The sequence below is a fragment of the Chryseobacterium phosphatilyticum genome (assembly GCF_002899825.2).
Lineage (GTDB): Bacteria > Bacteroidota > Bacteroidia > Flavobacteriales > Weeksellaceae > Chryseobacterium > Chryseobacterium phosphatilyticum.
The window spans coordinates 115,344-173,014 of the sequence record NZ_PPED02000006.1; the positions used below are offsets into that span (position 1 = coordinate 115,344).

At 34.1% G+C, this 57,671-nt stretch carries 52 protein-coding genes and 1 tRNA gene (2 of these 53 cut by a window edge); 29 read left to right on the forward strand and 24 right to left on the reverse strand.

Annotation, left to right across the window (positions count from 1 at the left end; translation table 11 throughout):
* The 5 genes from C1631_RS20680 to C1631_RS20700 form a co-directional block, all read right to left on the reverse strand.
* Positions 1 to 832, reverse strand: partial view of a hypothetical protein gene (locus C1631_RS20680; RefSeq protein ID WP_103246696.1) — the 5' portion only. It extends 1,544 nt beyond the left edge of the window; the window shows 832 of its 2,376 coding nt (coding positions 1-832); the start codon lies at positions 830 to 832; its stop codon lies off the left edge, out of view.
* Complete coding sequence (locus C1631_RS20685) at positions 823 to 1,566, reverse strand: hypothetical protein (RefSeq protein ID WP_103246697.1); 744 nt, start codon at positions 1,564 to 1,566, stop codon at positions 823 to 825. The genes C1631_RS20680 and C1631_RS20685 overlap by 10 nt, the downstream gene beginning before the upstream one ends.
* Positions 1,539 to 2,672: an AAA family ATPase gene (locus tag C1631_RS20690; RefSeq protein ID WP_109713962.1), complete on the reverse strand. Its 1,134-nt coding sequence runs from the start codon at positions 2,670 to 2,672 to the stop codon at positions 1,539 to 1,541. Before C1631_RS20690 ends, C1631_RS20685 begins: the two co-directional genes overlap by 28 nt.
* The gene (locus C1631_RS20695) at positions 2,669 to 3,319 is read right to left on the reverse strand and encodes a conflict system bpX4 domain-containing protein (protein WP_228441401.1); all 651 of its coding nucleotides are present in this window, start codon (positions 3,317 to 3,319) and stop codon (positions 2,669 to 2,671) included. The genes C1631_RS20690 and C1631_RS20695 overlap by 4 nt, the downstream gene beginning before the upstream one ends.
* Before the next feature lie 216 nt (positions 3,320 to 3,535).
* On the reverse strand, positions 3,536 to 3,925 hold the full coding sequence (locus C1631_RS20700) for a VOC family protein (RefSeq protein WP_103246699.1): 390 nt from the start codon (positions 3,923 to 3,925) through the stop codon (positions 3,536 to 3,538).
* A gap of 273 nt (positions 3,926 to 4,198) precedes the next feature.
* On the opposite strand from C1631_RS20700, the gene deoD reads away from it, so the two are divergent.
* Positions 4,199 to 4,909, forward strand: coding sequence for a purine-nucleoside phosphorylase (gene deoD / locus C1631_RS20705; protein WP_103246700.1), 711 nt, complete (start codon positions 4,199 to 4,201; stop codon positions 4,907 to 4,909).
* A gap of 83 nt (positions 4,910 to 4,992) precedes the next feature.
* Here deoD and C1631_RS20710 read toward each other — a convergent pair whose 3' ends face one another.
* The 3 genes from C1631_RS20710 to C1631_RS20720 all read right to left on the reverse strand — a co-directional run bounded on the left by C1631_RS20710 (position 4,993) and on the right by C1631_RS20720 (position 7,214).
* Positions 4,993 to 5,778: a TatD family hydrolase gene (locus C1631_RS20710; protein WP_103246701.1), complete on the reverse strand. Its 786-nt coding sequence runs from the start codon at positions 5,776 to 5,778 to the stop codon at positions 4,993 to 4,995.
* Positions 5,779 to 5,847: 69 nt separating this feature from the next.
* Positions 5,848 to 6,498 (reverse strand): tRNase toxin domain-containing protein, encoded by a 651-nt coding sequence (locus C1631_RS20715; RefSeq protein WP_109713964.1) that lies wholly within the window; start codon positions 6,496 to 6,498, stop codon positions 5,848 to 5,850.
* Between the two features lie 2 nt (positions 6,499 to 6,500).
* On the reverse strand, positions 6,501 to 7,214 hold the full coding sequence (locus C1631_RS20720; protein ID WP_165828347.1) for a DUF434 domain-containing protein: 714 nt from the start codon (positions 7,212 to 7,214) through the stop codon (positions 6,501 to 6,503).
* Between the two features lie 290 nt (positions 7,215 to 7,504).
* Between C1631_RS20720 and C1631_RS24395 the strand changes: the two genes are divergently transcribed.
* A complete protein-coding gene (locus C1631_RS24395; RefSeq protein ID WP_228441404.1) occupies positions 7,505 to 8,344 on the forward strand; it encodes a DUF4822 domain-containing protein in 840 nt (279 codons plus the stop codon).
* Positions 8,345 to 8,396: 52 nt separating this feature from the next.
* Here C1631_RS24395 and C1631_RS20730 read toward each other — a convergent pair whose 3' ends face one another.
* From C1631_RS20730 to C1631_RS20765, 8 genes are all read right to left on the reverse strand, one after another.
* Positions 8,397 to 9,443: an MBL fold metallo-hydrolase gene (locus C1631_RS20730; protein ID WP_103246704.1), complete on the reverse strand. Its 1,047-nt coding sequence runs from the start codon at positions 9,441 to 9,443 to the stop codon at positions 8,397 to 8,399.
* Positions 9,444 to 9,458: 15 nt separating this feature from the next.
* Positions 9,459 to 11,039 (reverse strand): Na+/H+ antiporter, encoded by a 1,581-nt coding sequence (locus tag C1631_RS20735; RefSeq protein WP_109713966.1) that lies wholly within the window; start codon positions 11,037 to 11,039, stop codon positions 9,459 to 9,461.
* Positions 11,040 to 11,443: 404 nt separating this feature from the next.
* A complete protein-coding gene (locus C1631_RS20740; protein ID WP_103246705.1) occupies positions 11,444 to 12,130 on the reverse strand; it encodes a hypothetical protein in 687 nt (228 codons plus the stop codon).
* Between the two features lie 104 nt (positions 12,131 to 12,234).
* A complete protein-coding gene (locus C1631_RS20745) occupies positions 12,235 to 13,986 on the reverse strand; it encodes an alkaline phosphatase D family protein (RefSeq protein WP_109713969.1) in 1,752 nt (583 codons plus the stop codon).
* A gap of 99 nt (positions 13,987 to 14,085) precedes the next feature.
* Positions 14,086 to 14,931 (reverse strand): thiopeptide-type bacteriocin biosynthesis protein, encoded by an 846-nt coding sequence (locus C1631_RS20750; RefSeq protein ID WP_109713971.1) that lies wholly within the window; start codon positions 14,929 to 14,931, stop codon positions 14,086 to 14,088.
* An 8-nt stretch (positions 14,932 to 14,939) separates the two neighbouring features.
* Complete coding sequence (locus tag C1631_RS20755; protein ID WP_109714088.1) at positions 14,940 to 17,129, reverse strand: lantibiotic dehydratase family protein; 2,190 nt, start codon at positions 17,127 to 17,129, stop codon at positions 14,940 to 14,942.
* A 1-nt stretch (position 17,130) separates the two neighbouring features.
* A complete protein-coding gene (locus C1631_RS20760; RefSeq protein ID WP_228441406.1) occupies positions 17,131 to 19,248 on the reverse strand; it encodes a prolyl oligopeptidase family serine peptidase in 2,118 nt (705 codons plus the stop codon).
* 74 nt (positions 19,249 to 19,322) lie between these two features.
* Positions 19,323 to 19,505, reverse strand: coding sequence for a hypothetical protein (locus C1631_RS20765; RefSeq protein WP_103246707.1), 183 nt, complete (start codon positions 19,503 to 19,505; stop codon positions 19,323 to 19,325).
* Positions 19,506 to 19,708: 203 nt separating this feature from the next.
* Here C1631_RS20765 and C1631_RS20770 point away from each other — a divergent pair, with 203 nt between their 5' ends.
* From C1631_RS20770 to C1631_RS20790, 7 genes are all read left to right on the forward strand, one after another.
* On the forward strand, positions 19,709 to 21,433 hold the full coding sequence (locus C1631_RS20770; protein WP_109713975.1) for a helix-turn-helix transcriptional regulator: 1,725 nt from the start codon (positions 19,709 to 19,711) through the stop codon (positions 21,431 to 21,433).
* Between the two features lie 226 nt (positions 21,434 to 21,659).
* A complete protein-coding gene (locus C1631_RS20775) occupies positions 21,660 to 23,831 on the forward strand; it encodes an outer membrane beta-barrel family protein (protein ID WP_109713977.1) in 2,172 nt (723 codons plus the stop codon).
* A gap of 130 nt (positions 23,832 to 23,961) precedes the next feature.
* Positions 23,962 to 24,120, forward strand: coding sequence for a hypothetical protein (locus C1631_RS24225; protein WP_165828348.1), 159 nt, complete (start codon positions 23,962 to 23,964; stop codon positions 24,118 to 24,120).
* A gap of 94 nt (positions 24,121 to 24,214) precedes the next feature.
* Positions 24,215 to 24,385 (forward strand): hypothetical protein, encoded by a 171-nt coding sequence (locus tag C1631_RS24230; RefSeq protein ID WP_165828349.1) that lies wholly within the window; start codon positions 24,215 to 24,217, stop codon positions 24,383 to 24,385.
* 134 nt (positions 24,386 to 24,519) lie between these two features.
* On the forward strand, positions 24,520 to 25,551 hold the full coding sequence (locus C1631_RS20780; protein ID WP_109713979.1) for an ATP-grasp domain-containing protein: 1,032 nt from the start codon (positions 24,520 to 24,522) through the stop codon (positions 25,549 to 25,551).
* A 248-nt stretch (positions 25,552 to 25,799) separates the two neighbouring features.
* The gene (locus C1631_RS20785) at positions 25,800 to 26,651 is read left to right on the forward strand and encodes a hypothetical protein (protein ID WP_123966751.1); all 852 of its coding nucleotides are present in this window, start codon (positions 25,800 to 25,802) and stop codon (positions 26,649 to 26,651) included.
* A gap of 8 nt (positions 26,652 to 26,659) precedes the next feature.
* The gene (locus tag C1631_RS20790) at positions 26,660 to 28,849 is read left to right on the forward strand and encodes a peptidase domain-containing ABC transporter (RefSeq protein ID WP_109713983.1); all 2,190 of its coding nucleotides are present in this window, start codon (positions 26,660 to 26,662) and stop codon (positions 28,847 to 28,849) included.
* A 152-nt stretch (positions 28,850 to 29,001) separates the two neighbouring features.
* Here C1631_RS20790 and C1631_RS20795 read toward each other — a convergent pair whose 3' ends face one another.
* The 4 genes from C1631_RS20795 to C1631_RS20810 all read right to left on the reverse strand — a co-directional run bounded on the left by C1631_RS20795 (position 29,002) and on the right by C1631_RS20810 (position 33,330).
* Entirely contained in the window at positions 29,002 to 30,441 is a 1,440-nt protein-coding gene (locus C1631_RS20795) for a T9SS type A sorting domain-containing protein (RefSeq protein ID WP_165828350.1), read from the reverse strand.
* Positions 30,442 to 30,946: 505 nt separating this feature from the next.
* Positions 30,947 to 32,014, reverse strand: a complete 1,068-nt coding sequence (locus tag C1631_RS20800) for a PIN domain-containing protein (protein WP_165828351.1) — start codon at positions 32,012 to 32,014, stop codon at positions 30,947 to 30,949.
* 15 nt (positions 32,015 to 32,029) lie between these two features.
* On the reverse strand, positions 32,030 to 32,989 hold the full coding sequence (locus tag C1631_RS20805; RefSeq protein WP_109713985.1) for a hypothetical protein: 960 nt from the start codon (positions 32,987 to 32,989) through the stop codon (positions 32,030 to 32,032).
* A gap of 56 nt (positions 32,990 to 33,045) precedes the next feature.
* Complete coding sequence (locus C1631_RS20810) at positions 33,046 to 33,330, reverse strand: hypothetical protein (RefSeq protein ID WP_109713987.1); 285 nt, start codon at positions 33,328 to 33,330, stop codon at positions 33,046 to 33,048.
* 277 nt (positions 33,331 to 33,607) lie between these two features.
* Here C1631_RS20810 and C1631_RS24570 point away from each other — a divergent pair, with 277 nt between their 5' ends.
* The 3 genes from C1631_RS24570 to C1631_RS20825 all read left to right on the forward strand — a co-directional run bounded on the left by C1631_RS24570 (position 33,608) and on the right by C1631_RS20825 (position 37,928).
* Positions 33,608 to 33,838: a tyrosine-type recombinase/integrase gene (locus C1631_RS24570; RefSeq protein ID WP_103246717.1), complete on the forward strand. Its 231-nt coding sequence runs from the start codon at positions 33,608 to 33,610 to the stop codon at positions 33,836 to 33,838.
* A 162-nt stretch (positions 33,839 to 34,000) separates the two neighbouring features.
* Entirely contained in the window at positions 34,001 to 35,947 is a 1,947-nt protein-coding gene (locus C1631_RS20820; protein ID WP_103246718.1) for an ATP-binding protein, read from the forward strand.
* Positions 35,948 to 35,966: 19 nt separating this feature from the next.
* A complete protein-coding gene (locus C1631_RS20825; RefSeq protein WP_123966753.1) occupies positions 35,967 to 37,928 on the forward strand; it encodes a hypothetical protein in 1,962 nt (653 codons plus the stop codon).
* Between the two features lie 262 nt (positions 37,929 to 38,190).
* Here C1631_RS20825 and C1631_RS20830 read toward each other — a convergent pair.
* Positions 38,191 to 38,264, reverse strand: a tRNA-Ile gene (locus C1631_RS20830).
* Between the two features lie 62 nt (positions 38,265 to 38,326).
* Entirely contained in the window at positions 38,327 to 38,725 is a 399-nt protein-coding gene (gene mce / locus C1631_RS20835) for a methylmalonyl-CoA epimerase (RefSeq protein ID WP_109713989.1), read from the reverse strand.
* A gap of 93 nt (positions 38,726 to 38,818) precedes the next feature.
* On the opposite strand from mce, the gene rbfA reads away from it, so the two are divergent.
* From rbfA to ribD, 6 genes are all read left to right on the forward strand, one after another.
* Complete coding sequence (gene rbfA / locus C1631_RS20840; protein WP_027373534.1) at positions 38,819 to 39,178, forward strand: 30S ribosome-binding factor RbfA; 360 nt, start codon at positions 38,819 to 38,821, stop codon at positions 39,176 to 39,178.
* 3 nt (positions 39,179 to 39,181) lie between these two features.
* Positions 39,182 to 40,387 (forward strand): ABC transporter permease, encoded by a 1,206-nt coding sequence (locus C1631_RS20845; protein WP_103249261.1) that lies wholly within the window; start codon positions 39,182 to 39,184, stop codon positions 40,385 to 40,387.
* A gap of 80 nt (positions 40,388 to 40,467) precedes the next feature.
* Positions 40,468 to 42,252 carry an endonuclease gene (locus C1631_RS20850; protein WP_103249260.1) on the forward strand — a complete coding sequence of 595 codons (1,785 nt, stop codon included), beginning with the start codon at positions 40,468 to 40,470 and terminating at the stop codon, positions 42,250 to 42,252.
* A 63-nt stretch (positions 42,253 to 42,315) separates the two neighbouring features.
* On the forward strand, positions 42,316 to 43,044 hold the full coding sequence (locus C1631_RS20855; RefSeq protein ID WP_109713991.1) for a shikimate dehydrogenase family protein: 729 nt from the start codon (positions 42,316 to 42,318) through the stop codon (positions 43,042 to 43,044).
* Between the two features lie 84 nt (positions 43,045 to 43,128).
* A complete protein-coding gene (locus C1631_RS20860) occupies positions 43,129 to 44,928 on the forward strand; it encodes a DUF349 domain-containing protein (protein WP_109713994.1) in 1,800 nt (599 codons plus the stop codon).
* Positions 44,929 to 44,991: 63 nt separating this feature from the next.
* Positions 44,992 to 46,014: a bifunctional diaminohydroxyphosphoribosylaminopyrimidine deaminase/5-amino-6-(5-phosphoribosylamino)uracil reductase RibD gene (gene ribD, locus C1631_RS20865; RefSeq protein WP_103247735.1), complete on the forward strand. Its 1,023-nt coding sequence runs from the start codon at positions 44,992 to 44,994 to the stop codon at positions 46,012 to 46,014.
* A gap of 61 nt (positions 46,015 to 46,075) precedes the next feature.
* Here the strand turns inward: ribD and C1631_RS20870 are convergent, their stop codons facing one another.
* Positions 46,076 to 48,430, reverse strand: coding sequence for a PDZ domain-containing protein (locus tag C1631_RS20870; protein ID WP_103247734.1), 2,355 nt, complete (start codon positions 48,428 to 48,430; stop codon positions 46,076 to 46,078).
* Positions 48,431 to 48,754: 324 nt separating this feature from the next.
* On the opposite strand from C1631_RS20870, the gene C1631_RS20875 reads away from it, so the two are divergent.
* On the forward strand, positions 48,755 to 49,360 hold the full coding sequence (locus C1631_RS20875; protein ID WP_103247733.1) for an IMPACT family protein: 606 nt from the start codon (positions 48,755 to 48,757) through the stop codon (positions 49,358 to 49,360).
* Here the strand turns inward: C1631_RS20875 and C1631_RS20880 are convergent.
* Complete coding sequence (locus tag C1631_RS20880; RefSeq protein WP_185144687.1) at positions 49,357 to 50,067, reverse strand: zinc metallopeptidase; 711 nt, start codon at positions 50,065 to 50,067, stop codon at positions 49,357 to 49,359. The genes C1631_RS20875 and C1631_RS20880 overlap by 4 nt on opposite strands.
* Before the next feature lie 106 nt (positions 50,068 to 50,173).
* On the opposite strand from C1631_RS20880, the gene C1631_RS20885 reads away from it, so the two are divergent.
* The 10 genes from C1631_RS20885 to C1631_RS20925 all read left to right on the forward strand — a co-directional run.
* A complete protein-coding gene (locus tag C1631_RS20885; protein ID WP_109713996.1) occupies positions 50,174 to 51,304 on the forward strand; it encodes a GNAT family N-acetyltransferase in 1,131 nt (376 codons plus the stop codon).
* A 78-nt stretch (positions 51,305 to 51,382) separates the two neighbouring features.
* Positions 51,383 to 51,559: a hypothetical protein gene (locus tag C1631_RS24235; RefSeq protein WP_165828353.1), complete on the forward strand. Its 177-nt coding sequence runs from the start codon at positions 51,383 to 51,385 to the stop codon at positions 51,557 to 51,559.
* 122 nt (positions 51,560 to 51,681) lie between these two features.
* Complete coding sequence (locus C1631_RS20890; protein ID WP_002983537.1) at positions 51,682 to 52,053, forward strand: NADH-quinone oxidoreductase subunit A; 372 nt, start codon at positions 51,682 to 51,684, stop codon at positions 52,051 to 52,053.
* Between the two features lie 101 nt (positions 52,054 to 52,154).
* On the forward strand, positions 52,155 to 52,715 hold the full coding sequence (locus tag C1631_RS20895; protein ID WP_034712360.1) for an NADH-quinone oxidoreductase subunit B: 561 nt from the start codon (positions 52,155 to 52,157) through the stop codon (positions 52,713 to 52,715).
* Positions 52,716 to 52,721: 6 nt separating this feature from the next.
* Positions 52,722 to 53,216 carry an NADH-quinone oxidoreductase subunit C gene (locus tag C1631_RS20900; RefSeq protein ID WP_109713998.1) on the forward strand — a complete coding sequence of 165 codons (495 nt, stop codon included), beginning with the start codon at positions 52,722 to 52,724 and terminating at the stop codon, positions 53,214 to 53,216.
* 62 nt (positions 53,217 to 53,278) lie between these two features.
* Positions 53,279 to 54,502 (forward strand): NADH dehydrogenase (quinone) subunit D, encoded by a 1,224-nt coding sequence (nuoD, locus tag C1631_RS20905; RefSeq protein ID WP_034693431.1) that lies wholly within the window; start codon positions 53,279 to 53,281, stop codon positions 54,500 to 54,502.
* Between the two features lie 107 nt (positions 54,503 to 54,609).
* On the forward strand, positions 54,610 to 55,119 hold the full coding sequence (locus C1631_RS20910) for an NADH-quinone oxidoreductase subunit NuoE family protein (RefSeq protein ID WP_103247731.1): 510 nt from the start codon (positions 54,610 to 54,612) through the stop codon (positions 55,117 to 55,119).
* A gap of 77 nt (positions 55,120 to 55,196) precedes the next feature.
* On the forward strand, positions 55,197 to 56,555 hold the full coding sequence (gene nuoF / locus C1631_RS20915; RefSeq protein WP_103247730.1) for an NADH-quinone oxidoreductase subunit NuoF: 1,359 nt from the start codon (positions 55,197 to 55,199) through the stop codon (positions 56,553 to 56,555).
* Between the two features lies 1 nt (position 56,556).
* Complete coding sequence (locus C1631_RS20920; RefSeq protein ID WP_109714090.1) at positions 56,557 to 57,468, forward strand: hypothetical protein; 912 nt, start codon at positions 56,557 to 56,559, stop codon at positions 57,466 to 57,468.
* A 41-nt stretch (positions 57,469 to 57,509) separates the two neighbouring features.
* Positions 57,510 to 57,671, forward strand: partial view of an NADH-quinone oxidoreductase subunit G gene (locus tag C1631_RS20925; protein WP_103249117.1) — the 5' end (the start) only. Its footprint extends 837 nt past the window's final position; only the first 162 of its 999 coding nucleotides appear in the window; it begins with the start codon at positions 57,510 to 57,512; its stop codon lies beyond the right edge, outside the window.

Consider the following 57,671-nt stretch of genomic DNA (forward strand, 5'->3'; position numbering starts at 1 on the left):
ATTCCGAAAGAAGCATTCTGTGAAAATCTCCTTTATTGGCCATGTCAGATATTCCTCCGATAGGCTGTTCTCCGGGAGAAAGATGACGCATAGGAATTCTTAATCCGCTCCAGATTCTTTTGATGAGGCTTCCCACCTGAAAGGTTTTAGGCTCTTCAATAAGCTCTTTGATAAAATCCTGATCTGTCTCTGCTGTTGCTTCTTCCTGTACCACCTCATCATCGAGTTCTGGTTCTTCAATAAGCCCTTTCATTGCATCGATGATGGATTGAACGGTTGGAAACTTATCATTCAGATCTAATGCCGTTAAATCTTTATTTAGTACGGAAGGACCAGCATGTTGTTTTTCAGCGCTGATAGCTATCTGCTGTGGTCTTTTATAATAAACTCTTAAACAGGCATCGGCAAAGGAGGGAACTCTGTTATTCCCATTATTGAATACTGTTTGCAGAAGAATAATCCTGTTTTGTTTTTGTTTATATACTTTAGGAAGTAATTTTATTTTTTCCAGAAATTCAATTTGTTTTTCTGCGTCAAAATCAAAGTTTCCTACACTGTAAAAATCGGCTGTATGTCTTAAAGGGCCGGCAAAGTCAGTATATCCATCCTGCATAGCATATAAAACCATAAGCAATGCCCCGAATGGTGGCCACCCCATGGGTTGAAGTTCTTTTAAAATCTCCATCACATAAGGTCGGTATGCAATTGCGCCTACTCCCGGTACTGAAAGAAGGTTATTGTTGTGATATCCGGAATCACCGGGAACATCTTCATCGGTTTTCCATTCCCAGAAATAATTTTCATAGGCCTGGAAATAGGCCATTACTTCCATTCTTTTGATTTTAGGGTAAGACGAAAAGAACTTACAGACAGCGGTCGGAGATCAGAATTCTTTATGGAGAGATAACTTCCGCTTTCATCCCACATAAGCCATCCATCGGAATCTTTATTATATTTTTGTCGCAGGAATATGCTCATATTTTTAAATTCAAAATCAAACCCGGCAGGTAATAAATGACCATCTTTTACCCAGTAGGTTTTCCCCGGAAGACTCAATATCGGAGTTCCTATAAAGAAAGCATTGTCTCCTATCAATGTCCAGTTTATTTTTTCAAGTTTAAATTTGGGAAACTGTGCTATACTTTCTTTAATATCAGATATTTTACTTAACAATGCTATGACCGGCTGTTCTTCATTGCTTTCTTTTATATTGATCCTTACTTTTTCGTCAATTCCGAAATAATTTTGATTAGAGCCTGGAAAGCTAAGGCGCAAAGCTTTGTCAATCGGCGTCCAAAGAAGCCCGGTTCTCATTTTTTTACTGGGAACCAACGCATCTTTTTTAAACAAAAGTCCCTCACGAAGTTCGTACAAAAGAAAATCAGGTAACTGATGAATTTCCGGCGCTACGGCCTGCTCATCAGTAAAGCCTCTAAGCCAGATTGTCTCCTCTTCAACAGCTATGTGAACATTCTTCCAGTCTCTTACAGAGCCCAGAAAGTCTTCTCCGGTACGAGGTATTTCTGCCCAGAATTCTTTTATATGCTCTGAAGAATTTTCTGCCATAAGCTTTCAATTTCCTGCTGGATATATTGTTTCTGTTCTGGATTTCTGATCCAGTCACAACGGGTCTGCAGATATCTTAATTTATCTTTAATCACGTTCTGCTCTTCAAAACTCAATGTTCCTTGATTCCATTTATCTACAAGGATTTTCACATCTTTCATCACCTCCTCAGGATTGGGTGTCTTGTTCTGCATCGCCTGAGGATGGGAATTGGGATGATCATCTTTTTCAATGGTTCTGTTAATAATTCCTTCCAGAATTTCAATCTGTTCTTCTGTGTCCCAGATATGCTTCAATACCCAAAGATCAGAAAGAACGGCTTCATTTCTTCCACAAATTAAAGCGCTTGCTGCAATAAGATTCTGAAGCTTCACTGCTCTACGGTCCGAAATATTAATTCCTGTATTTCTAAGACTCATAATGGTATTCAGGTAGACTTCATAGATGGGTTTAAGATTTATTGTTCTGCAAAGTTTCTGAAGTTCTCTTATCTCGTCAGCATGAATTTCCGGTGCTATGGTTTCTTCTTCATTTTCAAGCTTTCTTCCGGCTAAGAGTACTTGCTGCAATAACTCAGGATTTACATAATCGACATTGATTCGTATCAAAAAACGGTCAAACAGTGCGTTCAAAGCCTCATCTTCGGGAAGCACATTACTGGCTCCCACAAACATCAGAGCCGGTAGTTGTTTTGTTTCTTTTCCTCTTTTGAAAATCTTCTCATTAAGTGCCATAAGAAGTGAATTCAGGATAGCCGAGTTGGCATTGAAGATTTCATCAAGAAAAACCATTGAAGCTTCCGGCATCATGCCTTCGGTATTGGTCAAAAGTTCCCCTTCTTTCAGTTTTCGGATATCAAAAGGGCCAAAAATTTCATTAGGTTCTGTGAAGCGGGTCAACAGGTATTCAAAGTTTTTACCGTCTTTTACCGTTTTTGACAATGTTCTTACAATAGCTGATTTTGCAGTACCCGGAGGGCCATACAAAAAAGCATTTTCTCTTGCCAGCAGGCAAATTCCCAACAAGTCTACTACATCATTTTTGCCTACAAAAGTATCTTTTACGTAGTTGAGGGCTGTATTAAATTTATTGATATTCTGAGTCATTGATTTTCTTCAGTTATTATTTTTAGTTCTCTCCAGAATGCGTCTTTATGCATTCCAAATTCTGCTACAAGCAGTTTATTAATCAATGGAATTTCGGCGAGTTTATAATCTCTTTTTTCAACAATTCTCTCCAGATATAATTTCCGATAGGTATTGTCTTCGAGCTCTTTTTCCCAGTTGACATCCTTCAGATCCAAATCATACCCAATCCCGGAATAGTGGAACTTCGTCAGGATATTTTCCAGCATTTTAATCAGGACATCTTCCGGATCTGTGGAATATAAAGCTATTATGATTTGTGGTAAAAATCTCAATGATAAATCTGCTGAAAGGATTTCGGAAACATCTCTTCTCCCCTTAAATACAGTAATAAGATCATTAATATCTTTCTCTGTATTTTCCCTGATCACATACAATTGAGCACTGTAATACAGTACCTTTGCTGCCCAAACTGCTGCCTTTGTGTTACAGATGACCTTATCAGATAAAAATTCCAGCCTTTCTTTTTCAAATTCTGTTTCAAAATACGCCGCCGCATCTTCTTCCTCTTGTATTGAAATTTTCAGCAAGTTGGAAAAAAGTGTAATGCATTCGTTGTTACGAAGCAGGAAGATTGTATCTAGAAATGGTGATCCGGTTTCCATCATCTAACAAAAATAAAATTATTTCGTTGAGAATAAAATTTTTAAGGAGAGGATTCATGTTAAATCTGGTCTTCTTTGTCATTATTGGTGGAATTTGATCTATAAATCGTACAAATGACTTGAACTTAAGCCTTATAGGTATAAAGTATCTTTTTTTATATTTTGCTGACTACGCAGATACCAGAAAACAAAAAAGTCCGCCTTGACAAGGCGGACGGGTTAGGCAACTATTTCGATGATATTATTTTCCGGATCGAGAATAACGCTTTCATAATAGCCATCTCCCGTTGTACGGGGCTCACCGGCAATCGTATATCCATCTTTTCTCAGGAGATTGGTAAGTTCATCTACTTTTTCTTTACTTCCTGTCGAAAATGCCAGATGTATGATTCCAAACCGTGGGGAATCGTATGAATTTCCACTGTCTTTAATGTCCGGTTTAGTCATAATTTCAATGCGGCTACCGTCATCAAAACTCAGAAAATAAGATTGAAAGTTTTTAATGGGATTGTGATACTTCTCATTGGAAATTGCTCCAAAATATTTCTGATAAAAATCTCTGGATTTTTCAAGGTCTCTCACCCAAATGGCAATGTGCTCAATTTTCATTTTTAAATTTTATTGATTGAATTCTGCAAAAATAAACGACCTGATTCCTCAGTACCTGCTCTCTGTTATTGCATTCTTATTCTGCATTTACCACTTTAATTTTTGTGGAAAGAATATGATTTTTTTAAAAGACCAGGAATATGATAGTATTTAAAATATTTATTCCGAACATCTTATGTTTTTTTTAAATCAGAGACAGCTTCCTTGTTTCACTCATCGTAATAATGGCCACAATCTAAAAGTTATTATCTTTGCGACAGTCAAAATAAAATTATGAGTATTCACATCAGTGCCAACAAAGGAGAAATTGCCAAAGTAGTATTACAGCCGGGGGATCCGCTTCGTGCACAGTACATTGCTGAAAATTATTTAGAAAATGCCGAACTGGTAAGCAAAACCAGAGGAATATTTTATTATACCGGTCTTTACAAAGGTAAGGAAATTACTGTAGGAGCTAGTGGAATGGGCTTTCCGAGTATCGGGATCTATTCTTTCGAGCTATTTACGGAATATGAAGTAGAAACGATCATCAGAATCGGAACTTGTGGTGCTTATAATACAGATCTTAAGCTTTTTGATATTTTAAATATCGAAAATGCCGCAAGTGAAAGTACTTATGCTAAGTATGCATGGGGAATTGAAGATGAAATTCTTCCTCACCAGGGAAATATCTTCAACACCATCAATGAAACGTCTAAGGAATTATCATTAAATGCAAAAGCAATCAACATTCACAGTAGTGATATTTTCTACAGAAAAGATCCTGCTACTCCTGAAATTGCTACAAAATACAATTGCCCGGCAGTAGAAATGGAAGCTTTCGGATTGTTTGCGAATGCACAACACTTAGGAAAAAATGCAGCGACAATTCTTACGGTGACCGACATTATTCCTACTCACGAAAAAATCTCTGCTGACCAAAGAGAAAAAGCCTTGAACCCAATGATGGAACTGGCTTTAGAATCAGCCATTAAAAGTTTGTAAAAAAGCCAAGAGGCCGGGCATCTCAACGCCCGAGGCAAATTTGCTATAAAAAAAGAGCTTTACTTTATCAGTAGAGCTCTTTTTTATATTCTGAAAAATTGTCTGGCGGTTTCTGTTGTTTCGTCTGCTACTTCAGAAATGTCTATCTTTTTTAAACGGGCAATAGTTTGTGCAACATAAGGTAAAAATGAGGGTTCATTTCTCCTGTTCTGAGTTCTGGGTATATTCTTTGGAAGCATAAATGGTGCATCGGTTTCAATCATCATTCTGTCGAGTGGAACGTACCTGATTACATCTTCTAACTGTTTAAATCTTCTTTCATCACTTATTGCTCCGGTGAACCCAAGGTAATATCCTTTATCCAGATATATTTTCGCTTCATTCAAGGTTCCGGTGAAGCAATGTACTACTGCTTCCGGTAACTGAGAAAGGTATTCATCTGTAATTTCATTAAATCTTTCAAAGGCAGCTCTTTCATGCAGAAAAAGAGGCTTATCAACTACTATGGCCAGCTCCAGCTGTGCTTTATAACATTTTTCCTGAACGGATCTTGGAGAAAAATCACGATCAAAATCCAATCCACATTCGCCCACTGAAATAACATGATCCTGCTTCAGCAACTTTCTAAGTTCATTAATACTTTCATTATTAAAAGACTTGGCATCATGGGGATGAATCCCTGCTGTTGAAAATAAAATATCCGGATATTCTCCTGCTATTTTTGCAGATTCTTTGCTTCCTTTTACACTAGTTCCGGTGAGAATCATATGCTCTACACCATGGTTCAAAGCCCTGTTGATAATTTCGTCGTGTTCATTATAGAACTGTTTATTGGTCAGATTAATGCCAATGTCGATGTATGTATTCATTTTTAATATTGTTTTTTATCGTGGCAAAATTACCGAGTTGATGCGCAATCTTTTTACGTTGTTCTCCAATTATTCATTGATGAATTTTTCAAGAAAACCAATCAGTTTTGTTCCACCATGGCTCCAACGGATTCCATGTCCTTCTTTTTCCCTGACTTCAAAGACAAGTTGATGTTTATAATGAAAGAAAACATTCCACCAGGTGGCATGTTCAAGGATATCATTGATTTTGGCCATCACTTTTTCCTGCTTCTCCTGGTTGTTTCCTTTCACTTCACCCCAGAAATTATTATGCATTCTTCCGGTATGTTTTTCCCACGCTCTTTGGGCGATGGTAATTTCATTGTTAAAAGGTTCACTACAAGCTTTGATCAAAATAGAGTTAAGAGGAGGAACAGCAGTTTCATCACGGATACTTGCAGAGGTCAGCCTTTGCCCTAATACAACAAGCCAGTCTTCAAACGGAATTACTTCTAAAAGCTGTGCTTTTACCTCATCAGATTGATTATTTTCAAGAATAGATATAAACTTTCCAAAGACTTCCTCCCTGTTGATTTCTATTTCTTCGTTGAAATAAGGCTGATCATATTTGAGGGTATTGTTTTTAAATTTTTTGAGATTCTCTTCCAAACTTTCCAAATGTTCTTTTGCTAAGACAGCCTGGTATTTTTCTATCCAGGAATTTGAAATAAATGGAATATATTTTTCAAACAGATTCATTTTTAATATGTTTTTAGCAGATTAACTGGCGGGCTTTCTTCTTCGATCAGATATCCGATGAGATTAAACCACTCTTTGCAATGATCGAGAATCCATGCATCTGAGGAGATGATAATTTCTGAGCTTTCCACTAAGAATTTATCAGGATTATATTGCAATTCTGCTTCCCAGTTAAGATTATTTTCTCTGCTAAAATCAAGAATAATCTGTTTTATTCTCCCACTGTTGGAAACGGGTTGATCGAAGACCCAGATTAACTTTTGAATTTCATTTTTTCGATAAAAAGCCTCAACAAGCTCAATCGCTTTTAAGGTCTGATTAACTCTTTTATAAGTACCGTGTACCTCCGAAAGATCACGAAAACATCTATCTAACCCTTCAAAAATATAGGCTTCAGAAAGTAAACTTTCCAGCAGGATCAAAACATTGAAACCATCAAGATAAACTGTTTTCCCTTTTAAATCTGAAGCTTTCTGCTGTTTTGATTTTCTTTGGTACAACTGCTGCTCAGATGCTGACGCTCCCCTTACCGCTTGTATCTGTCTGGGTTTTAACCTATATCGATGTCCTACCAGCACAGATGCAGATTTCTCCGGATATTCTCTTGTCAGCAAATAATGCATATCCTGAACTGCCAGCCTGAGTTTACCGAGCTGTTTCTCTGAGCTGAATAAAGTATCATCACCGGTGTTCTTCCCTCGATTTCTGCTATTCATATTCAAAAATAGTTTTTTAGAAAGATATGAGAAAATACAGGAAGTTTGAAGGGAGAAGATGGAGCTTTGTATTTGAAACTGAAATTTCTATTCCTCGTTGGCGATAAAATCCAGACAAAATTATTCTTTTCAAACATGAATGTCTCCTTACTTCACAAAAACCAGCATCTTTTACAGGTTTAATAAAACTAAAGATGATGAGTTATATTTTCTACAACAAAAGAGATATTTTGTACAAAGTTCGAAACAGCAATAAGGGATATGTTTGCAAAATACTTAAAAATACTCTTATGAATACCCTGAAAAAATTATGTTATTTATCTGCTGCAGTACTCTTATCAGCATCTTTTGTATCATGTTCAAATGATGATAATGAAATTAGTATTGAGCAACAAACTCCTTCACAGGTTTTATCTTCTACCCCATGGGAAACCACCGGAGCTAAAGATAAAAATGGGAATAACGTTGCACTAACAGATGGCAGCGTTGCCGGATATGTAGGTTTCGCCTACTTCAAAGCTAATGGGAATTTTTCTATTTATGGTCTGAATGATGTTTTGAGATCTATGGGAACATGGTCAGTGGATGCGCAGGGAAAGACCAGAACGATTTCATCGCTGAACCCTGATGGGACTACTATTTTCAGCCGTGACGTTGAAATTCTTGTTTTAAACAGAAATGAATTCACCTATAGAATTCGTCCTAATTCTGCTGATCCGTCTGTTTATTATGATATCATCCACACAAAAACGTCTCATGCCGAGCCAGGTAATGGTCAGCTTACATTGGCTTCTACGCCTTGGGAAACAACTGGTGCTAAAGATAAAGACGGAAATACCGTGGCATTAAATGACAGTAATGTATCCGGCTATGTGGGATACTCTTACTTCAAAGCCAATGGAACTTTTAAAATTTTCGGATTAAATGATGTTTTGCGTTCTGAAGGAACATGGTCTATTTCTCCTGATGGAAAAAAGAGAACACTTACTACCCCGACATTCACAAGAGTTGTTGATATTCTGGTGCTGAATGAAACGACATTTACCTACAGAATCACTCCTAATGCGGCAAACCCGGCAGTATTTTATGATATCATCCATACTAAGGTTAACCATAAGGAACCTGTATAGTATTATTTTTTGATCATAAGTAAAACCTACTCGATATGAGTAGGTTTTACTGTTAAATATATTCTTCCCACCATTTTTTCCAGGCCACATGATTAAGGGTGTCCAGATTTACTTTTTCCCCAATAAGCGGTAATGTAATGGGTTGATGGTTTTCTTCTGCATATTTTGATACCAGTTCCAATGGTTCATACCAGGTGTGTTGTGACAACTTGAACTTTGAATTGTGGACGGGTATAAAGTTTTTGGCTTTTAATTCCTGTACTTCTGTAATAATCTGATCCGGCAAAGAATGGATGTATGGCCATTTTTCATTGTATTGTCCGCATTCCATGACAGCCAGATCAAAGGGGCCATATCTATTTCCAATTTCGACAAAATGATCTCCATAGCCACTATCCCCTCCCAGAAATAGATTTTTAGTGGGGGTTTTTAATACGAAGGATGTCCAAAGGGAGATATTTCTATTTAATAATCTTCCTGAAAAGTGTCTTGCCGGAGTTAATGTCAAAGTAAATCCATTCGCAAGATCTATACTTTCCCACCAGTTTTTTTCAATGAACTTTTCAGGGTTCCATCCCCAATATTCAAAATGCTGGCCGGTTCCCAACCCGCAGATTACGGTACCCACTTTATTTTTTAGTCCCTGCACTGTTTTATAATCCAGATGATCCCAGTGATCATGGGAAATAAGAAGAAAGTCAATATCCGGCATATGTTCCGTTTTATAATAATCTGCACCCAGAAAAGCTTTTATAGAACCTGGCATTGGGGAGGCATTTCCACTAAAAACAGGGTCTATCAGAAAACGTTTACCATCAACCTGTATAAAATAAGAACTATGCCCGAACCATACCAGAACATTCTCTTCACGGGTGAGGTTTTTCAGGTCTGTTGTTACAAAAGGGAGAGTCGTTCGAGGGGATGTATTTTCAATTTTACACAGACTTCCCAAAAGTGCTTTGGTCATGCTCTCGCCTTCCAGTAAAGCAGGAGTATTTAGTATGTTTTGAAATTTCCCATAGGCGTAATTGGGAAGCGTATCGAAATATTCTTTTCTTTTTTCATCAGGGAATTGCCCGAGTTGCTTTACTAAATTCATTCTGATAGGATTATTTTACATTCTTACTCTCTCTTCTTCCAGATCAAGCCTTGTTAGATAATGTCTTATGTGTTCTTCATCTATGTTTATATTACGTCTGTTTTCTTCCCGAAGCCAGATTCGCTGCTGTTCTAATGCCTCAAAATACATTTTTTTTCCTTCATCAGACATTTTATGGATAGAGTCTTCTTTATCTTCTTGCTCCCAACGGTCAAGCATTTTATTGAAATACTCATTTTCACGTCTCCTTTCTCTGTAGTTTTCATTAAGATAATTTATGGCTACATGACGCATTCCTCTTCGTAAAAAATGTTCTGACTCTTCTTTCGAAAGATACCCGTCCTTTGAGTCGGATAAATTCAGTTTTTTGATCAATGTCGGTAATGTAAGTCCCTGAAGAATTAAGGTGACCAGAATAACCACAAAGGTAATAAAGAGAATGAGATCACGGTGTGGAAAAGGCTGCCCGTTTTCCATTATCACCGGGATCGATAAGGCAGCGGCGAGGGACACTACACCGCGCATTCCCGTCCATCCCATCAAAATGGGGGCTTTCATTCCGGGGCTCCTATCAGCGACGTTGATATAATTTCGCATCACCAATGTAGTAAATACAGCTCCAAAAGATGCCAGAAGTCTAACAACGATAAGTACGGCTGTAATCATAAGTCCATAAGTGATCGCTTCAGATAAGCTTATTCCTTCTTTTTGTAAGCCCAGCATAATTTCCGGAAGATCTAATCCAATTAATAAGAATACTATTCCGTTGATTAAAAATACAAAGCTCTCCCATACGTTGGAGCCTTTTAACCTTGATTCTGAAGTCTTGAAAATTTCATGTCTTCGGACGGAAAGAAACAATCCTCCACTTACTACAGCCAACACTCCGGAAGCATGAACCTCTTCTGCAGCAATGTACATTACATAGGGAGCAACCAGGCTTAGGATCGCATCCATATTAACGTCTGTAGGAAATATTTTCCCTATTTTCAAAAAGATATACGCTAATGCTACCCCTATTCCCAGTCCTCCGAAAATCATCCACCCAAAGCTTACTATTGCATCCTGCCACAGAAACTGCCCTGTAGCCACCGCTACCATGGCAAACCTAAATATAATCAGAGAAGATGCATCATTAAAAAGACTTTCTCCCTCTAAAACGGTAGACAAATTTTTAGGAACTTTTACAAATTTTAAAATAGCACCTGCACTCACAGCATCGGGTGGAGATACAATTCCTCCCAACACGAAGCCCAAGGCCAATGAAAATCCAGGGATATAAGAATTAGCAATAAAGGCAACTGATATGGCGGTAAGAAAAACCACAATGAAAGCAAAACTGGTAATAATCCGTCTCATTTTCCATATTTCCTTCCATGAAACGGCAAAAGCAGCTTCGTATAAAAGTGGTGGAAGGAAAATGATAAATATAAGTTCGGGATCAATTTTGATCGTCGGTAAACCGGGAATGAAACTGATCAGTAACCCGGCAATGACCAGAATAATAGGATATGCTACTTTTAAACGATTGGCCAGCATAATAGCACCAATGATTACCAGGACTAATCCTAAGTAATAAATAAAATTTTCCACCATTGTTTTTTCAATTAATTTTAAACCAAATTATGTCATTTTTAAGAAATAAAATTTCTTTTGCTTGGTTTTACCTTCAATAGAAAAATAAATATAAGCATTTGGTTCGGAAAATTTGCATTTTTTGATCTTATACTTTTATTATGATTTTAGCCATATTTTGAAATATCTTTTGCTCTTTTTTGACTAAAGCCTGCTCCTATTGATTTATTTTTCTTGTGGATCTCTAGCCCTGATAGAAGCGGTTACCCCGCAGTATGAGTCAGGGGGTCGGAGGAATTGAGCGTTGGAGTGCTTTGGCACGAGGAGTATGAGTGGATAGCAGGATCAAGCTTCTAAAAAATTAAAGAAAACGGTCTTTTTATCTGATACAAATTCAGCATTTTTATTTTATTTTTTTTACTATCTCATTTCACCAGCCATAGCATGAAAAAGGCTAGTGCTGTACCCAGAATCAACATCACTACAGCTGTACTCAGTATACTCTTCCAATACTGTCTGGCGTTAAATTGAAAGTTTTCAGGATGGATATAGAAATTATAAAATACGAAAGGATCTACTCTCAGGTCTGGCCTGAAATAAACAATACCCTGAATGAACTTCCTTCTGAGAGCTCTTGTATTTCGTGCATAATAGGTAAATCCCGGATCTATCTTGCCAAAATCAACTTCAACAACATCATCATTATACCGTAATGCCAGAATTTGTGTTTTTGCTTTGTAATGTAAACCTATATCATATACATCAGTGAGACCCCATCCCTGAATCTGACTGTAAAGAATTTCTTCTGTACTTCCATTTACTTTATAATAACGGAGTCCTTTATGATCTACCACAATTTTAGTCACTCTTTCTGCGAAGGCTTTTTTAGCCTTACGAAATATGCGATATCCGATGTAAATCAATGTCGGATAATATAATACAGCGAGTATGACAAAAACTATTTCATTACTGGACAACAGAAATGGAAATACCAGAAACAGTACAATAATCGTTAGTAAAAAAACAGGGGTAAAGATCCTGATCAGCCAGGTCATCATCCACCAGGGTTTAGATTCTAATGCTAAAAATTCTTTTTCTACTTCCTCTTGCATAGGCTTAAGATATGAAAAAAAAGGGATAAAAGCAAAGAAAAGAGCTACAGTGGCGCGCTGCAGCTCTATTTGTACAAAATTGAAAATAAGATATGAGTTTAAAACTATGATATAGTATGTGTTTTTTCAGTACTGGTAGTATAAGTTTCGGAAAAGACATTGTCTACAAACCTCCATTCTGCCTGAGAACTTCCTGTGGTAAATTTCACATGAAGATACCCTCTTTTATAAAGGTTGGCATAGTCCAGGTCATCAATCAGTACTGAAAATGCCTGAGCCAGTTCAATGGCTTTTGTAGGATCAGATGTAATTCCCAGGTAACCTTCTAATCCCGGAGAGGAAACCGAACTACAAGCGAGTTCTGTTCCGATGAAAGTTCCCTGTGCATTGGTTAGTTTACCGAGCCATGCATTGTGTGTATCTCCTGCCAGAACTACTACATTTTTTCCTGCCAGAATGGAATACAACTGTTCTCTTTCCATAAAATAGCCGTCCCAAGCATCGAGATTGTATGGTAACGTCGTTTTAATTCTTGCAATTTCCTGCGGGGTGAGGGTTGGATCCTGTTGTTTGTATCTTGTTTTAATGACAACCAATTGGGTCAATGTGGTCTGAAGAGCCTGCATTGTTGCGGGTTGCGCACTTCCATGTTGTTTTATTTCAGCCAGAATCCGGTTCAGTAACATGAGGAGTTCAGCAGGAACCATCATTTTGGTCATGAGGATCTGTTGTCCCAGTACTTTCCATTTTGCCGTATCTGCATTTATCTGAGAGCCAAGCCACGTCATTTGCTCATTTCCGATCAGTTTTCTGTTTGTGCTTAAAAAGTCTGTCTGAAATTGTGCCTGATTAAAATTTCCTGCACTATCCAGATAGTCTGAGTACTCCATTTGCTTGTCTCGTGCAATGACTCTGGTATCCATCATATAAAGAGATACTATATTTCCGAAATTGAAACTTCGGTAAATTCTCAGATCCTTTCCGGTTTTTAGAGGGATATACTCGCTGTATGCCTGAAAGGCTGCCATTTTTCTAGCCTGGAAATCTCCTTCGTCCGGCTGATGGTTTTCAGCTCCTGACTTATAGGTATCATTGGCAAATTCATGGTCATCCCAAACACAGATAAATGGCTTTTTCTGATGAAGCAGCTGAAGATTTTTATCTCCTCTGTATTGTCTGTATCTTTCTCTGTAGTCATCAAGGGTAAGAATTTCTTTAGCCGGCTTGTGGATTCTTCCCAGTGGGTTGGTATAAGGATTGGTTCCATATTGCCCTGGTGCATATTCATAGATATAATCTCCAAGATGAACCACCACATCTGCTTCAGATTGCGCAATGGCTCCATATACGTTAAAAAGTCCTGCGGGAAAATTAGAACAGGAGACGACAGCCATTTTCACCTCATTTACCGAATCCGATTGGGAAGGTAATGTCAATGTTTCACCAACAACACTTACTTCTTTCGTTGTTCCGTTATAAAATCTGTAGTAGTATTTTGTATGGGAAGGAATATTCTGTATATCAACAGCGATGGTAAAATCGTTAACAGCAGTTGCATTGGCCTTTCCTCTTCTTACCACCTCTGAAAAACTATTGTTCTTACTGATTTCCCAGGTAATTTCAGCATTAGCCCCTGCCGAATATCTTGTCCAGATAATCACTCCCGTTGCTCCCGGATCAAAACTGGCTACCCCTGATTCAAATCCTGAATTTTTCAATCCATCCGGAGCTGCGTCGACATCTCCGGTAAAATCATCACTACAGCTTTCGATGAGAGGAGCAATAAAAATTCCTCCGGCTGCCAGTAAGGAGTTTTTAAGAAATTTTCTTCTGTTGAGCTGGTTACTATTTTCCATCATTACTTTTTTTGCAAAGCAACGTTATCTGAGGAAAAAAGTTGTTAACTGAGTTTTAATTATCTTTTATGGTTTTTTAAACAATCGTTTAACTGCAGCTTATAAAGAATAATTCATTGTCGTTTTATAATGCCTGAGTAAATAGTCATAGATTACCATTTCAAATAATCTTTGATCAGATATGAAAAGTCTGTTGATGTTCATGTGAAATATACTTTGAAAAAAATCCCGTAAGGGCATTCCTAAGGATTCGTTTTCATGATGGTTAATAATATTCTGAAATGCAAGATTACCAATCAGAATATTGTTGACTGTCTCTCTTTCTTCAAAAAATTCTTCAGAAGTAAGAAAATCAACAAATTTTGGTTTAAATTCTCTATATTTTTTATCTAATTGTGAATTGAGTTTTTTATCTGCATTAAACTCTTGTTTAAAAGCATCATTGAAATACCTGATCCATTCAAGTTTTTCCAGAATCGTAAGATTGATTTCGTCGAGAACCTGATCAATATAGTAAAGAGAAATAATAATTTTTTCCTCATCATCATAATGCAAACATTGTAGAGTAAATTCACTATTGTCGTGGAATAAAGTTTCAGCTTCTTCCATTGTGTTTTCTCCATATCTTTCTATTTCCCTATTGTACGTATCAACTATAATACTGGAGATCTCTCCACTTTCAGTATATTCTTTTAAGGCATCATTGATTTTTTCAAAAATTTCATTGTAATTATTTATATTGCTGACCTTAAGCCTTATTCTCAGGTGTGGCTCGGGATCGATATAACGGATGAAAAACCATTTTGAGATCTGGTTATTTTTCTGAAAGTCCTCCATTAAAAAGGCAACAGCTTCTTCCAAAATGATATCAGCGGTTTTTATTCCTGTATATATTTTAAGATACAGCCATTCACTTCCGGGGAAAAATTGTCTTTGGGTCACCATTATACCTTTTAATTTTTATACATAGGAAAGACAAATTCATATTTAAAGTCCCTATTTTCATTATACAGAAATTCTTCAATATGGATTGACTTTTCACTTTTTATAGTTTGAATAAAAAGTTTTGCCATATCATAATTTTCCAGATTCATTGTTAATGTATTATCAAACTTTGCCCACTGAATCCAGGGTTGAATTTTTCTTTTCGCTCTCCATTTTTCCAATTCAGCTAAAAAAAGCTTTTTATCCGAAATCAGGATATCAAGGGAAGCAATATCCTTTTCTGTAATTTTCCATCGAGCCTTTGAAAGAATGATATTATTATATTCTACTCTGGGCAGAAATTTATAGATCTGATCTAAATTTCCCCAATCAAAATATAGTTTCGGATCTGCATTTTGTGAATATAAATCAGATAGAAAATGATAAACGGGTAAGGAATTGGTGAAATAATTATGAGCGTTTGTTAAATAGGGTCGTATCTCTTTATTCAGATTTTTAGAACGTAAAATAATATTGTCATTCTTCAAAGAAATATACAAATCATCTACTGATATTTGATTTTCTTTATTTAAAACCGACTGCGCCAGATATGGAATTTCATATTGTCTTAAAGTAGGTCTTCGAATTACATTGCCTATTCTTGCTTCTGGTAAATGAATTATTTCAGCTAAAATATATTTAGCATTCAGTTCTTCTTCTTTTTTTGTAATTGCTTTTGTTAAAGCTTGTATTTTTGATTTTTCTGAACAAAATCTTCCTGAAAAATTAGCAGCACTACTTCCTGTATGACTATTTATAAATAATTTCTCCTGATGATGGTCTGAAACAATTTCTGCCAGAAAAGAGATCGTATCAGGCAAATTATTCCAGTCTTCTTCAAAATCTTTAAAGTCTTCATCAGACAATTCTATTGTATATTGGCCTTCTAATAAGGCATTTTGTAATTTCTCATTGAGAATCTTCTGGATTGGATTAAGAATAATAGTACTGTTTTGACCTTTCTTGGAAGCAGGAATCTTTAAATCATCTAAATACGGATGAATACCTTTTATGGCAGTATTCTGCTTGTATCCAATACCTGCTTCAGTATCGAGAGCAAGGCTTAAAGAAACTTCCTGTGCTTCATATCTCTTTGCAAAGGCTTTTTTAAATCTTTCCAATGAGGTACCCTGCTGAGGCTGGTGTATTTTGTTTAAGAAAATAATGGCTTTTTTTAATTTATTTTTCCAAAACCTGGGTAGAGTGAATTTAATTTTAGAATATAGATCTGTCTGGAACAAGTACTTTCGATCGTATTGTATTTCAAAGGATTGTATAAGTCTCTCAACTTCATAATACTTTGAGATATGATTTCCGATTTCCTGGTCTATTTCATCTAATTTATTTTTTATGGAAAGCAAAAGGGATATTTCTTTATCTGCTTTAATCCTGTGTAAAACTAAAAGTATAGTCTCCAAAAAGTCTTTTCCTGAAACATTAGGTTCAAGCTCACTTACAAGAACCTGATTATCTATTAATTCTTCCAAAAAATCCGAAGCATCTTCCAGAGTTATTTCTTCATTTACGAGAATTTCTGAAAGTTCCTGAATCGTTTTTCCTGTTTTTGAAAATTGTAATACTTGCTGTAATTCTTCTGAAAGAGGAGCCGAGGAGATAATATACTCTCTTTTGCCATTTGTATATTGGTATTCTATATACCGGATTTTATTTCCCAGTTTATACAGGCTGTTGTTTGGAAAGAACAGAAGTTTTTGTCTTATTTCCTGCGTCTTTACAAAATGGTGCACTAAAGTAACAAGAAAGTGCATATCTAGCTTGGTATCTCTGACTAAATCATCAGAATGATCAGATATTTCTCTCTTTACATCATCAAAATCTCCTACACTAACATTAGAAAATAAGCCGAATGGAGTACAACGGGTACACATTCGGCTATAATACTTTAAAATGGTATTTTTTAGTTTTTGATATTCTTTTGCAGAAGGTTCCCGTTCTGAATTAAAATATTTAGATAGCTCTTCATGTAAGTCTGGTGAGGCTAAATAAACGGCTTCCTGAAATACCTTATTATTGAAAATTTCATTCAACTCTTCATCTGATACTTCATCTTTGCTTATTTTTTCATAAAATTTTTTATATGAAAACAAAGGAGTACGCATCATATACTCATTAAAAAACTGATAAGGAAAACGAGGCATTTTACTTCTCTGTATTTTTTTGTTTGGGTTGATAATCCGGATGTCCAAGTTGCCATAATGCAAACGCAAACATTTCTCCTATATTCGAATAACGCTGCGCTACAGGTACATTACCTGCATGCCCACCTTCAAAATCTATTTTAAGCAATATCGGATTAATAGAAGCGGTACTAGTCATTAATTTAGCCGCATATTTTACAGGTTCCCATACAGCGACTCTCTGATCATTTATTCCACCTGTTATAAAGGTAGCAGGATATCTGGTTCCCTTTTTAATGTGTTGGTAGGAGTCCATCTCGAGTAATGCTTTAAATTCCTTAGGATCTTTTATTGTTCCAAATTCTTTTGGCTGAGCATTAGGAGTTGTTTCATCTCTAAGTGGATTCATAACCCCTACTTCGGCAATAACAGCTTTAAACAAATCAGGTCTTTCGGTCATAGCTCTCCCCACTGTAATCCCTCCTGCGCTAGCACCCCAAATTGCCACTTTATCTTTTGTAGTATACTTTTCTTTTATTAAATATTCAGTACAGTCAATCAGATCTTTCCATGTATTGGGTTTTGTTTCTTTTAAACCAGCTAAGCGCCATTTTTCTCCTTTTTCTCCACCACCTCTTACATGGGCTACTGCAACCATTCCTCCCTGGTTCACCCACAATAAATAAGTAGTAGAAAAAAATGGGTTTATCGAAATCCCGTATGATCCATAACTATCAATCAATACCCTATTATCCCCATTTCTCTTAAGATTTTTATTGTAAATTAAAGAAACCGGAATTTCTTCTCCATCTTTTCCTTTTACCGTAATTTCTTTGACAACAATATTTTCAAATTCAGGATATTTTGCGACTGGAGCCAAGTTTTCAGGATTAAATGTATTGGTTTTTACATCATATCTGAAACGTTGGCCTTCATTAGCCCAACCAGCACAAGTTATCCAGATACCAGAAGAATTTTCTCCCTCAGATTGCAAATTAACACTTCCTGACACATAAGGAAGTTGAATAGGAATATCTTTTTCATCCTTGTACAGGTATAATTTTGCTTCTACCCCATTTTTAGTGGTGGTATAATAGATCCCATCTTTTGTAATTCTGTAACTTTTAATAAACTCATCTTTTTTCTCGGGAACAAGAATTTCCGGGCGTTTAAAGTTGGGATTATTAATACTTGTTTTGCATAGTTGGTTAAAGGACGTGTTAAATGACGATAAAAAAACTACCTGATCTCCCCATAAATCCAGATTCTTTACTTTATCACTAGGATCATAGAATGGTTTCCAATTTTTCTTACCGTTTAATAAATCGTTTTTACTGATAATGAATGTTTTTCTATAGCTTTCATAATCGACTAACATGGCTACATAGTATTGATCCTCTCTATCAATATCCACGATCATGGGAAAATGTTCCTCGGTAATATTTAGATCAGGATTATTTTTAGCAGAAAATACATCATTTATCTTTTTCGGATCTGTTCCGATTTTATATAAAACTGTTCGCGTGTTTTTATAGAAATCCAGGGATTTAGAATCCGTAGTAGGATAATAAAGATAGAAGAAACCACTATTGTCATCTAACCATTTTACTCCCCCTCCACTTACTGGCTCAATCTGACCAATAACTTCAGGATAAATATATTTTTTATTCACATCAAGAACAATGACTTCTGCTAATTCTTGTCCTTTTTCCGCCATTGAGATGGCAACCTTACTTCCATCCCAGCTTGGATTTATATAATTAATTACAAATTCATGATTTGTTTTTTCATTATTTCTATAGCTGCTGGGATCATACAGTAATTCTTCTTTTCCTGATAGCCCTTCTCTGGAATACAGCTTTGCTACTTTTTCAGTGTCGTTTTTTTTTAAATAAAAATACTTATCATTACTTGCCATTTTCAGGTTAGTCAAAGAATAACCTTGCCTTTTATCAAATTCAAGCCTTTTGTCTAAATAATAATTTTTGTTGGGAATCTGGTCTAAAATAGAATTTGTGTATGCAGTCTGAGACTTCATCCAATTAATAGTATTTGTATCATCCAGGTTTTCAAGATTTCTATAATCGTCAGAAATTTTAACTCCAAAATATTCATCTGTAGCAGGAACTGATGGTGGCAAATTTGTTTTTTGAGCATGAAAGAGGAAAGAAGAAAAGCAAGTAATGATAAATAAGGGCCTCATAAATAAGTCAGTTATTTTACATGAGTATTTCTTAAAGGAGTTGGCGTCTGATCGTCATCACCATCATTATCAATAACCATACTACCATTATTACCTAAATTCAATCCCCCTTTAATAACTTTCATATCGTTAATTTTCATAATTTGTAGTTTCTTCAACGATAATTTTTTTTCTTGTTTAACTGATTTTTTCATCAAAATTTATTTAAAAGTTTAACACAAATAAAAGAATATTTTTCAAATTAACAATAAAAACAATCTACGAATTTATAAATCAATACCATATGACATACAACACAAAGTACTGAAAAAAAGACAGTTAAATGTATTTATATTGATTTTCAACTTAGTAGTTTTTTGATTAAGAAAAATGTAAATTTGTACTGTATTGAAAAAAAATGATGAAGTTAATATTTATAATTTTATTACTGCTGGGTAGCTTTGCAAATGCTCAAACAAAAATAGTTGATTCTTTAGGTGAGTTTACTTATTCACAACTGAAGAGTAAATTTGATGATTATTATAATAATGATAAAGTTTCTGAATCTAAAAAAATTGCCAGATATTATTTAAAGAAAGCAAAAAAAGAAAAAAATACTGTTCAGATAGCGGAAGGGTATACTCTCATGCATTTTAATGAGAGTTTCTCAACAGCCTTAAAATACATTGACAGTATATCTATGGTTACAAAAAATGTTAAAGGAAGTTACTATATTTCTACCGTATACAGACTAAAAGGAAATCAATACTACAAATATGATCAATTAAAAGCAGCACTGGACAATTACATTTTAAGCTTAAAATATGCAAAAGAGCAAAAAGATGAAAAACTAATTGCCTATACAAACCTAAATATTGCTTATATCAATAGCTATATTGGTAGAAACGCTGAGGCGGCTAAAATTTTCAGGTATTATTATAATAAAAAAGATTTTCTTGAGTCAGAACATAATCAAAACAGAGTAAACCTTATTAACTGCTATATTGAAATTAACAAACTAGATTCTGCAAATATATTGATTCAACAGGGATTAAAGTATTCATTTGAAAACAAAAATAAATATAGCATTAGTCAATATCAATACTTATCCGGGCTTTATCATTTAAAACAAAAAGAATATAAGATTGCACTCGATGGACTATTAAAAGCGTATGATTATTTTTCGGGAATAAAAGATAATAATGAAAACTATGCATTATATCATATAGGTAATTCATATAATGGATTAGGAGACAAGAAAAAAGCGGTACAATATTTTGCTAAGTTAGATTCTAATATACAGAACACTAACATTACCTTCCCTGAGCTCCGCGAGACCTACACCTATCTCATAGATTATTATAAAGAAAAAAATGATAAAGAAAAACAACTATATTATATTGACCGTTTTCTAAAAGTTGATAAAAAACTTGATGAACAGTTCCGCTATTTATCTACAGAACTACCAAAAAAATACGATACCCCCAACCTTCTGCAGGAAAAAGAAGATATCATCACAGATTTAAAAAACAGAAAGACATTTTTATATGTTTCCATTAGTATTTTAGTCCTCTCACTTGTATTGCTTGCAATGTTTTATTATAAAACAAAAAAAGCTGAAAAAAAACATCGAAAAATTGCTCAGGATCTAATCCATTTGATTGAAAAAAGAAACCTGGAAGCAGCTCCTGTTACAATTACAAGTGAAGATGAGATCAATGTGCCGGAAGTGTTTGCAAAAGCTGAAATCACTGAAAATAAAATAATCAAAACTGTTCCTGAAGATGTTGCTCAATCGATCTTAAAAGCTTTAGACCTGTTTGAGAGTAAACTGCAGTTTTTAAAAAATGGTATTACATTAGCCAGTTTAGCAAAAAGTATAAAAACCAATACTGCTTATCTATCTGAAATTATTAATAATCACAAAGGAAAAAATTTCACTGCTTATCTTAATGATCTTCGTATTGACTACGTGTTGGATCTACTTGTAAAAGATAAAAAGTTTAGATCTTACAAATTACCAGCTATTGCAGAAGAAATAGGTTACAATAATGTACAGGCATTTTCTATTGCATTTAAGAAAAAGACAGGAATTACCCCTTCTATTTATATCAAAGAAATTGAGAAATCAATTATTCAGTAAATTTATTTTTTGTAGCACTATAAAAAACTCCCTTTCAAGCACTTACTTCTTTCAATTTTTATAAATTCAAATACTGAATTTATAAATATGTTATCGTATTTACTCTAAATTTATAAATCCAGATAGACTTTTCTTGTTTTATCGCCACAGCACCTGCATCTTTGCTACAGATAAACAACCAAATAATTATTTTTAAGTTTATCAATATTTATAACAAAATTTAGAAATGAAAAAAGTATTTTCCTTATTAAGTATCACATGTACGGTCTTCGTTTTCTCGCAAGAGAAGAAGAATGATTCTGTGGGGAAATTACTGGAAAAGGAAATACAGGAAATTGAAATAACAGCCAGAAGAAAACTTGTAGAAAGAAAAATCGACCGATTGGTGTTTAATGTTGAAAACTCTACCGCTGCATCAGGTGGAGATGCAATGGACGCATTAAGAGTTACCCCGGGAGTAAAAGTAATCAATGAGAAAATTTCTATTATTGGCAAAAGTGGAATTTCAGTCATGATAGATGACAGGCTCATGCAGCTTTCCGGAGATGATCTAGCTAACTTGTTAAAGACAATTCCGTCAGATCAAATTAAAAATATAGAGGTAATAACCACCCCACCTGCCAAATATGACGCACAAGGAAATGGAGGACTTATTAATATTGTACTGAAAAAAGCTAAAAAGAATAGCTGGAATGCTACGGTGAGATCATCGTACAGGCAATCTACCTATCCAACAGGAAACATGGGGGCAGATTTTAGTTTTCAAAAGAATAAAGTATCTATTTTCTCGTCTATCAATACAGGAAATGGAGCCAAGAAAAATATAGATAACAATAGCTTTTATTATCCGGAAGAAAAATGGGAAAATGAAAGTCCCCGAAAAGTTGAAAATAAATTTCTGACAGCAAGATTGGGGCTCGACTATGAACTCACCAACAAACTATCTGTAGGATTTCAATATTTAGGAAGTTTTTCTGAAATGAATATTAAAGAAAATAATACAGCTTCATATATTTATGATACTCAGGATGATTTGAAATCATATATTATTTCAAAAGCAAAAAGTAATGAAAAACCCAATCTGAATCAGTTTAATTTTCATACTATTTATAAATTAGATTCTTTAGGTAAAAAAATATCGTTTGATGTAGATTATTTTTCATTAAGAGATAAAAACACCAGAAATTACAATGGTAATTCATGGAATAACAATAATGTACCACAATCATATTTTGCGGCAATAAACAATAATAATCAAGATATTACAAACTACTCAGGAAAAGTAGATGTCGAACTTCCATTAGAATGGGCAAAACTGACATTCGGAGGGAAAGTTACTCAGTCTAAGACCAATAATAATGTTATTTTTTATGACAACAGTTCCGGAACACCGGTTTTAGATGTCAATCAAACCAATGAATTTGATTTTACGGAAAACACACAGGCTTTGTATTTTTCAGCAAATAGAAAATTTAATGAGCAATGGGAAGCCAATGTGGGGCTAAGAGCAGAGAACACACAAACAAAAGGGTATTCAAAAGATCTGGATCAGGAAAATAACAATACGTATTTTCAGTTTTTTCCTACCGCCTATCTTGCTTATACCCCCAATGATAAACATTCATTTAACGTTACATACAGCAGAAGAATCAACAGACCCAACTATAGCCAGCTAAACCCTTTTAGGATATATGATAATCCCTATTCATATACAGAAGGTAATCCTTTTCTAAAACCATCATATACAAGTAATTTTGAGTTTATCTATACATATGATAATCTTGAATCCAAAATATATTACTCTTATGAGAAAAATGGTTTTGAACAACTGGGTATATTAGATAGTAATACAAAGATCACCCGTTATTTTGTTTTAAACTTTCTTAAAACCTATAATATTGGACTTACAGAAAATATATCATTCAATCCTGTAAAGTTTTGGACAACCACCAATACATTTGATATTAATTATACCAAATCTACTTCAGACACACCTGTAACATTGGGTTCTCTGAATGGCTGGAATACCTACCTTTCTACAGACAATGAATTTTCTCTAAACTCGCAAAAGACATTATCTTTTAATGTAGGATACTGGATAAGCTTTCCAGGGGTAAGCGGAGTGGATAAAGTTAGTACCAACCAATCCTTATATGCAGGGCTTAAATTTTTAATGTTAGATAAAAAATTACAACTATCCATTATTGCCAATGATATCTTAAAAACACAAAAACCTGTTTATACATCTTATTCCAATGGAATAAAATCTACCTACCGTAATTATTATGATACACAATTTTTCACCATATCCCTATCCTATAAATTTGGGAACCAGAAACTTAAGGTATCAAAACATAATTTTGGTAATCAGGAAGAAAAAAACAGAACCGGAAAATAAACTTTGAATTATTCTTTTTGTATGTGTACAGTACAAAAAGGCCATAATAAATCGCTAGCTAGCAAAACACCCTTGTCAGGGATTGTATGACAAAAAAATAAAATTATTAATCCAACTAAAATTAATTAAAATGAAATTAGCAAATTTAAACACAGTTAAACCATTAGATCTTAAAACTATTAAACTTGTATCTGGAGGATATCAGGTAGAAACTGGCCTTGAAATCGCAGAAGGCTCTAAGAAAAGAGATGTAGAGTCTACATCAAACGATTCTTTGAAGAGAGACTAATATAAGGAATATCCGTATACTGTCAGGCTTTTACTGACGGTATACGGTTTTCTAACTATATCAGTTATACAATAACTTTCAAACACCAAAAAAAATGACACCAAATAAATCTAAAATTAAATTAACAACTCTGAAAACAGTCAAGTCATTAAATAAAAAAGCGATGACTCTTACGTTTGGAGGAACTCTTTCACTAGACATTCACAGTACCGGAAGAGACAGCCAGGCACGGGATATAGAATCTCACTGGAGTGACAATATGTAACGAATAAGCTTCTGTATAAGGCATATTTTACATGATCAAATAATAACATGAGAATTTATTAAATATTCAAAATTGCCATACAAAGAGTCTGAACGTATTATCTCAAAATAACCTCATCCCCCTAAAATCAAAAAATGATACTTATATTATCTTATGACTGGTATGAACAGGGGACAGACCCTGTAATAGACTGGCTTATCTACCAAAAAGCAGACTTCGCAAAAATTACAATCAATGATCTGGTTAACAGAACAACCAATACCAGATTGGATATCAATACCGGAGAAATATGGATCAATGGAATTGAAATAAGCCATAAAGTAAATGTAATATGGTTCAGGAGGTTTGAGCATGACGTTCCTTTCAATTTTTCTAAAGAAACTGATGATCCATTATTAAAACAAGCCGATTATGAATTACAATTCGAAATCCGGGAGCTTATGCAGTTCCTTTTTCAACGGTTTAAGAAAAAAGTATGGATGCCACACTACCTGGGAATAAATGCCAATAAGCTGGATCATATTTATCTTGCTAAAAAAAGAGGAGTAAAGATGCCTGAAACAATCCTTTGTAACAACAAAGCAGATTTGTTATCGTTTTATGAGCAGCAGCAAAATGGCATTATCATGAAGCCCATAAGGCACAGTGGATATTTTACAAAAGGAGAAAAAACATTTTCTATCTATACCAATTCTGTAAAAAAGAATTTTATTGAAACCTTACCGGAGTATTTTACTGCAACTCTCTTTCAACAAAAAGTCGACTCCAAAATGGAAATAAGAGTCTTCTATCTTGATGGCAGTTTTTATGCGACGGCAATTATTATAACCAAAGATAACGAAGAAACTGACGTGAAATTGAGCTTCGGAACAGATAATATCAACTGGATACCTTATGAACTACCACAAGAATACAAGTTACAACTCCATGATTTTTTCCAAAGTTTACATTTAAATACCTGCTCTTTTGATGTTATACTAACTCATAATAATGAATATATTTTACTGGATATAAATCCGGCCGGACAATACACTGCCCCTGGTAATAAATGTAATTATAAAATTGAACAAAAAATTGCCAATTGGCTCGTTGAACATGATGAAAAAGAAAGAGAAATCCACCATATTCAGCAAAAAAACGCTGAAGGAGCTGCCTTTAACCTATAGACTGATGACACAAATGGATACAGATAGTGTCGGAGAACTCTATACCCGTTCCATTTTCACAAAAAGTAAAAAACATTTTTCAACCGGTTACAAAATGTATATTTCTTCAAAGCCCATATCCAATTTTATAATAAAGAAAGATGAATAAATATTTGAATATTTTTTCTTTTTGCAAAGTGATTGAGGGAAAAGAAAATGCCATTATATGTGATTTTCAAAAGAAAAATATAAAATACGTCCCCTCTTCAATGGTGGAAGTAATCAAAATGCTTACAACTCTACCCTACGCCGAAGTAGAAAATACGTTCTCAGACCAAAAATATATTTTTGAAAGTTACGTCAATTTATTGTTGGTAGAAAAGTTTGCATTTTTCTCAGATCTCCGGGATGAGTTTACTCCCATATCAGATACATGGGAATCACCTCAGGTCATCAATAATGCTATCATAGAGTACCAATTTGAAAACTATAATATTACTCATCTTATTGAACAGCTTGATGACTTAAATTGCCAGTTTCTGGAAATCCGGTTTTTAGATTGTGGAAAAGAAAAGCTTGCCTCAATAGAAGAAATACTACAATACTGCGATGATCTGGTTTTGAGATCAATTAAAATATACATTCCTTATATCAGCCAAAAAGGTTCACTACAGATTTATCACAGGTTAAAAAAGTTTAAAAAATTGGAGGCTATGGTATTTTATGGATCAGATAGAACAAAGGCGAACTATGCTTTGCAAAATATTCTGTTCACCAAAAAAGACATGGAATATATAAGGAAAAAAAACTTTGATGATACAGACTTAATTATTGACTTTGAATACTATAGAGAATCCCTTCAATACAATCCTTATTACAATAAAAAAATAGGTATTGATTATCTGGGAAATGTGAAAAATTGTTTAAAAAATGAATCTGTATTCGGTAATGTAAACAAAAATAATATTATCCAAATACTAAAAGAAACAGATATTAAGGAGCTTTGGCATGTATCGCATGATATGATACTTGGTTTGAAGGATGATGAATTAAGATACAACCGACTTATTTCAAACAACCTTAGAAAAACATCAGAAGGCTTATATGAAATAATAAATTAAAACAGGCCATGGGAAAGTTCATTTTTTTTAAACAGCTCGAGAGCGCTGATTGTGGAGCGACCTGCCTTAAAATGATAGCGCAGTTCTACAATCGAAAGATAGATATCAGATACCTGCGGGATATAGCTTATACAAATAAAAACGGAGTAACGTTATCCTCCCTGATTAATGCGGCCGATACCATTGGGTTTGAAACTCTTCCCGCACAAATAACTTTCGACCAGTTATGTAATCAAGTTCCACTGCCTGCAATATTACATTGGAAAAACACCCATTATGTGGTGGCCTATAAATCCGAAAAGAAAAAAAACAAACAGTTCATTCATATCGCTGATCCTGCTTATGGAAAGCTAAAATTACAGCAAAATGAAATGGAATCCCTGTGGAATGTAGATCACGAGAAAAATGGAATCGCTCTCCTTTTTGAACCTAATGATAACTTTAACCCTAATATTGATAGTGAAGTAAAAAAAATTAAATTTTCATACTTCTTACAGTATCTTAAGCCGGTATATGGAAAATTGGCTCTTATATTCACATTAATATTATTAATCGCCTCATTTAATTTTCTTTATCCTTATATCAATCAGCAATTGGTTGACAGAGGGGTTAAGGATAAAAGTGTATATTTTATTATATACTTTCTCTCTGCACAGTTTATAACCTATACATCTTCCATGATCATGGAGTTTGTTCAAGGATGGATGTTTCTTACAGTCAAGATCAGGTTTGGGTTGAAACTGGTCAACGACTTTCTAATTAAACTGATGAAGATGCCTCTTTCATTTTTTGAAAACAAGCTATCATCAGACATCCTTTTAAGAATAGCCGATCATGAGAAAATTGAGAACTTTTTTTCTCAGAATACCATGCAATTCATTATTTCTGTTCTCTCTTTTTTAATTTTCTCAATTGTTCTCATTCAATACTCTCATTATATTTTCCTGGTCTTTTTTACAGGCTCAATTATTTCCGTATTATGGGTATTATGGTTTCATAAAGCCAGAAAATTTCTGAATTACAAAAAATTTGAACTTGAGTCTTTGAACAGAAATATATTGTACGAAGTTGTCAACGGTATCTCTGATATAAAAATCAACAATTTCGAAGTCAAGAAAGTAAAAGAATGGAGAAATGTACAGGATGAGTTGGTTGAAGTCAATAGAAAAAATTTAAAATTATCTAATACTCAGGAATTTGGAATTAATTATTTAACCCAGATAAAAAACACTATTATTCTGGGCCTGGCAGCTTTTATGGTTATTGAAGATTCTATTACATTGGGAACCATGCTGGCAATTTCATTCATTATTGGCCAGCTCAATGCTCCCTTAGAACATTTTGTCCTATTCATATATTCATTACAAGATGCTAAAATAAGTTTAGAAAGATTAATTGATGTATATGAAAAGAAAGATGAAGAGGATATATCGGGCGATTCCAACAATGAAATTTCCGCTGATGGTGATATTATCTTTAAAAATGTAAGCTTCGGTTACCAGAATCCTAACGAGTACAAAATTTTTGAAAACCTAAATTTAACGTTAAAATCCAATAGTACCACTGCTATTGTAGGAACAAGTGGTAGTGGCAAAACAACCCTTATAAAACTACTCATGAAGTTTTATGAACCATTTTCAGGACAGGTATTCCTAAATGACAGATCCATTGAAAAATTCAATTTTAATAAATGGAGAGAAAAAATAAGCGTGGTCTTTCAGGATGGATATATATTTTCAGACACTGTTAAAGGAAATATCGTAATGGGGCAAGATTATGAGGAAAAAAAATTCAATCATATCATCTCCCAAACAAATTTAGATGAGCTTATCGATATCCTTCCTCAAAATGCAGAAACAAAAATCGGCGAAAATGGATTGGGCTTAAGTAAAGGGCAACAACAGCGCATCCTTATTGCGAGAGCAATGTACAAAAACCCGGAAATTCTTATTTTAGACGAAGCAACAAGTGCATTGGATTCTGTAAATGAAAAGATCATCCATCACAACCTACAAAATTTCTTCAAAGGAAAAACAGTTATCATCATTGCTCATAGACTGTCAACCGTAAAAAATGCTGATCAGATACTAGTTTTAAAGCAAGGAACAGTGGTGGAAGTTGGAAATCATCAGCAATTGGTAGATAACAAAAAAGAATATTATACCCTGGTAAAAAATCAACTGGAACTTGACAGCTGATAAAAAGGAATATGTATTATATTTTCTTACAGCATTATTGCCAGATCACATTGCAGAAACCTTCTTACTCAAAATATAACTTATAATTTTACAAAAAATCACTCACAGTACTGTAAGTGATTTTTTTGATTTTCTTATTAAGTTCCGGAAAGCTATCCTTTCACCATTTTATGGGTGATAATTTTTCCGGTCTTTGTAGTTGCTATAATAACATACACTCCTTTGATAAGACCTGTTACGTTTACAGATTTTCCAATTGTGGAAATTTGATGAACCACTCTTCCTGAAAGATCTGTTATTTTAATATGAGAAACCTCTTCAGAAAAATGAAGAATTTCACTTACCGGATTCGGATACACTATTATTTCTTCTTTCTTATTAAAATCTTTCACAGACAATGTTGCAACTTCATTAAGACGAGCAATCCTGTTTCGATCTACTCCTTTATAGCTGGTAAAATACCCACCAACGACAATTTTTCCGTCAGCTTGTATTGAAATAGTTTCTACATTACTGAGTGTTCCAAAAAAACCGGTTCCAATGTCAAATGAAGTATCCAGACTTCCGTTTGCATTAATACGGGCGAGACATCTTCTGGCAATTCCATTATAGCTTATAAAACCGCCCCCTAATAGTATTTTCCCATCTGATTGTAAGGCGATATGATTCACAAAATAATTATCAACGCCTCCAACTACAGCAAACGTTGTATCTACATTTCCATTTGTATTTAAACGCACAATCCGGTTTTGAGTGGCTCCCTTATAAGTTGTAAAATATCCCCCAACCAGAATTTTATCATCAGGTTGAACGACAATTGTTTGAACAACCGCTCCGCTGGGGCTACCACCAAATCCTGTTCCAATATTAAACGAACTGTCAATAGCACCATTCGTATTCAGACGGGCAATATAATTTACATTATTGACAGAATAAGTTTTGAAACTTCCACCCACCAAAATTTTACCGTCAGATTGTAAAGCAATTGTCTTAACATCTGCATTAAAACCTGAACCGATCACAAAGGAAGTATCTATACTACCATCTGTATTAAGACGGGCAATGCGTTGTCGTGCTGTTCCGTTATAGTCTGTAAATCGGCCGCCCACCAAAATTTTTCCGTCAGGTTGCATAGCAATCGTATTGACAAATGCCATCCCTCCGCTTGTTGTGAGCCCACTTCCCATAGCAAAAGAGGTATCTATACTTCCATCTGTGTTCAACCGTATAATACTGTTTTGAGTAATTCCGTTGTATGAGGTAAAGTCACCCCCCACAAGGATTTTACCATCCGCTTGTAAAACAATAGTGTAAACAACAGCATTAAATCCTGCTCCCACGTTAAAAGAAGTATCAAGACTTCCATCCGCATTCAAACGGGCAATATTATTTCTGGATACCCCTTTATAGGTAGTAAACCAACCTCCGGCAAGGATTTTCCCGTCTGATTGTACAGCAGTAGTCATTACCGCGTTATCAAATCCAGCTTCAACAATAAAGGAGGTGTCGAGATCTACATAGGTCTGTGCCCAAGTTTTTCCACCCCATAACGATAAGACAAAAATGGTTATAAGAAATAAAATTCTTTTCATAAAGAGTAAGTTATTAGTTTGATTATTAAGCATGGAAATATATTTCCAATGAATAAGAGACAAATATATAATATATAAAAACAATTTGATCAGGACCTATTATATTTTATTGAGTCGGGTTTTCATTTTATACTCTACAATGAAAATCGTCTTCAGATGCTATAGAAGCATATAATTATAGGGGTTAATCGATAGAAATTTTAACGATATAAAAAAAGACACTCACATTTCTGTAAGTGTCTGATTTTATGTGGTCCCACCTGGGCTCGAACCAGGGACCACCTGATTATGAGTCATAACCGAAAAATTATAACTTACTATAATTCAAGGGGACAATATAGGGGAAACTCTCCTTTAGTTTGATGATTTAATAGGTATTTTGACTATGTTGTAAAAAGTTCTTGCAACAAATCTTGCAGGAATTTTGGAATTGGAGCATACAGAACTCTTCTTTATCCCGAATGATTTAAGCGTGACCTTTTGAATTTGTTATAACCATTACAGATCATTCTTTTTTATGATCTGATCTAGATAAAGGTTTATCTCTTAGTGGGTGAGATAAAAAATCTAATAGATTTTCATTGACAGGCAATCTTTCCATATTCAAACGTTCTGTCCATGATGGTAACTGGTCTTTTGACATCCGATCTATTAAAAAAGAGTCCCAACTACTATTATTGATTAAGTTTCTCACATTTGATACATCTTCTTGCATTCTTCTTGCGTTCATGTAATCCCAAGCATTATTCATATTGATTATTTTTTGTTCTTCTTCAATCATATCAGAAGTTACAGGAATTTTCACCCATTTAAAGGCTTCCGAAAGTTTATCCGTTAATCTAATATTTTTCTTATCTCCAACTCGATCTTTAAACTCTTCTAATAACCAATCATTCAAATAACAGTTCTCTTTGTCAATAGTACCATAATCCCCATCTCGAGTAACAATAATAATGTTTTTGTCTTCGCCAATTGCACAATTTATTATCCATTCCCAATTTATAGCATCTCCTATGGAATTATCATCTTTTTTACGAGGTGGATATCCTAAAGTGAATCTTTTACTAGCAAGGTCTCTGATTTCAAACCTTCTTTCATCATTACGACTTAGATTAATTTTCCTTGAAGTTTTAAAAATTTTTTCCAAGGATATATAAACCCTATCATATTCATTAGGCTTTTTTAAAATCTGTTCAATAGTTTCTTTTATCTTTGATTGCTCTATTTCGATATCTTTTTTTGAATTTTTTATTTTTTCAAGAGATTCATGATCACTGACAATAGCAGGATAACTAATTCCAATCACAGGTTTTTTTGCTGTTTCAAAAATAGATTCACGAATAGCACTTTGCCTGTTTTTCTTAAACTCCATTTCAACCTGATTAGATGTAATAATCAATTCTTCATGATCAATAATTTCATTTAGATATTTGATCGAAACATTGTTTCTAATACGATAAAAATCTAAAAATATATTAGTATCAATAAAAATTAAAGTCTCAAAGTTCTTTTCTATTTTCTTTTTAGCTGCTGTGGAAGAGATATCTTCATTCTTATTTAATTTTTTTGTCATAATATTTTTTTTACTCTACAAAAATTCTATATTCTCTAAAGTCAGTTTTAATCTCATCCAAAAATCAGTAATCATTGCTGGTAATATTTCATTTAATTTAACGTCGTCATTAAAAAATCTTCTACGATTTTTAAAAACTTTGATAATCCCATTTTCAAAATCTGGGAGTAAAATAAATTTCTCAATTACTTTTTTATCCTTAATCACTTGATAAACTTTTGGAATACTATCTATCGAGGCATTATGAACTATTTCATTTCTCAAATACATTATTATTTTAATGTCATTTGAGAATTCAAATAAAGAATTTGGATAGTATGCAAGTTTGATCTTTTTTTGATCTCCATAAAGGATATCTTTAGATTTTAATTTTGGATACTTCTCGAAATCTAAATTTAGATTCTCAATCTCGTATGCTAATTTTGTAACAAAATCTAATTGACTATATAAATTTATAAATAGATAATTTACAATTGAAGTAATATTAACAACTATTGGTCCTGATGCATATTGAATACCATTATCAACAATCGTATAATTTTCTGCTACTAAAAAATTATTTTCATTAAGAAGCTTGTAAAAATTTCCCACTAGATATTTAGTTTCTAAAACAGAATTTTGAATACTACTTATTAGATTTTCAACGTCGTAATAATATAAGAGTTTGTTCAATGTTTTTTTATCCTCAATTTCACTGTAAGTTTTTTCAAATTCTAACTTTGATATTCTAATTTCAGCATCAATCCCAGCATAAGCTACAAATGGAAATATAGGACATGAATTAAGAAAATGTAAATTCTCAACTTTTCCAAAGATACTAATAGCTATTTTATTTCTTAAGCGGATACATATATTTTCTATCTCTAGTGTCAAATCACCTTCTTTGAAAATAAAATCTTTAATAATATTTTCGGTTATAAAAAACTTTTCTTCAGACGGAGACTCAGACGGTATCCCATTAATATTATAAAACATCCTTTCAATTCTATTATTTCATTTACTATATTTAAATTTCTAGAATACAATTTAATTTATATAAATCTAATTAAATTTATAAAAGTGAAAGAATTAGAAATCACAACTATTATTTTCTTTTCATGATCAGAAGGTTTTAAAATATCTAAATTTTGAGAAATTTTTATTTTATTATTTTCAAGTTTAAATTCATATTTCTCCCGAAATATAATATCAGTATAAAAAGGTTTATGCTCTGTACCAATATTACTGTTTAATTGAACAGCATTTTCTGTTATTTCCAAAAGGTATTCATCATTATAAAATTTCCCAATTAAATCTGCTCTATTAAGATTACTCATTTTTCTATATTTTTGCTTTAAACCGTTTCATTTGCATTAAGATTCCGCAACAAGTATCTATTATCTATTTGTTCCAAACCAATTTTCGAAACTACAATTTTTACCACAATAGTGCCTCCGTATTTTTACGGATTATAAAATAATATTATTACATTTATAGGAACAAAACATATTAATATAATAAGAAGTTAAACTCTAAGTCAAAATATGATTTCTAAAACTTTTAATTCTTTTTCAAATTGTTGAATTGATTGTGGTTCCGATTAATTGATCACCCATTTGCAATTTAAATAAATCTTTAAAAGAAATATCTGAAAAACTTCAATTGTCAATTACTTTACAATTGAAGACAGCCAGAGACTCATATGCAACAGTCTTAAGAAGAAATGGAGTTTCTATTGATACAATATCTGAAATGTTATCACATTCAAATACGATTGTGACAAAACACTATCTTGACAGTTTGGATACGGAAACGATATTCAAAGTAAATGATCATTTAATATAAGTAGAATTAAGACTTCTCAAACTTTAAATACCCTAATAATAAGTCATTTCCTAAATTGGAGTAGTTAAATACTCTAACGTTATGAATGAAATATGTTTTCTTACAAAATTTTTATTTTTAATACTAATTGTTTAGATTTACTCTTCTAAAATTTCAATTGGAATGAGTCAAATGTTAGCTTCAATAAGTAGAATTGTCAATGAAGATATTAGCTCAAGGGTTAATCAGTATGATGTGATTTTTGAATTAATAACTAATTCTATACACGCTAACGCTACAGAAATTAAATGTTATTTAAATACCAATGATAATCCACTAGAAGGAGAAGAATATTTACCACCTAAATTAAATACAATTAGAATTGTTGATAATGGTGATGGTTTGACTGATGAGAATTTTAATTCCTTTTCCACTTATCGTTCCGAATACAAAAAAGATTTAGGATGTAAAGGTGTTGGAAGATTTGTTCTATTAAAAGTATATGAATTTGTAAATTATTCAAGTAATATTCCTTCTATCAATGAAACTAAAAAATTTAAATTCGATTTTGATTTCGATACAGATAATATTAACATAGCAAAATGCACTACTTTAGAAAGTCAAACAGAAGTTTCATTAAGCTACATCAATAAAGCTTATTACGATTTTGATAGAAAAATTGATAGAAGAATTTTATTAGATATTACAGAGATTAAAAATAAAGTTCTAATGAATTTAGTACCTACTTTATTCTTTTATCAAAAAAAAGGTATTAATGTAAATATTATTTTCATAAATGAATTTGACAACTCTACTGTCTCAATTTCTCCAAAAGAAATTCCAAACTTTACTGAAAAATCATTTGAAATAAAAACTTATTCTGGGAATTCTATATTATTTAAGTTAAATTATAGAATTTCTAAAGAAATAGGTGAATTGTATTCATATTACTGTGCAAATAATAGAACAGTGTGCGAGTTCCAAGATAAAGATCTAAAAATCACAATGCCATATGGATACTCAGGTTTCATGTTACTAGAATCAGCTTATTTAGATGAAAGAGCCAATAATGAGAGAAATGATTTTGATATTTTCCCTATCAAAAGGGATATGTTTTCAACATTATCTTGGGACATGATTAATAGTGAAGTTAAAAAAATATTTAGTGAACTAGTAAAAGAGGGTGTTCCCGAAACTGAAAAAATAAATAAAACTAAGTTAAAAGAAATTCAAGAAGAAAGACCATATTTAACTCACTATATAGAATCTGAAGATATAGATCTAGCAGGATTTCTTGACAAACGGCAAATAATTGAAAAGGCGAAAAAGAAATTTGATACTGCTAAAGAGAAAGTTTTAACAAATGCAGGAAAAAATTTTTATACTAATTCTGAACTTAATGATGCTATACAATTAACACAAAATGAATTAGTATCATATATTAATGATAGAGTAATTGTTATTGAAAGGTTAAAAAATCTTGTAGATAATGGTGAAAAAGTTGAAGCAATTATTCATAATATGTTCATGCAAAGGTATACGAAAGACGATTATTACAGTATTGGAAAGAATAACTTATGGTTATTGGATGATAGATTTACAACCTACACATATGCGGCAAGTGATAGAAAAATTACGGATGTTTTAAAAGACGTTGATTTATCTACAGATGATATTGATATTCTAAATGATAAACCTGACCTTTCACTTTTTTTCTCACACAATCCATCTTCCCCAGATAGATTAAAGTCCGTGTTAATAGAACTAAAACCATTCGAATACAAAAATAAATCTCATAGAAAAAAACATCAAGGTATTTTACAATTAATTGAATATTTAAAAGCTTTTAAATCAAGAGAAAAAATTGATGAAGTATATGGTTATCTTATTACTGATGTTGACACTAAATTTTCAGAAGTATTATTACAAGATGATTTTGTCCCTTTATTTTCATCTGAACATCCTATTTATCACAGAAATTATGACAAAATAGGTGTATCTGTTTTCGTAGTTAGTGCAAAAACATTAGTTTATGACGCAGAGGCACGAAATAAAACATTTTTAGATATAATTAGAAAACAAGCTAAAATCAATTTTTTATTAAAAGAAGAAGAGGAAAAAATTAGCTAAAATATAATTAAATAACTTCATGAATAGAATAGTATTTTTCTCAAAAGAAGATTTTATATCATATCCTATGATGAATAAAATCAATGAATTTTTTGAAAATAACTTATACAGAAAATCGTCTTATTCTATTAATGATATTCTTGAACTTCATCACATTTGTAATTATATAGATAATGATTTTACTCACAATGATTGGAATGATGATAAAATAGAAGAATATAAGTTGCAGATTAAAGATTTTAAGAAAGATATTAATCTTTATTACAATAAGTTGGAACCGCAACAGATTGTTGACTTCTATGATAGTATTGATTATAATTATTGTGAATCTTTTTGGTTATTAGTTAACCGATTTGAAACCTATAAAAAGATTAAATCTTCAGATTTAAAACTATTATTCGTAAAACAAAAATTTGATATTAATGACATTCTCTATTGTAATAGGATTGTACTTTTTTTCGAAGAAGAAATTCGAGATTATTTTTTATCAAATGAAAGAAATGCGGAAAATCTTTTAAACTATTATGAATCAAACCACGATAGTAAACCTAAGGAAAAATTCTATCCTAAATCTCTTACCCTCATTGATAGAGAGAATCTAATTAATAAATATATTGATTCTGAAAACGTAAATCTTAATTATATTAGATTAATAGAAAAAAATAAAGATTCCGAATTTTTAAAAATTAGTGATAAAACACGTCTTAAAGCAAAAAGATTATCAAGGAAATTAAATGATGAATTATTTGATAGTAATAATGCAACAGTAGTATGCAGAGGCGTATCTCTTTCTAAAGATCAGGAAGAAATTTCGAAAATCACTTTTAAAGATGGGACACAAATAATTTCATACAGTGAAAAGAGATTATTAGAAAACATCGATGAGATTTCATTATTTAAGAATTTTAGATCTATATTTGGTTTATTGGATTTTCAAGGATGTATTGATTCTGTTTCAAAATCAGCGCAGATTGATACTCTTGAAAAGGTTTTCATGAGATCTAAAAATGAATTTCTAATATCTGCCCATTTTCAGGATAAGACTTTAATTGGCACTTTGAAATTTCAAATTTACACCCATTTTTTAGAATCTATTAACATAAAGGTTGAAACCATTTTAGAACATTTTGTTAACATCTATATTAATAGTAAATTCAATATTAATGGTTTCAAATTATACCTTCCTACTCTCTCAAGTACTTCGTTAGAAAAGATCCGTCTAATTGTACCGGAATTTGAATCATTGATAGAACAATACAAACTGTACGTGCATGATGATCATATAGATTTTGAATTATTGCAGATTACTACGAAAACATCTGGATTTGAGAAAATTCCATCACTGATGGAAAGAAAGTATGTTTATCCCACAGGAGATGAATATCTAAAATTAAGTCATAATTTTTTCGCTGATACAAGTTTTCTATTTAATTATAAAAAGTATGGCAAAAAATATACTTGTTTCTTTCATCTTATTACCTCAGAAAATATTACAATGGAGGATTTTGAGGACAATCGCAAATTTTATATACAACAATTTATTGATGAAAGCTATCTTAAAGTTGATGAGAATGGATGGATAAAACCTTACAATGAAAAATTGCTTACAATAATTGGTATCTTACGAAATAATGATGTTATGAGCTATTGGTATTTCCCAGAAAATATCAGAAATGAAATTGATAAAATGGAAATACAAAAAATGGTTTCTTTTTCAGGCTCATTATTCTCTAAATCTGAACAAGATTATTTTAATTTCTATCTTAATAATCGATTCTCAAATGGTTTATGGTTAAGAAATAAATATGTACATGCCACAAATAGCCACGATGAAAAGGAACAGGAAAATGATTATAATATATTATTAAAATTATTGGTTATACTAGTTCTAAAAATAGATGATGATTTGAATATTGCAAGAAGTATTATTATAGCAGATATGAATAAAAAAGACAAAAATAAAGGAGAAGTAGAAATATAAAATCTTCTTTTTGTTCTAAGAATTTAGAGAATCCTTTATAGCGTCAATAGTATTGTTAACAGAATTAAAAAAATATTATTGATAAGCACATGGATATCAATAGTTGATTTTTCACCCATAAGCAATAAAAGTTTTCGTTATAGTTTCATATACAAAATAAGTATATTTTTATTAAAGAGTTATGTCAACTATAAAAAACTTGCAACTTTCTTGCAAGAAAATAAAAAAGACACTTGCAAATATGTAAGTGTCTGATTTTATGTGGTCCCACCTGGGCTCGAACCAGGGACCACCTGATTATGAGTCAGGTGCTCTAACCAACTGAGCTATAGGACCTCAAAACTTGGTTAAATTTTGTGTTTGCAAAAATAGTAAAATTTCTTTCACCACAAAATTTTTTATTGCTTTTCTTGGCAAAGTTCTACCAGTACGCCGTTTGTAGACTTGGGATGAAGAAAGACAACTAATTTGTTATCAGCACCTTCTTTCGGTTCTTCAGAGATAAACTGAAATCCTTCTTTTTTTAATCTTTTTACCTCCTCCAGGATATTTTCAACCCCAAAAGCTAAATGATGGATGCCTTCCCCTTTCTTTTCTATAAATTTTGAGATAGGACTTTCAGGATTACTGGCTTCCAACAGCTCAATTTTACTTTCTCCCGTTGCATAGAAAGATGTCACAACCCCTTCCCTTTCTACCGTTTCCTGCTTATAAGATTCTTTTCCTAATAATCTGGTAAAAAGCTCATCAGAGACTCCCAAAGATTGTACTGCAATACCAATATGTTCTAGTTTCATAAAGACTGATAAATATAATTAAATCGTAAATTTGATACCGGAACAGAATTTCAAAGTATCAATTCAAACAAAAGTACTAAATTTGCATAAATTATGGAAAGTAACAGACAAAGAAAAGTAGCACAGATTATTCAGGAAGACTTCGCAGAGCTTTTCCGCAAACAGGCTTCAGAGAGCAAACAGAGCATATTGGTATCTGTTTCAGATGTAAAAGTAACTGCTGACCTGGGAATTGCTAAAATTTATTTAAGCATTTTCCCACAGGAATTCCGTACTGCCGTGATGAAGGAGATTGAAGAGAATAAACCTCAATACAGAAACTTCATCGGCCAGAAAATGGCAAAACAGGTACGTATCATTCCACAGCTTAACTTCTACCTGGATACCGCTCTTGATGATGTTGAAAAACTGGAGAGAGAATTAAGAGGCGAAGGCGACAATCCTGTTTTATAGATCTTGAAGAATATTGCATTTTACATAGCATCCAGATACCTTTTGGCTAAAAAAGGCAGTACTGCCGTTACGTTTATTACGTGGCTAGCTGTAGGTGCCATGACGGTTGCTGTGACTGCAATGTTCGTTATTATTTCCGTCTTTTCCGGACTTGAAGATTTGAACAAGGATCTTATTTCAAATCTGCATGCAGATCTTACGTTGAAAAGTACTTCCGGAAAAACCATCAAAAATCTGGATAAAGTGAATACAGCTTTATCTGCCAATAAAGAAATTAAGAGCTTCTCCCGTGTTATTGAGGAAAAAGTATACATCAGTTTCAATGGGAAAGGCGATATTGCATATTTAAGGGGGGTTGATTCCGCATACATTAAAGTAAATCCTATTAATAAGGATATATTCTACGGAACGTATCCCAGCTTCAAATATTCGAATGAGGTATTAATGGAAAATAGCCTGGACAACAGGTTATCCATTCCTGTTGATTCATCCAACAACTATGCGACGATCTTTATGCCTAAGCCGGGAACCGGTATCATCAATAAAGAAGAAGACATCTATAACAAAAGGGATATTTCTGTAACAGGAGTGTTCCCCGGAAAAGACCAGTTGGACAGTTATATCATCTCTCCTATTGAACTTACCGAGGAATTATTAAGTCTTCCAAAAAAGTCGGCCTATCAGATTGTCATCAAATTGAAAAATCCAGAAAATGCAGATGCTGTAAAGCAAAACCTGCTGACTTCGCTTGGAAAAACAATTGAAATCAAAACCAAAGAAGAAGAAAATGCAGCCTTCTGGAAGATGATCAATACAGAAAAACTGTTTATCTATCTTATATTTGCACTGGTTATATTTATTACCACTTTTAATCTTGCAGGAGCAATTATTATCTTACAACTTGATAAAAAAGAACAGGCAAAGTCCCTTATTTCACTAGGCTTTCCTTTAAGTCATTTAAGAATGACCTATTTCTACACAGGAATCCTTATAGTAATTTCTGGCGTGATCACCGGTCTGATATGTGGAACCGCATTATGCTACTTCCAGTTGTACACAGAATTCTTCAGAGCCAATGAGGTACTTCCCTTCCCGGTAAAAATTGTTGGAAAAAACTATCTTATTGTAGCCCTTACTGCATCTGTATTTGGAATCGCCATTTCATGGTTCTTTTCAAAGATCAGCAAAGAGTATATTACTAAAAGTTAATATATAACATCTATACATTTCAGTAAATTAATCCGTTACGTTTCACTTTTTTTGTACATTTACGCCCCAATTTAAAAAAAATGAAACGACTTCTATCTTTTTTCTTATTAAGCTTTGCATTCATTAATGCGATCGCACAAATACCAGCGGGATACTATGACCCGGCCAATGGTTTAACAGGTGCTCCTTTAAAAACGGCTCTGAAAAACATCATAGAAAACGGACATGTAGACCATGGATATGACGGACTATGGACAGCTTACCTTACTACAGATCGTGATTACTTTTATGAAAACGACGGAACCATTTTAGACATTTACTCAGAAAAGCCTAATGGTCCTGATCCTTATAATTATGTACCGAATGTTAAACGATGTGGAAATTATAGTAGTGAAGGAGATTGCTATAACCGTGAACATATTGTTCCTCAAAGTTTATTTAATGAAAACTCACCAATGGTTGCAGATGTTCATTTTATTCGTGCTACCGATGGAAAAGTAAACGGTATGAGATCAAATTATCCTTTTGGTAAAGTAGGAACGGCTTCTTTTACTTCTCTTAATCAATCAAAATTAGGTAACTCTGCTTCACCCGGATATTCAGGAATTGTATTTGAACCGATTGATACTTTTAAAGGAGATGTTGCCAGAATGATTCTGTACTTTGTGACAAGATATGAAGCTAAACTCTCTACATTTTCAACAGGAAATATGTTAGGAGGTTCTGCTTTCCCGGGGTTACAACCATGGGCTCTTCAGCAATATCTGCTATGGCACCAAATGGACCCGGTATCTCCTGAGGAAATAGCAAGAAACAACGCATCATATACTTACCAGGGAAATAGAAATCCATTTATTGATCACCCTGAGTATGCCGCACAGATCTGGGGAACCCCTGTTTTGGACACAACACCTCCAACAGCAGCAACAAACCTTGTAGCAAGCAACCCAACTTCAAATTCTATTGCACTGGCATGGACAGCAGCAACAGATAATATCGGAGTAACATCTTATGATATATATGCAAACGGCACTCTAAAAACTACAGTAACCGGGACATCAACTTCAACTATAGTAACAGGTCTGTCTCCTCTTACATCATATACATTCTATATTATTGCTAAGGATGCTGCAGGAAATCCTTCTCCACAAAGTACCACTGCTACAGAAACGACACTTGACGGTCCTGTTGGTGGAAATTGCGGAACAGAAGATTTCAGTGGTATTCCTGGTAGCGACAATGGTTATGATACAAGAACATGGACAAATAATAGCATAACATGGACAGCAACAGATGCAAGAGTTGATCAGACGATCAATGGTAAGGCAATCACCATCAGAAATGGAATCTTAACAAGTTCAACACTTTCCGGAGGAATCCAAAGCCTGACATTAACAACACAATTAAAATTCGGAGGAAGCAATGGTAATTTCAATGTCTTTATCAATAATGTGAATGTAGGAACAATTCCTTATAGCGCAGCAGTAAAAACAACAACCATTGATAATATTAATGTGACGGGAGATATTGTTATTAAACTTACCAATTCATCTACATCAAACAGAGTTGCTCTGGATGACCTGAGCTGGACATGTTATAGCGGATCATTAGCAACCGTGGAAGCTCAGAAGAACAAATCTGATTTCACAATCTACCCTAACCCGGTAAAGCATAATGAATTATTTGTAAAAGGAGAAAATCTTAGTAAAATTACAAAAGTTGACATCTATGACGTTTCAGGAAAATTAATTGATACTGTAGTGAACCCTTTCAGACATTCAAACAGAATTAATCTTAAAGGAATGACAAAAGGAACATATATTCTGAAAGCAGACCAATTTTCTACTAAATTTATGGTAGAATAAATATTAAAAATATTTCACTTTAAAAGACCGGATTTGTCCGGTCTTTTTTTTATTTTTGATCATATGGATTCCACTAAAAAATTAGGACTGATAGGAAAAAATATTTCCTATTCTTTTTCTAAAAAATTCTTCGAAAACAAGTTTCAAAAGCTTATGCTTAAAGAATTTTCTTACGATATTTTCGATCTCAATGAAATCAATGAAGTAGAAAAACTTTTTTCTTACCCGGAACTTTTAGGTTTCAATGTAACAATTCCTTACAAAGAAAAAATCATTGATTATCTTGACGAACTGAGCGATGAAGCTGAAAAAATAGGAGCTGTAAATTGTGTTCTTATTCAAAACGGAAAAAAAACCGGATACAACACTGATGCATTCGGCTTTGAAAAGACTCTTCTTCTTCACAGGAAATCATCCCACGACAAAGCTTTAATTCTTGGAAACGGAGGTGCAGCAAAGGCGGTAAAATATGTGCTTGATAAACATAATATACCTTCAGAAACCATTTCCAGAAGCACGGAAATTACCTTTGAAAATCTCGGTCAGGAAACAGTTCAGGAACATAAAATAATCATCCAATGTACTCCCGTTGGCACATTTCCTAATGTAGAAGATTGTCTGAATTTTCCTTTTGAAGGACTTTCTTCAGATCATTTGGTTATTGATCTGATATACAATCCCAACTATACCCAATTTATTATCAAAGCCTCAGAAAAAGGAGCAAAAACGGTAAACGGCTATTACATGCTTGAACAGCAAGCAGAAAAAGCTTGGGAAATTTGGAATTTTTAAAAAAAATAACATAAATTAGTACTTTAATTGGCCTTACAGCTATAATTTGAAGGATATTAACGCCACTCACATAAAAGATTTGCTATGATTACAGAAAACAATCTTTCTGAAAACGAAGAAAAGAATCCTAACAAAGTACCTCAAGAAACATCAGAAAACACCACGTCTCCTGATGCCAATCACCATGAAGATGAAGCTGAACATCTGGAGGAACATGATGATGTTGAAATTTCTTTAGCGGATGCTTTAAAGGAAATGGAAAAAATCATTAACACTCCCAACGCCGGTGAGAATTTTAGAAGATTCAACCTGTTGAAAGAGAAAGCAAATCATTACATCCACGATGAAGTGGAAGATAAAAAGCATGAATATGTGGATGCCGGAAACGCTCCTGAAAATTTCAGTTATGAACACTCGTCTCAAACCAAATATTCTGCTTTAGTCAATATTTTCAGGGAAAAACATGACGACTTCCAGAAAGGTCAGGAAGAAGAACAAAAGAAAAACCTTGAACATCGCCAGAATATTATTGAAAGACTTAAAAGTCTATATACAAGCTCAGAGCCGGGTATCAACCTCTTCAAATCGATCCGTGAGGTCAAAGAAGATTGGTCAAGAGCTGGGCAAGTAGCCAAGTCTGAATTTAAAATACTAAACAATAACTATTTCCATCATTTGAATCAATTTTATCAAATGCTGGATCTGAACAAAGAATTCCTGGAACAGGAATACAGCCACAATCTGGAGAAAAGACAGCATATCATCGCCCGTGCCAAAGAATTGGAAAACGAGCCGGTGATTCAGAAAGCACTTAATGAGTTACAGTATCTTCATAAACTTTGGAAAGAAGAAGCTGAGCCTGTGGCTGAAGAATTCCGCGAAAAAACCTGGGAAGAGTTCAAAGAAATTTCCAATAAGATTCACGAAAGAAAATCTGAACTTTCCGCTGTAATCGAACAAGAACAAGCGGCAAACCTTGAGAAGAAAAATCAGATCATTGCAGAAATAAAAAAACTTTCAGAACCTTCTGAAACGCCCAATCACAATTATTGGCAAAATGCTATCAAAACAGTTGAAAATCTGCGCTCTGACTTCTTAAAAACCGGAAGTGTTCCCAGAAAATTATCCAACCAAAACTGGAATGATTTTAAAACAACCCTTAGAGGATTCAATACTACAAAAAACAATTATTATAAATCCTTAAAAGGTTCTCAGCAGGCTAATCTGGAAGAAAAGTTAAAATTAATTCAGACGGCTCAGGATAATCAGAATAATGAAGAGTGGGATATTGCTGTACCATTATTCAAAAAACTTCAGGAAGACTGGAAAAAAATCGGCCACGTTCCAAAAAGCATGACCAATAAGATCTGGGATGAATTTCGTGATGCATGTAACGCCTTTTTCAATAATTACAGAGAGAAGAGTAATACTTCCACAGATAACTGGAAAGAGAATTACAAAAATAAAAAAGCCCTTCTTGATGAATTGAAAATGGTAACCAACGAAGAAGGAAGTATCGAAAAAATCGAACAAATTAAAACTTCATGGAACAATATTGGAAAAGTTCCAAGAGATAAGATTTCAATCAACACTGAATTCAATAAGACTTTAAGAGAAAAATTGAAAATCAATAAAATCAACGAGCTGGAGTTGAAAGAAGAAGGATTATCTGAAAACCAACTTACTGACAAAGCAAGAAAGATTAAAAATCAAATTTCCGATCTTGAAGCTGAAATCGTTAAGCTTGAAAACAACCTTGCTTTCTTTAATAAACCATCACGAGAAAATCCTTTATTGAAGGACACTTACAACACGATTGATGAGAAAAAAGCTCATTTGGAAACATTAAAACAAAATCTCCACAATATTATTTCCGGAGACTAATTTTTAATAAAATAACTAAAGGCGGAGCAAAGCAATTTGTCTTCGCTTTTTCTTTTTACAAACATGAACACAGACGAATTATACATTAAAAGATGCATTGAACTAGCCCAAAAGGCTTTGGGAAAAACCTACCCTAACCCTCTTGTGGGAAGCGTAATCGTTCATAACGGAGAAATTATCGGAGAAGGCTATCATCATAAGGCAGGGGAAAACCATGCGGAGATCAACGCTATTAATTCTGTCAAAAATAAAGATCTCATTCCCGAATCAACAATTTATGTTTCATTAGAACCTTGTGCTCATTACGGAAAGACACCTCCTTGTGCTTTAAAAATTAAAGAATTAGGATTTAAAAAAGTGGTCATTGGAGCAATGGACTCTCATGACAAAGTTAACGGAAAAGGAAAGAAAATCATTCAGGATGCAGGAATTGAAGCTGTTTCCGGAATTCTGGAACAAGAATGCATCGAACTGAATAAAAGGTTTTTTACTTATCATGAAAAGAAAAGGCCATATATTATTTTGAAGTGGGCAGAATCCGGTGATGGTTTTTTAGATAAAGATTTTAAGCCTACCGCTGTTTCCAATACCCTGGTGAATCAGTTTGTACATCAATTAAGGGCAAACGAACATGCCATATTAGTCGGAACCCAAACAGCATTAAATGATAACCCAAGCCTGACAGTCAGAAATGTGAAAGGAGTAAACCCTGTCAGAATTTTGATTGATTTTGATTTAAAAGTTCCAAAGACTTTCTCTATTTATAATCATGAAGCAAAAACATTGGTTTTAAACTCCGTCAAAGAAGGAACAGAAGCGCATATTCAATTCATAAAAACCGGAAAAGACAACTTCCTTTATGATTTAATGGACTCTTTATATAAAGAACAGATACAATCTGTCATTATCGAAGGTGGTCGTTTTACTTTACAGCAATTCATTGATGCCGATCTTTGGGATCAGGCTATTGTAATTAAAAATGAAAATTTACAATTGGAAAATGGAACCCAGGCTCCTGAATTTACTCATACGGCCTATAAAAAAGAAGAGTTCAGAGATAATGTAATTTCCTTTTATAAAAATTAGTCGTGTCTATTAATCACCAGTATAAAATTAAAAACTGCCTCCAATATGAGGCAGTTTGATTTTATGGTAATACCAGATTAACTTCTGCAGTCTGCTGATTGCGTATAATACTTACCTTCAATTTTCCTTTCCATTTTGAAACCTGATAAATCTTTATAAGATCATTAACAGTTTTAATCGACGTATTGTCTATAGTTCTAATAACATCTTTTTCAAGGAATCCAGCTTTGCGTAATGGACTTTCGGCTTCCAATTTCATAATAACAACTCCATTTTCATCAGGCAAACCATAAGCAGACCTGTCTCCCAATCCATATACTGATTTTACTGTAGTGCTCAGAAAGCTGACCGTTTTGCCACCACTATCATTTTCTGTATGAATTATCAGTGCAGGATATTCCGGTACAGCAGCTATCTTTTTTAATGCAGGAATTTGCACTCCAAACTGATCCATGGGAAAGTTTTTAAAACCAATACGCATAGCTGGAGAATTACCACTCACTCTATAGTCTCCGGTTTTTGAATTTATAAAATCTACACTACCGGCAATACTATGTACATCAGTACCTCTCTTCTGTGCATTTTGCAATACCTCAAGATCCGGCAAGAGATTATAATCAACATCTTTCCCCCAATCATCAATTCCAATAGGAGCATAGGGTGTCATGACAATATTATGAAGAAAACTGTCTTTACTGTTTCTAAACCAAACATGCGGATGAAAGCTATTATTGATCATAATATTGTTTTCTACTTTCCGCTTAAACCCCTCCCGAAGCTTCAGACCTCCGTTCAACAATACATTATTATAGATTGAATAGTTGGAAGAACCATCATCAAGATCAATATCCCAGCCATGATCACAACGAAATCTGTTGTTTCGAATGAAAGTAGTTTGTACCGCATCTAATAAAATCAATTCAGGATGCTTACCTGTTATACTATCCATATACCTTCTGGAAGGACTCCAGTACCTATCTCTTCCCCACGAGTTAAAAGCGCCGTGATCACCCGTTTCCAAAACAGTATTAAACACGTCATTGAATTCAAGGATATGCCCACCAAAAGCACCATCACCTATATTAACTCCGGCTCTGGGTGTATTATAAATACTGTTGTACCGTACATCAATCTGTGACGCAATATCAATCTGTATACCTGCAGACTGCTTTTCAATCATACCTATATCATGAATGAGATTATTCTCCGCAATACATTGTTGAGGATAATGAGCCGATCTGGAACCCGGTGTTTTATCTAATTTTTCGTAAAGAACATAATCTTCGTATGTAAAAGAAGGTGAACGAACAGCGTCAGTATTTCCAATAAAAGATATTCCGCTGGCTCCTGCTCCACTAATATAATTTCCTTGTATAATATCTCCTTTGTTGTATCCGCTCAACATAATAGCATTGCCGCCAACATCTATAAACTGACAGCCTGTGATTTTTACATTTTGTGTATTTTCCAGAAGCAGACTTCCTCCTCTGTAAATAGTCCAGTCACTTCTTAAAAGCGGTTCCTGAGTTTCCATAAAACTCCGTTCATTATGCAGAAAGACAATATTTTTGAATTCTATATCTGATATTGGTCTCTTCTCATCACCAGCTACCTGTATACTGTTCTTATAACGGGAAACTTCTACAGTAGCCTTAGATAAATCAGTTTCCTCATAAGGATAATAATAAAGGAGACCCTTTTCTCTATCCAAAAACCATTCTCCGGGAACATCCAACTCTTCAAAAATGTTTTCAACAAAACGATATTGCTTATGTAATGGAGACGGCCGATTATTTTGCCAACCACCTTTTAATTGCAATTCTCCTTTTTCATCAATCCCTTCTATTTGATAATGGAGACCACCCCATTCTCCCGAATGAAGCCCATGAACATAGCCACCTTTCGGATTTTTCCAGTGGCGAATACGTTCAGGGTTAATAGCATCAGCTGAAGTTCCGTTGAAAACCCGGGCTTTAACATCATAATTCGGATAACGGGCTAATATTTGTGGTTTCCGATTGATAAAAAGTCTCTCAAAAACAGCATTTTTGGAAACTACTGTAACATAAATTCCGTTTTTATACAATTTCCAGCTTGGTTTTAATAATTGACCTGCACTTAAAAAAGCCTGCTCACCAGGATATGATTCGATAAGAAGAGATTGAGTCCTAGTAGTCCTATGATCCAATACAATAGGCTTTTCAATATAATAGGTACCCTGCCTGAAATAGATCTTAACATTTTTCCCGACAGCTTTTTCAAGTTCTTTTATTGCCCGTTCGGGAGTTCTGAAAGGTTTTTCTAAACTTCCGGTATTGCGATCATTCCCACTAATAGCCACATATATTTCAATCTGCGCTTGTGTAAATAAAAATGGTAAAAAAAAACCTATTAATAAAAGTAGTTTGTTTTTCATGCGGATCAGATGTTTTAGAAATGGAACATCCTCCACTTCTGTCGATTACATAAGATCTAAAAATAATAAAACCCCTATCTAATCATTCAAATCAATTGAACTTTTTAAAAAACCGCGCTTAAAAGGTAGAAATTCCAAAAAAATACTGAAAATAAAACACTTAAAATATAATCTTAAGAAATATCTTACTGTTGTTCTTATTAAAAGATACACTCAAAAAAACAAATTGCATATAAGTCAACAAAATTCCCTACCTTATTTTATAATAATTGACAGGATTTATAAAGCATTTAATATTTTTGCAAATACAAAGCCGGTATACAAATGACGTTTGAGTACAAAACCATAGAAAAACCCATTGAAAATACACTTTTAAAAGAAAAAGGAAGCAAATTTATCGGATTTGCTTATCCAGTGAATAATGAAAGTGAATTGAAAAACGCCTTGGAAAAGGTTCGCGAAGAACATCCCAAAGCAACACACCATTGTTATGCTTTCAGAATGGGTCTGAATGGAGAAAATTATAGAGCCAATGACGACGGAGAACCTTCAGGGAGTGCAGGTCTTCCTATTTATAACCAATTATTAGCCCATGAGATTACAAATGTCCTGGTTATTTCAGTCCGCTATTATGGAGGAACAAAACTGGGGGTTTCAGGGTTAGTAAAAGCCTACAAAGAATCTGCAAAGATCACTTTAGAAGAAGCCAATATCATTACAAGAGAGCTGGAAACTAAGATTGAAATACAATTCAATTTTAATCAGCAGAATACCATTTTTACGCTGCTTTCAAAATTCGATGCTAAAGTCTTACATTTCGACGCCAACGAAAATTGCATTCTTACAGCATCATTAAAATTAGTACAAAAAGAAAACATCTCGGAAAAATTATCCGAGATGCAATATGTTTCATTTGAATTTAAAGATTAATCTCTTCTTCCACCAAGAAGTAATGAGCCCCAATAAAGAAGTTGTGCCAGAGATCCAAGGGCAGCTACTACATAGGTTCTTGCAGCCCACTTCAAACTATCTTGTACTCCTACAAATTCTTCTGTAGTTACGGTTCCGGTATCCTTAAGCCATTTCATAGCTCTGTTACTGGCATCATATTCCACAGGCAACGTTACAAAGGCAAATAGAGTTGTCATCGCAAACATTGCTACTCCAATTGCCAGGACTGTAGTATTTCCATTAGGATTTTCAATACTTCTTGAAGCAGCCATTACTGCAATACCAGCAATAAGCACAAACTGCATCAGATTAGAACTTATATTAACAATCGGAACGAGTTTTGAACGCAGGTTCAACATTGAATACCCCACAGCATGCTGTACAGCATGTCCGCATTCATGTGCTGCTACAGCCGCAGCTGCAGCATTTCTCTGCATATAAACTCCTTCTGAAAGATTTACTGTTTTATCTGCCGGATTATAGTGATCCGTCAACTGTCCGGGAACTGATATTACCTGAACATCATTGATCCCGTTATCTCTCAACATTTTTTCTGCTACTTCTTTTCCCGAAAGGCCATTTCGAAGATGTACATTGGAATAATATTCAAATTTAGATTTCAACCTTGATGAAACCCACCAGCTCACTAGCATTGAAATTCCAATAATGATATAATAACCCACCATTTTATATAGATTTTGTGTTCAATTTTTACTCATAATGATATAAAAACTGTGCCAAAGTATTAGATATTATTATTTATATTTGTCCTTAAATTTACGCACAAAGAACATGTCTACAGTTTCAATTATTGAAGTAAAAACAGCCGGTCAGCTCATGCAATTCGTAAGGTTTCCTATGGATCTGTACAAGAATAACTCGTACTATGTTCCGTCGTTTATCAATGACGAAATCAATATCTGGAATGCTGCAGAAAATCCTGCTCTTCAATATTCTGAAGCCAAACAGTATCTCGCCTATAAAAATAATAAAATTGTAGGGAGAATTGCTGTCATAATCAATCATAAAGAAGAGAAAGAATTAGGGATTCAAAAAGTACGTTTTGGATGGATTGATTTTATTGATGATGAAGAAGTTTCAACGGCATTAATCCAAAAAGCAATAGATTATGCCAGAGAAAAAAAAATCCACAAAATCGAAGGGCCAATGGGCTTCACGAATCTTGACAAAGCAGGGATGCTGATCAAAGGCTTTGATCAGCTGGCAACCATGATCGGTATCTACAATCACGAATATTATCCTAAGCATCTTGAAAAATTAGGATTAATGAAAGAAAAAGAATGGGTGGAATTCGAAATTATTTTCCCGGAAATTCTCCCTGAAAAAATCCATAAATTCAACCAGTTAATTTCCGAAAAATATAAACTTAAGGTTCTGAAATTCAAAACAAAAGAAGAAATCATCCAATATGTCGATCCTATGTTTGATCTTCTGGATGAAACCTACAAACACCTTTCTACCTACACTCCTATTTCTGACGAACAACGTAAGACCTATAAGGAAAAATATTTCAAACTTATTGACAAAGATTTTATCGTGTGTATCGCTGATGAGAATAATCATTTAATTTCATTTGCTATTACCATGCCTTCTTACTCAAAAGCTTTACAAAAATCAGGTGGAAAGCTCCTTCCATTTGGATGGTGGCATTTTTTAAGAGCCGGAAAGAAAAATGACAGAGCCAATTTCTATCTGATCGGCATTCATCCCGACTACCAGCGAAGAGGGGTTACTTCTATTATTTTCAAGGAAATCTGGGATATATTCAGAAAAAAAGGAGTAAAATTCCTTGAAACCAACCCGGAACTGGAAGAAAATAAAAGCATTCAACTGCTATGGCAGGATTATAACCCGGTGAATCACAAAAGGAGAAGAACGTATTCAAAAGAAGTCAATGAGTAATGGTATTGTGTAAAATATATCAACCATTATGAATTCTGATTATTTTAATTAATTCTAAACTCTCAAACAAAAACTCTCATGAAACCACATCTCATTATCTTCGCCATATTAATTGCAGGATTCATCGTTTACAACTTCTTTTTTCAGTCGCCGGATGATAAAACAAATACGGTGATTAATATCCTTTTTGCCAGTATACTTTTTGGATATATCTCATTCATGGCCTACTCTCTCCTTAAAAAAATGAAGAAATAGCCTGTTATTTTTATTGATTCTAAATTATCGGTTTTCCCTATTTTCATCCTACTTTTAAGCTGATAAATTTCATGCTTTATTGTTTATTCGTTAAATTTGCAAATTGAGATAATAATGCAAAAATGAATTTACCTGAAAGTTATATTCCAATCCTTATCCAGGCTGGTGTAGCAGTAGGATTTGTAGCAGTTTCTTTGCTTGGAGCACATTTTCTTGGGCCACAACAGAAAAAAGGAAACTCTGTAAAAAACCAAAGCTGGGAATGTGGAGTTCCTGTAGAAGGAAATGCCAGAACGCCGTTTTCTATCAAGTACTTCCTGACTGCGGTATTGTTCGTACTATTCGATATTGAAATCGTATTTTTTTATCCCTACGCGGTAAACTTCAGAGAATTCGGCATGGAAGGATTCTTAGCAGTGCTTACATTCGTAGCCATCTTCTTCATGGCGTTTTTCTATGTATGGAAACGCGGTGCGTTAGATTGGGATAAATAAATTTTAACATTAAAAGATTGAATTTATTTAAATAATTTAAAGATTGCTAAGGTCTTATTTTTTAATCTTTAAATATTTTAATCTTTAAATATTTACTAAAAATGTCAGATAAAAAACCAGTAATAAGAACAGATGCACCTGCTCCGGAAGGATTTGAAGGAGAAGGGTTTTTCGCAACAAAACTGAGCAGTGTAATCGGGATGGCAAGAAAGTTTTCACTTTGGCCATTGCCATTTGCAACCTCTTGTTGTGGTATTGAGTTTATGGCTACCCTGAACCCTACCTATGATGCTTCAAGATTTGGAATGGAAAGAAACTCTTTCTCTCCAAGACAAGCAGATATGCTGATGGTTTGTGGAACTATATCAAAGAAATTAGGACCAGTCCTAAAAGAAGTATACACTCAGATGGCTGAACCAAAATGGGTTGTAGCTGTGGGAGCCTGTGCTTCCAGCGGTGGTATTTTTGATACCTATTCTGTACTTCAGGGAATTGATAAAATTATTCCGGTTGATGTATATGTTCCCGGATGCCCTCCAAGACCTGAACAGATCATTGAAGGGGTAATGCAGGTACAAGCTCTTGCAGAAAGCGAAAGCATCAGAAGAAGAGATATGCCTGAATATCAGAAATTATTAGATTCTTACAACATAAGCAACTAAACGGAAATGACAAACGAATTTGTATTAGAAGCAATCACAAGAGAATTTCCGGAATCTGTTATCTCCAGTTCAGAACCTTATGGGATGCTGACGATTGAGGTGAAGAAAGAAGATATGAAAAAGATCATTCATTATCTTAAAGATTCATCTCTGGAAATCAAATTCCTTACAGATATCTGTGGAATCCACTATCCTGAATTCCCGGAAAAGGAAATTGGGGTTGTATACCATTTACAAAACATGATGACTAATTTCAGATTACGTCTGAAAATCTTTATGTCAAGAGAAAATATTGAAGTAGATTCTCTCGTTGATCTATATGCCGGGGCCAACTGGATGGAAAGAGAAACCTATGACTTTTATGGGATTAAGTTTAAAGGACACCCGGATCTCAGACCTATTTTAAATATGGAAGATCTTGGATACCACCCAATGTTGAAGGAATATCGCCTTGAAGACGGTACAAGAACAGACAAGGATGATCAAATGTTCGGAAGATAAAAAGCGAATGGCCAATGGCGGCTAGCCAATAAGCCAGAAGCAAATAGCTAAAAGCAATCATTATGAAAGATAACTCATTATCTAATATACTAAACCAGTACGAAAGTAAGGAACAGATTGACGGACAATTATACACCCTCAATTTAGGACCTACCCACCCTGCGACTCACGGGATTTTTCAAAACATCTTAACAATGGATGGTGAGAGAATTCTTCACGCTGAGCAAACAGTAGGATACATCCACAGAGCATTTGAGAAAATTTCTGAAAGAAGAAACTACTCTCAGATCACTACCCTTACTGACCGTATGAATTACTGTTCTGCACCCATCAACAATTTAGGTTGGCACATGACAGTAGAGAAACTAATCGGCGTAGAAGTTCCAAAACGTGTAGACTATATGCGTGTTATCCTAATGGAATTGGCTAGAATTGGTGACCACCTTATCTGTAACGGGGTAACCGGAATGGACTCAGGAGCAATTACAGGTCTTACCTATATGTTCATCGAAAGAGAACGTATTTATGATATGTATGAGCAGATCTGTGGAGCAAGGATGACTACCAATATGGGAAGAATCGGAGGATTCGAAAGAGATTTCACACCTAAGTTTCATGAGTTATTGAAAGATTTCTTAAAAACTTTCCCACCAAGATTCAAAGAATTCTGTACATTATTGGAAAGAAACAGAATTTTCATGGACAGAACCATCGGTACAGGAGCTATTTCTGCCGAAAGAGCTTTAAGCTACGGATTCACAGGCCCGAACCTACGTGCAGCAGGAGTAGATTACGATGTAAGAGTTGCACAGCCATATTCATCATACGAAGATTTCGACTTTATTATTCCTGTAGGAACTTCAGGAGATACTTACGACCGTTTCATGGTTCGTCAACAGGAAATCTGGGAATCAATCAAAATTATCAAACAAGCATACGAAAATCTTCCGGAAGGACCATTCCATGCGGATGTTCCTGATTTCTATCTTCCTGAAAAGGCAGATGTATATCAAAAAATGGAAGCATTAATTTACCATTTCAAAATTGTAATGGGAGAAACCGATGTACCTAAAGGAGAAGTGTACCATGCGGTAGAAGGTGGAAACGGAGAATTAGGTTTCTATCTTGTGAGTGACGGAGGAAGAAGTCCTTACAGACTTCACTTCAGAAGACCTTGTTTCATCTACTATCAGGCCTACCCCGAAATGATTACAGGTTCTGTGATCTCGGATGCCATTGTAACGATGTGTAGTATGAATATTATTGCGGGAGAATTAGACGCATAAAAAAAAGAAGATGTCAGACGTCAGATTTCAGATGTTAGACTCTTCGCTTTATATAAAAATTTAAAATCTGATGTCTGAAATCTGGCATCTGAAATCTTAGATAAAAAATGAGCGAAACAATAGCTTTTAAACCGGAAAGTTTAGCACAGGTACATAAAATTATCGCAAGATATCCTGAAGGAAGACAGAAATCTGCTCTTCTTCCTGTACTTCACCTGGCACAAAAAGAATTCGGAGGGTGGTTAGATGTTCCTGTGATGGATTATGTTGCCGGACTATTAAGTATCAAACCGATCGAAGTATATGAAGTGGCTACTTTCTATACCATGTTTAACATGAAGCCTGTTGGTAAGTATGTTTTGGAAGTTTGCAGAACCGGACCTTGTATGGTATGTGGAAGCGAAAAAATTCTTGATCATATCAGAACCAAACTGAACATTAAGGATGGCGAAACTACTGAAGATGGAATGTTTACCTTAAAGCCTGCTGAATGTCTTGGAGCATGCGGATATGCACCCATGTTGCAGCTTGGAAAATTCTTTCATGAAAATTTAACGATAGAAAAAGTAGATGAAATCCTTGATCTTTGCAGACAAGGACAAATTGCTTTAGACTAAATAAATTTTAATAAATTAAAATAGCCTTAAGCTAGAAGCCACAAGCCAATAGCCAACCGCTAAAAGCATAATAAACAATGAGTAAAAAACTTTTACTTAAAGACGCACATATAGAAGGTATTCGCTACTTTGAAACGTACCGCAAACAGGGAGGTTACACTGCAGCAGAGAAAGCCTTGAAAATGACTCCTGACGAAATTCTTGAAGAAGTAAAAACTTCAGGATTAAGAGGTCGTGGTGGAGCAGGATTCCCTACTGGGATGAAATGGAGCTTTTTGGCAAAACCGGAAGGCGTTCCAAGACACCTTGTTGTCAATGCAGATGAATCTGAGCCGGGAACATTCAAGGACAGATATTTGATGGAATTCCTTCCTCACCTATTGATAGAAGGAATGCTAATTTCATCTTACTGTTTAGGTTCCAATGTTTCTTATATCTACATCCGTGGAGAATATTCATGGATCCCGGATATTCTGGAGGAAGCAATTGAAGAAGCTAAAGCAGCAGGATTTTTAGGTAAAAATATTTTAGGAACAGGTTTCGATCTTGAAATCTATGTACAGAGAGGTGGCGGAGCATATATCTGTGGTGAAGAAACTGCATTGCTTGAATCCCTTGAAGGAAAAAGAGGTAACCCAAGATTAAAACCACCATTCCCGGCTGTAAAAGGTCTTTGGGAAAGGCCAACAGTAGTAAACAACGTTGAATCTATTGCCGCAATTGTTCCAATCATTGATATTACAGGTGCTGAATATGCCAAAATTGGTGTAGGTAGATCTACAGGTACGAAATTGATTTCTGCTTGTGGAAATATCAACAAACCGGGTGTATACGAAATTGATATGACGATCACGGTAGAAGAATTCATCTACTCTGATGAATACTGTGGGGGTATTAAAGACGGAAAAAAATTAAAGGCTTGTATTCCTGGAGGAAGTTCTGTTCCGATTGTTCCGGCTAACTTATTGCTGAGAACCGTGAACGGAGAGCCGCGATATATGAACTATGAATCATTGGCTGATGGTGGTTTTGCTACCGGAACAATGATGGGTTCAGGAGGTTTCATTGTTTTGGATGAAGACCAATGTATCGTAGAACACACCATGACGTTGGCGAGATTTTATCACCATGAAAGTTGTGGACAATGTACTCCTTGCCGTGAAGGAACGGGATGGATGCACAAGATTTTAAAGAAAATCGAGAAAGGAGAAGGAAAAATGGAAGATATCGATCTACTTTGGGATATCCAGAGAAAAATCGAAGGAAACACCATCTGTCCATTAGGAGATGCAGCAGCCTGGCCGGTTGCAGCAGCTATACGTCACTTCAGAGATGAATTTGAGTGGCATGTAAAAAATCCTGAGTTATCTCAGACTCAAAACTATGGATTGGCACATTATGCAGATCCTATTCCAGCTGTTGAAAAAAATGCTTAGAATGAAAAAATTATTGGTAGTCGGCTTAATGATGTCAAATTTTGTATTTGCACAGAACACGAAAAATGATACTGTACAATACAATAGATCTGTTGAAGAGGATTTAGCATATGTAAGTAGTGAAAAGCAGGAGATTAAGGCTGCAAAAAAGGAAAAGCCTTTACCATTAAGTAAAAAAGGTCAGGTCTTTCTTTTCTATGGATGGAACAGAGCTGCCTATAGTAATTCTGACATCCATTTTTCAGGAAACGGTTACGATTTCCAATTGAATAATGTAACAGCGCAAGACAGACCTACAAAGTTTGGTATCGTCTATTTTGATCCGAGTTGGTTCACCGTAACACAATATAATTTCAGAATAGGATATTTTATTAAAGATAATTTAGCGCTGGTACTTGGTATAGATCATATGAAATATGTGATGGATCAGAACCAGACCGTTGGATTCAAAGGTCATATTTCAGATCCTCAGTATGCAGGAATGGTAGAGAACGGGCAGGTGAATTTAGCAGATGAAAAATTCCTTACTTTCGAGCATACAGACGGATTGAATTATGAAAATCTGGGTCTTGAAAAATACAAGAATCTTGTTCATAAAAAAAATATAGATTTAGTATGGTCTTACGGAGCCGGGATCGGATTTATGTTTCCGAAAAGTAACGTAAAGCTTTTTGGAAATGAAAGAAGTGATCGTTTTCACGTTGCAGGTTTAGGAACCGATATCAGATCCAGTCTTAACCTGGTTTTTTGGAAAAACTGGATGATCAGAGTAGAAGGAAAAGCCGGTTATATTAATATGTGGGATATTAAAACCACATTAAACAATAAACCAGATAAAGCACGCCAGGATTTTGTTTTCGGACAAGTTCTAGCAGGAGTGGGATATACATTTAATACGAAAAAATATAAATAACAAAGCCTATTGCTTAATGCATAAAGCTTAAAGCATATAATATGAGCGAAGAAGTTAAAAAATTCAAAATAACTATAGACGGTCAGACTACCGAAGTTATGCCTGGTACTTCTATTTTGGAAGCAGCAAGACAGATCGGTGGTAAATCTGTACCTCCTGCAATGTGTTACTACAGTAAATTAGAAACCAGTGGAGGAAGATGC

Excerpts from the sequence above, each read along its gene's own strand:
- C1631_RS20890 (WP_002983537.1), top strand. The coding sequence starts at position 51,682 with ATGAATTTACCTGAAAGTTATATTCCAATCCTTATCCAGGCTGGTGTA.
- C1631_RS20785 (WP_123966751.1), top strand. The coding sequence starts at position 25,800 with ATGGTGGAAGTAATCAAAATGCTTACAACTCTACCCTACGCCGAAGTA.
- C1631_RS20820 (WP_103246718.1), top strand. The coding sequence starts at position 34,001 with ATGAGTCAAATGTTAGCTTCAATAAGTAGAATTGTCAATGAAGATATT.
- C1631_RS20685 (WP_103246697.1), bottom strand. The coding sequence starts at position 1,566 with ATGGCAGAAAATTCTTCAGAGCATATAAAAGAATTCTGGGCAGAAATA.
- C1631_RS20740 (WP_103246705.1), bottom strand. The coding sequence starts at position 12,130 with ATGCAAGAGGAAGTAGAAAAAGAATTTTTAGCATTAGAATCTAAACCC.
- C1631_RS20780 (WP_109713979.1), top strand. The coding sequence starts at position 24,520 with ATGATACTTATATTATCTTATGACTGGTATGAACAGGGGACAGACCCT.
- C1631_RS20750 (WP_109713971.1), bottom strand. The coding sequence starts at position 14,931 with ATGGTGACCCAAAGACAATTTTTCCCCGGAAGTGAATGGCTGTATCTT.
- nuoF (WP_103247730.1), top strand. The coding sequence starts at position 55,197 with ATGAGTAAAAAACTTTTACTTAAAGACGCACATATAGAAGGTATTCGC.
- C1631_RS20695 (WP_228441401.1), bottom strand. The coding sequence starts at position 3,319 with ATGATGGAAACCGGATCACCATTTCTAGATACAATCTTCCTGCTTCGT.
- C1631_RS20920 (WP_109714090.1), top strand. The coding sequence starts at position 56,557 with ATGAAAAAATTATTGGTAGTCGGCTTAATGATGTCAAATTTTGTATTT.
- rbfA (WP_027373534.1), top strand. The coding sequence starts at position 38,819 with ATGGAAAGTAACAGACAAAGAAAAGTAGCACAGATTATTCAGGAAGAC.
- C1631_RS20810 (WP_109713987.1), bottom strand. The coding sequence starts at position 33,330 with ATGAGTAATCTTAATAGAGCAGATTTAATTGGGAAATTTTATAATGAT.
- C1631_RS20690 (WP_109713962.1), bottom strand. The coding sequence starts at position 2,672 with ATGACTCAGAATATCAATAAATTTAATACAGCCCTCAACTACGTAAAA.
- C1631_RS20860 (WP_109713994.1), top strand. The coding sequence starts at position 43,129 with ATGATTACAGAAAACAATCTTTCTGAAAACGAAGAAAAGAATCCTAAC.
- C1631_RS20745 (WP_109713969.1), bottom strand. The coding sequence starts at position 13,986 with ATGGAAAATAGTAACCAGCTCAACAGAAGAAAATTTCTTAAAAACTCC.
- C1631_RS20735 (WP_109713966.1), bottom strand. The coding sequence starts at position 11,039 with ATGGTGGAAAATTTTATTTATTACTTAGGATTAGTCCTGGTAATCATT.
- C1631_RS24395 (WP_228441404.1), top strand. The coding sequence starts at position 7,505 with ATGAATACCCTGAAAAAATTATGTTATTTATCTGCTGCAGTACTCTTA.
- C1631_RS20795 (WP_165828350.1), bottom strand. The coding sequence starts at position 30,441 with ATGAAAAGAATTTTATTTCTTATAACCATTTTTGTCTTATCGTTATGG.
- C1631_RS20870 (WP_103247734.1), bottom strand. The coding sequence starts at position 48,430 with ATGAAAAACAAACTACTTTTATTAATAGGTTTTTTTTTACCATTTTTA.
- C1631_RS20910 (WP_103247731.1), top strand. The coding sequence starts at position 54,610 with ATGAGCGAAACAATAGCTTTTAAACCGGAAAGTTTAGCACAGGTACAT.
- C1631_RS20775 (WP_109713977.1), top strand. The coding sequence starts at position 21,660 with ATGAAAAAAGTATTTTCCTTATTAAGTATCACATGTACGGTCTTCGTT.
- deoD (WP_103246700.1), top strand. The coding sequence starts at position 4,199 with ATGAGTATTCACATCAGTGCCAACAAAGGAGAAATTGCCAAAGTAGTA.
- mce (WP_109713989.1), bottom strand. The coding sequence starts at position 38,725 with ATGAAACTAGAACATATTGGTATTGCAGTACAATCTTTGGGAGTCTCT.
- C1631_RS20895 (WP_034712360.1), top strand. The coding sequence starts at position 52,155 with ATGTCAGATAAAAAACCAGTAATAAGAACAGATGCACCTGCTCCGGAA.
- C1631_RS20805 (WP_109713985.1), bottom strand. The coding sequence starts at position 32,989 with ATGTTTTATAATATTAATGGGATACCGTCTGAGTCTCCGTCTGAAGAA.
- C1631_RS20885 (WP_109713996.1), top strand. The coding sequence starts at position 50,174 with ATGTCTACAGTTTCAATTATTGAAGTAAAAACAGCCGGTCAGCTCATG.
- C1631_RS20730 (WP_103246704.1), bottom strand. The coding sequence starts at position 9,443 with ATGAATTTAGTAAAGCAACTCGGGCAATTCCCTGATGAAAAAAGAAAA.
- C1631_RS20880 (WP_185144687.1), bottom strand. The coding sequence starts at position 50,067 with ATGGTGGGTTATTATATCATTATTGGAATTTCAATGCTAGTGAGCTGG.
- C1631_RS24225 (WP_165828348.1), top strand. The coding sequence starts at position 23,962 with ATGAAATTAGCAAATTTAAACACAGTTAAACCATTAGATCTTAAAACT.
- C1631_RS20875 (WP_103247733.1), top strand. The coding sequence starts at position 48,755 with ATGACGTTTGAGTACAAAACCATAGAAAAACCCATTGAAAATACACTT.
- C1631_RS20855 (WP_109713991.1), top strand. The coding sequence starts at position 42,316 with ATGGATTCCACTAAAAAATTAGGACTGATAGGAAAAAATATTTCCTAT.
- C1631_RS20755 (WP_109714088.1), bottom strand. The coding sequence starts at position 17,129 with ATGCCTCGTTTTCCTTATCAGTTTTTTAATGAGTATATGATGCGTACT.
- ribD (WP_103247735.1), top strand. The coding sequence starts at position 44,992 with ATGAACACAGACGAATTATACATTAAAAGATGCATTGAACTAGCCCAA.
- C1631_RS20800 (WP_165828351.1), bottom strand. The coding sequence starts at position 32,014 with ATGACAAAAAAATTAAATAAGAATGAAGATATCTCTTCCACAGCAGCT.
- C1631_RS20790 (WP_109713983.1), top strand. The coding sequence starts at position 26,660 with ATGGGAAAGTTCATTTTTTTTAAACAGCTCGAGAGCGCTGATTGTGGA.
- C1631_RS20720 (WP_165828347.1), bottom strand. The coding sequence starts at position 7,214 with ATGAATAGCAGAAATCGAGGGAAGAACACCGGTGATGATACTTTATTC.
- C1631_RS20900 (WP_109713998.1), top strand. The coding sequence starts at position 52,722 with ATGACAAACGAATTTGTATTAGAAGCAATCACAAGAGAATTTCCGGAA.
- C1631_RS24235 (WP_165828353.1), top strand. The coding sequence starts at position 51,383 with ATGAAACCACATCTCATTATCTTCGCCATATTAATTGCAGGATTCATC.
- nuoD (WP_034693431.1), top strand. The coding sequence starts at position 53,279 with ATGAAAGATAACTCATTATCTAATATACTAAACCAGTACGAAAGTAAG.
- C1631_RS20770 (WP_109713975.1), top strand. The coding sequence starts at position 19,709 with ATGATGAAGTTAATATTTATAATTTTATTACTGCTGGGTAGCTTTGCA.
- C1631_RS20825 (WP_123966753.1), top strand. The coding sequence starts at position 35,967 with ATGAATAGAATAGTATTTTTCTCAAAAGAAGATTTTATATCATATCCT.
- C1631_RS20710 (WP_103246701.1), bottom strand. The coding sequence starts at position 5,778 with ATGAATACATACATCGACATTGGCATTAATCTGACCAATAAACAGTTC.
- C1631_RS24230 (WP_165828349.1), top strand. The coding sequence starts at position 24,215 with ATGACACCAAATAAATCTAAAATTAAATTAACAACTCTGAAAACAGTC.
- C1631_RS20700 (WP_103246699.1), bottom strand. The coding sequence starts at position 3,925 with ATGAAAATTGAGCACATTGCCATTTGGGTGAGAGACCTTGAAAAATCC.
- C1631_RS20765 (WP_103246707.1), bottom strand. The coding sequence starts at position 19,505 with ATGAAAAAATCAGTTAAACAAGAAAAAAAATTATCGTTGAAGAAACTA.
- C1631_RS20850 (WP_103249260.1), top strand. The coding sequence starts at position 40,468 with ATGAAACGACTTCTATCTTTTTTCTTATTAAGCTTTGCATTCATTAAT.
- C1631_RS20715 (WP_109713964.1), bottom strand. The coding sequence starts at position 6,498 with ATGAATCTGTTTGAAAAATATATTCCATTTATTTCAAATTCCTGGATA.